This is a genomic window from Burkholderia sp. L27(2015), from assembly GCF_009765705.1.
Taxonomy (GTDB): domain Bacteria; phylum Pseudomonadota; class Gammaproteobacteria; order Burkholderiales; family Burkholderiaceae; genus LMUX01.
This window is the reverse complement of the sequence record NZ_LMUX01000017.1, coordinates 402,279-455,317: the sequence shown is the minus strand read 5'-3', so window position 1 is coordinate 455,317 and position 53,039 is coordinate 402,279. Positions and strand designations below refer to the sequence as shown.

The following is a 53,039-nucleotide window of genomic DNA, read 5'->3' as shown; positions in this document are numbered from 1 at the left end:
GCGAGACGGATACCCTGGAAAAAATGTCGAAGCGCATCGAATTCGATCTGCACTACATGAGGACATGGTCCTTGCTACTGGATCTGCGCATTATTTTCCTGACGTTGTTCAAGGGGTTCGTGGGAAAAAATGCCTATTAGCTTAAGTGCCTCAGGCGCTTTCAGTACACGGCGCCCGTGGCACTCTCCGATGCCTGTCATCGGCTTTAATTTTAATGATTGTTCTGTTATCCAGACCAAGGGTAGACTCCGGGCTCCGGGCGATATAGGTGTGAAAATCAAGAAATTTCGCTTTCTCTTACTGTGTGCTTGCTTGACCTGGGGCCAGGCGCGCGCGCACGACGGCGATACTGCGGGCACGTTCGAGCCCTTCACAGCAAATGTTGAACCGGCCGATGGCACGTTTACGCCTTTCGTGGCCGCCGGCGGACACTACGTCAGCAACCTGTTCGCCATGCCGAGCGCGGCGTTTGCGCAAAGCGCCATCGGCACGACGCACCTGTCCGACTATTTCTTCACCGAGACAGCGGGAACCGACGTCGATTGGAAAGAAGGCCGGCAGGAAGTCGTGGGCCGCCTGGAGGCGACCAACACGAATTACAAGACCTACCATGTGCTGGATAACACCAGCCATGATGTCGACATGCGCTGGAATTGGGTGCTCGGCGACAGTTTGAAGGGCGACGTGGGCGTCATCCACCAGACTCAGCTTGGTGATCTGACGAATATCCAGGCGCCCATCAACGACACCTTTACCAACCGCCAGTTTTATTTCGACGGACAAGGCAAGTTGGCGGACCGCTGGCGCATGGACCTCTCGGCGCGCGATATGAGCTTCACCAATAGTGCATTGTCCCAGCAACCTTTTAACCTGAATATCCGCACGGTCAGCCTCGGTCCCGAGTATTACACCGACACCGGCAAGAGCGTGGCTTGGGTGTCCCAGTTCAGCAACGGCGGCTACCCTAACGTGATTTTCAATGGCGTAGCGCCGGTGACAGACCGATTCACCCAATACGACAACGGCATCAAGTTTGAGTGGGGGTATTTGGGGAAGTTGCGATGGACCGGGAACCTGAATTACACGCGATACATGGCCCCGAACAATCCGGGGCAAGACTTCGATGGGGGGACCGGCACCCTCAATCTGTTATGGGCGATGACGGGCAAGACCAATTTCACATTGTCGGGGTACCGCAATATCGTGCCCTATGACACAGCGAGCGCGAGCTTCCAGGTCGTTACGGGCACCTCGTTGACGGCCCACTGGCAAGCGCGCGAGAAGATCGAGCTGGTAGGCCGCTTGAAAATGGACTCGGTGGACTATACGCAGTCGGCAACGATCGGTCCGACGCCCAGGCATGACCGGATCGATTCGGCCGGCGTGGAGTTGGCTTATACGGTGTTACGCCACACGCGGCTGGTCCTGAGCGCGCAGCGGCTGTTTCGCAACTCGAACATTGCGGCGGACACGTATAACGAAAACGACGTGAGTTTAGGGCTGGAGCAGCGTTTCTGAATTTGAATGTCGGGCGACGGTGCCTGGAAATCGACGGGGGTGGTGCAATGATGCGTTTGATCATAATGTTGTGCGTGAGTATGTTGGCGGTCTTCGGCGCGCCCGCGCAGGCCAGCGAATATCTGCTGGGGCCGGGCGACCTGGTGAGTGTGGATATTTTCGGCCACCCCGACATGCGGGTCGACATGGCGCAGGTAAACGAAAAAGACGAAATCACCGTACCGCTGGTCGGCAGCGTCGTCGTCGGCGGGATGACGACCACCGATGCCGCAGCGCGCATTGCGACCAAGCTGGACTCAGGTGGGTTCATCGTCAAGCCGGTTGTGAACGTGCTGGTGACCCAGTACTTCAGCAAACGGGTGGTCGTGCTGGGTCAGGTTGCCCGGCCCGGCAAGTACCCGCTGGACTCGGTCAGCAGACTCTCCGATGTACTGGCGCTGGCAGGCGGGATCAGCACCGATGGCTCGAGCACCGTGGTTCTCGTCCATAAGCAGAATGGCACGGTCGTGCGCACACCGGTCGATACCCGCATGTTGTTTCAACCGAACCATCCGGAACTGGATGCCGTGATGAGCGACGGCGACATCATTTATGTGCCGCGCGCCGAAGTCTTTTACATCTACGGCGAAGTGCAGCATCCCGGCGCGTATCGCCTGGAGAAAAATATGAACGTGATGCAGGCGATCTCGCTGGGCGGCGGCCTGACTCTGAAGGGAACCGAGAAGGGCGTGCAGATCCGCCGTACCGACGAGAACGGCAACGTGACCGCATTGCCTGCCAAGAGCGACACACTGCTGCAAACGAATGACGTCGTGTACCTCAATGAAAGCCTCTTTTAAGGTGACCGGCTATGGATCTTAATCAGTTTCTCTTAATTCTCAAGGCGCGCCGCGCGACGATAGGCCTGACCTTTGCGATAACCGTGCTTGTCGCAGTTGCGGTGACATTGATGTTGCCCAAGGTGTATAAGGCAAGCGCTACGTTTGTCGTGAACAGCAGCTATGTCGATCCGGTGACCGGCGTTCAGATGCAAGGCATGTTGCTCCCGGCCTACGTGAACACCCAAGTCGACGTGATCACCAGCCACAGCACGGGGTTGCGCGTCGTCAAGGCGTTGGGCCTGGCAGCCGATCCTAAAAACCAAGCTGCCTTTGCATCCAAGGCGCATGGTCGGGGCGACATCAGCGATTGGCTGGCAGATGGGCTGTTGCACGGGCTCAAGGTCGAAGTTTCGCAACAAAGCAATGGCATAACCATCAGTTTCCCGTCCAACGATCCCAAGAAATCCGCGGATCTGACCAATGCGTTCGTGGATGCCTATGTCGAAACCAGCATCGATTTGAAAACGCAGCCGGCGAAACAGACTGCCGCATGGTACGCAAAGCAGATCAAGGAGTTGAGGGTAAGCGTGGAAGCAGCCAAAGGCCGGCTCGCGGATTACCAAAACCAGTATGGCGTGGTGTTGGGTAGTGATCAGAACAAGCAAGCGTCGGATCAGCTACAGGCTATCGTAGCCCAGCACGCGCTTGCGCAGGCGCAAGGTTACGGCGATGCGTCGAAGGCCGCACATGGCGGTGACTCGGCCGGAGCCACGGCGGATCCGGTTGTTCAAGCGATCAGTACCAGCTTGGCGGAGGCCCAGGCAAACGTGAGCCGGCTCGCCCAGACGGAAGGCGCCAACAACCCCGAGTATCAAAGTGCGGTTGCCGCAGTCGACAGCCTGCGCCAAAGATTGAACAATCAGATCGCCGCGGTGCATCACTCGGCCCAGACCAACGCCGCTGCTTCCAAGCAGAGCGAGGTCGCGTTGCGAGACGCCGTCTCGGTTGTGCAGAAGAAAGTGCTGGCCGACAAGGAAGTGCAGGACCGCGGGCAGATTCTGGTCAGCGATGTCGACGACGCAGAGAAGCTCTATGCCACGGCGGTCAGCAGCTACAAGCAGAACGAGTTGATGTCCAAGGCTGAACAGACCGATGTGTCGGTTTTGAATCGGGCGTTTGTCCCCAATGTTCCGGCGGGCCCCAGTGTCACGTTGAGCTTGCTCGTGTCGGCTGCCGTGGGCGCTTTGCTCGGGATCGGCTATGCGTTGGGTTTGGAGTTGATGGATCGCAAAGTCAGGTCCGAGCAGGATCTCTCTGGAATTGCCGGCTTACCGCTGCTGGGTCTGGTGGTCAGTGAATCGGCGTCCTCGAACAAGCCATTTGGATGGTGGAACAAACATTCGGTTCAGAGTTAATCGTGGCGACGATGTCGCCTGCGTACATATTTCGGGAGTCGGTTATGGGTGAAGTTTTGTCCGAGGACGCGCAGCAAGGAACCGAAGCGCGCGCGCCACAAATTGAACAGAAGCTCGGCAAATTGCTGCTCGATGCGGGTAAGTTGAATGCCCACGATGCCGAGCGCGTGCTGCGCTTGCAGAAAAGCGAAGGGCTGCGCTTCGGTGACGCCGCGATCAAGCTGGGTCTGGTGAAAGAAAGTGACATTCAGCAGGCGCTCGCGCAGCAATTTGACTATCCCTATCTGGCAGCGGGCGTGGGCGGTTTGTCACCCACCCTGGTTGCCGCATACCAACCCTTCACGGCGCAGGTGGAGCAGTTAAGGGCGTTGCGTAGCCAGTTGATGTTGAGGTGGTTTGGTCTGGGCAATAAATCGCTAGCCATCATCGGGGTTGGGGCAGACTCCGGCGCGAGCGACCTGGTCGCCAACCTCGCCGTGGTGTTTTCTCAGCTCGGCGAGCGTACGTTGCTGATAGACGCCGATCTGCGCAAACCGATGCAGCATCAGATCTTCAACTTGGGAAATCGCGCCGGCCTGTCGGACATCTTGATTGGACGTGCCGACCTCAGTGCTGCCGTTCGTGTCGAGTCGTTGGTAGGGCTGTCGGTTCTGACATCGGGTGCCGTGCCGCCTAATCCGTCGGAACTGCTGTCGCGCCCGGCTTTCCTGAGTCTGTTGCAGGTCTATCAGGAGCAGTATGACGTCGTCCTGATCAATTCGTCGTCGACGGCAATATCGGACGCGATCCCCGTGTGTTTCCACAGCGGTGGCGCAGTGCTGGTTGCCAGGCAGGATATGACGGCGATGAAGGACTTGAATGCCTTGATCGGTGCTGTGCGCGAGACCCGAACCACGCTGGTCGGGACGGTCTTGAATCGTTTCTGACAAGTCCGACCACCTAACCATAGAGCAGGGCGAAAATTGGCCATCGTAGACATTTTGTTGCCGGTTAAGAATGGGGCTGATTTTCTCGCCGAGTCGCTCGACAGCATTCTTGGCCAAACATTCAAGGATTGGCGATTGCTCGTCCTCGATCACGGATCGACGGATGGTAGCTTTGAATTGGCGTTGGCCTGTGCTGAATCCGACGCCCGCGTCCAGGTCTATTCGTTTCCGAACGCCAAAGGCTTGGCGGGTCTGCTCAACGAAGGGCTGGGCTTGTGCGATTGCAAGTACGTGGTTAGACACGACGCCGACGACGTGGCATTGCCGGATCGCTTGGAAATCACGCTCGCCGCGTTCGGGGAAATGCCCGGCTGCGTGGCGATCGGCGGTCAAATGGAAACGATAGACGCGACGGGCCGTCATGTGGGTGAGGCAAACCGCCCGACAGGAAAATTGCGGGTGAGTGTGTCCAGCATGTTTTGCAACCCGATTGCTCATCCTACGGTCGCGATACAGTTTGATGCCATAGAACGCATGGGAATACGGTATGGCGTGGACTTCACAGGGGCGCTGAAAGACGAGGCCATCGAGGTCGAAGGGCTGGTCGAGGATTATTTTATGTTCGGCCAATTGGCCATGGCGCAACTGATCGACAATGTTCCGGTGAAATTGATACGTTATCGACAGCATGGTGCCAATGTCAGTAAAACGCGTTTTCTCGAGCAGATGGAGGATTCTCTGAAGGTATCGCGCTACCTCGTAAAATCGTTTTGCGCTCGGCATTCGGTTCGCTATTTCGACCCCGCGCCATTCTGTAATCATGGTGGCATGCTGTTTGAATTCGCGGGGAAGAAAAATTTTGATCCGGAATTCGAGGTCATGCAAGATTCGCTGCGCAGCGCGCTGGGAAATTCCCCCGAGCTGGATCGGGAATTGGCTTATCGCAAAGTGATCGCCGATAAAAAGGTGGCGGTATTGCTTTGGCGATACGCCAAATTCAGGATGGCCCACCGACCCGAAATGGACGAATGGGCAGCGGTAAGATCGTGGGCTTTGCGCAGCGTGCGAGGCAAAAGGAATATCGTGGGTTCGGTGGATGGGCTGCCAACATGAATACATCGAAATGGAATATGGGCTTGGCGCCTCTGCGATCTGTACCCGGTGGCGCCGTCGTCGTCGTCATCGGACTTGGCCTTGCCGCGTTTGCCGGCGTGTTTGCGAGTTTGTTTACCGCAGCCATCGGGCCACGCGTGATGTTATTGGGCGCGCTTCCCGTTGCTGTTGCGCTTGGCTTGGTTTTGCTGTTTTCGTGGGAGACGCTGCTGCTCTTGGTCGTCCTTTTTCGCACGGACCTTGACCGGATACTGAACCTGACAAAAATCGGCGAGGGTGGATCCGGCATAGGCTTGGGCGGACTGATGAATGCGCTGGTGATCGCGCTACTGGTGCTCGTCCTGTTCAAGAAATGGGGAACAGCCTGGCGCGAATTGCGTGTGGTTTGGGGGCCGTTTCTTTTGGTTGCCATGATCACGGTGGCAGGAACACCGCTGCTGATAGCCGCCATCAAGAGCAATCTCGACTTCATTTCTTATGCGGCGATGTACATTTTGCCTATCGTGCTGGTAAGGCAGAAGAAAGATCATGATAAGTGGGTGAAGCTGGTGTTGTGGTCGGCGGCAGGGCCGGTCCTTTATGGTCTATATCAGGTGGCGACCCATCAAGGTTTTGGATCGGTCGATCACGAAGACGAAGGTTTCCGGATTGCCGGTACCTTCACTCACCCGAATATCTTCGCCTTTTATCTGATGCTGATTGCTTGCATGCTGTTCAGCGTATATCGCGGCGGCTTGATCGTTATCACACCTCGGGTCAAACGATTATTGCCTATCGTGATCGTGACGGTGCTTACGCTTTTGCTGTTTACGAAGACGCGTAGTGCATGGGCGGCCACCGGGCTGTTTTTCCTCGCGTATAGCGTGTTCATCGAACGCAGGATGTTGCCGTGGGTGCTGTTGGCTGGCTTGCTGGCGTTATGCGTGCCGGAGGTCAGGGAGCGGATCACCGATCTTGCGACCGGGAATTCAGGCATGTTGTACCAGCGTTTGAATTCCTATGCGTGGCGCAAGCTGGTCTGGACCACGAGTCTGGCGTACATGACTGCTGGCCACTACATATTGGGCTATGGGCGCGCGAGTTTCGAGTACTACTCGAATATCTTCTTCCCATTGGCCAATGGCGAGAGTCCGGCCGCGCACAGTGTGTACATACAATTGTTATTTGAGTCGGGGATACTCGGGGTGTTGTCGTTCGCGTGGCTGGTGTTTGCGACCGCGAAACGCGTGTTGAAGTTGTACAAGATCGACCGGATCGAAGCCTTCCTGATCACGATGATGATCGTTCAATATTTGCTCGCGTGCTACTCCGACAACATGCTCGATTATCTGGTATTCAATTGGTACTTCTGGTTTGTGGCCGGGTTGGGTACCAGCTTGTTGTGGCTGAAGCATCAGGAAAAAGAGGTTCGCAATGGCGTCCCGGAATAGCGATTGGCGCGCGGACCTTCAGCGTTGCGCGTCGGCGCGGCCGTTATTGAAAGAGCAGGCGCTATGGGCTATCGCGGTCTACCGCTTCGGGCGTAGCGTGGACGCCATGCCGGATGGCCTGGCCAAGCGGCTCAAAACCCAAGCGTATTGGTTGATGTTCCGATTTGTCGAGACACTGCTCAGCACGAGTCTGCCGAAAGAGGCCAAAATCGGCCCAGGCTTGAAGATCTGGCACTTCGGCGCAATATTTATTCATCCGCAGGTTGTGATCGGATCGAACTGCACATTGCGGCAGGGCGTCACGATAGGCAATCGGACGGAGGGCGGCCCGGTTCCGGTGATCGAAGACGATGTCGAATTCGGGGCCTATGCGCAGGTTCTCGGTGGAGTCCGATTGGGCCGAGGCTGCAAGATCGGGGCGATGTCGGTTGTTTTGCAGGACGTGCCGCCGGGTGCCACCGCAGTGGGGGTCCCGGCCCGCATCATCGCCATGGTCGAACCGCAAGACGAATTGATGGCAAGCGAAGTGATCGTCAAAGCGAGCGCCCGATGAAGCTCGCGTATTTCATCAACCAGTATCCCAAGGTCAGCCATAGCTTTATCCGACGCGAAATCGTTGCGTTGGAGCGGCAGGGGTTTTCCGTGTGCAGGATTGCGCTACGCGGATGGGACGACGAGCTTGTCGATCCCGATGACTTGTTGGAGCGGGAGAAGACCCAATATGTGCTGCAGGGTGGCATCCTGCCGCTTTTCTTCGCGACGCTGGGCATGGCGTTTAGTCGTCCCCTTCGATTGATGGGGGCGCTGTGTTTGGCCTTGCGCATGAGCCGATTGAATGAGCGATCGTGGGCCTACCACCTCATCTACTTGGCCGAAGCGTGTCGCATTACTACCTGGATGAAGCAATTCGGCGCCCAGCACGTGCATGCGCACTTTGGCACCAACTCGACCGAAGTCGTGATGCTTGCCGCGGCAATGGGCGGACCGGCCTACAGCTTTACAGTTCACGGGCCGGAAGAATTCGACAAACCGCTAGGGATCCATCTCAAGGAGAAGATTGCGCGTTCGGCGTTTGTGGTCGCGATCAGTTCGTTCGGCCGCAGCCAACTCTATCGCTGGGCGAATAGCGCCGATTGGGGCAAGGCGAAGATCGTACGCTGCGGCCTTGAGAAAGCCTTTCATCAGGTGGAAGTCGTGAAGTTGCCGGTAGCCCCGCGGTTGGTTTGCGTGGGCAGGATTTGCGAACAAAAAGGGCAGTTGCTGTTGATCGAAGCGGCCGCGCGATTGGCTCAGCGCGGCGTCGAATTCGAGCTTGTGCTGGCAGGCGACGGTGAAATGCGTGGCGAAGTCGAATCGTTGATTGCGCATCACGGCCTGGGCAAGCAAGTTCGCATTACGGGCTGGTTAAGCAGCACGCAAGTCAGAGACGAGTTGTTGCAAGCACGCGCATTGGTGCTACCGAGCTTTGCGGAGGGGCTGCCCGTAGTGATCATGGAAGCCATGGCGCTGCGCCGCCCGGTGCTGACCACTTGGATTGCCGGCATTCCTGAACTGATACGTGACGGTGTCCATGGCTGGCTGCTGCCACCCAGCGATGTGGAAGCTCTGGCTGCGGCGATGGAGCGCTGTCTGCTGATGACGATCGACGAGCTCGAGCAAATCGGTGCGAACGCGCACAGCGCGGTGCTGCAGATGCACGACATAGACCAGGAGGCCGAGAAACTGGGTGCGCTATTCAAAAGTTCGATCGACTCGAGGGCAATCGCATCATGAGCGCGTGCCTGGAATGGATATTGATCGCCTGCTTGGCGCTGGTAGCCATTCCTGTATTGCTGTTGCTGCTGGAAGTTTTATTGGCGCTGCCGGGAAGACGGTCGGCCGCCAAGCTTGGCACCGTGCGCCCGTCCATGTCAGTGTTGATACCGGCACATAACGAGGGGCAGGGAATCAAGCCCACCTTGGCGTTGCTGTTACCGCAATTGCACGCTGGGGACCGGGTGCTGGTGGTTGCGGATAATTGTTCGGATGACACAGCGCAGGTTGCACGCGAAGCAGGTGCCGAGGTGGTCGAGCGGGTGGACGCTGAGCGCCGAGGCAAAGGATATGCGCTGGACTACGGTGTGCGCCATCTGGCTAACAAGCCGAGCCAGGTCGTCGTCATTGTCGACGCCGATTGCGTCTTCGAGGAGGGTGCGATCGAGCGTATCGGAACGCAGGCCCACAGCCTGCAGCGTCCGGTACAGGCGTTCTACACCATGAAGGCGCCCGAGGGCGCCGGGCTAAAGACCCAGATTGCCGCCTTCGCCTGGCAGGTCAAGAATTGGGTGCGACCACTCGGTTATCACAGGCTAGGGCTGCCGTGCCAGTTGATGGGGGCCGGCATGGCATTCCCCTGGACGGTGATCAGCACGATGAATTTGGCCAGTGGTCATATTGTCGAAGACATGAAGCTCGGTATGGATCTCGCCGAGCGCCGCTGCGCTCCGGTCTTTTGTCCGCAGGCCCAGGTTACGAGTTATTTTCCGCTGAATGCCGAAGGCACGAAGAGCCAGAGAACACGGTGGGAGCATGGCCACATTGCCATGATATTAAGCGACGCCCCCAAGCTGCTGGGCCGCGCCATCGTGACCGCGAACCTCGGGCTGCTGTCGTTGACCTTGGACCTCTGCATACCGCCGCTCGCTCTACTCACGATGATGGTCATCGGGCTCTCGGTGTTGGCAGCGGTACTGTGGGCGGTGACTGGGAAGATGTTGCCGGTAGCGGCGGCCGCAATCGTGCTGGCGATGTTGGTCAGCGCGATCATGCTGGCGTGGGCACGCTTTGGCCGAAGCATCATTTCCTTCGCCGAGCTGTTGATGGTCGGCGTTTATATGGTGTGGAAGATTCCTCTCTACCTTAAATTTTTCGGCGCGCGTCAAGTTGAGTGGATACGTTCAAAAAGGGATGAAGTTGAGTAGCAAGTTGAGTAGCACCCTCCATCACATGCGGTTAAAAGCGGATTGCTCATGCAATTAAAGTCCCTGTTCGGCCTGAATATCCACGACAAGACGTTGGAGGCGGCGGCGGAAGGTTTGGCTCTCGATGCCGTGCAAGGCAACGACCGACAGGTCTATTTCGTGAACGCGCACTGCATCAATCTTGCTGCCGGTGGTGCGCAGTATTACTCGGCGCTGAAGGCCGCGGATACGATTTTTGCCGACGGTATGGGAATGAAGCTCGCTGCGATGGCGGCCGGGGATTCGCTCGTCGATAATGTCAATGGGACAGATTTATTCCCGCTGCTCTGTGCGCTGGCTGCGCAGTTAGGGCTCAAGATCGCATTTCTAGGCGCGCGTCCAGGGGTGGCCCAACGCTGCGCCGAGCAGATGATCGCCGCGTTTCCAAGGCTGAAAATCGTGTATGTCCGAGACGGCTATTTCGATCGCAGCGGCGATGCCGAGGTAGTGCGCAACATCAGCACCTCAGGCGCTCAGATCTTGTTTGTTGCGATGGGCGTGCCGAACCAGGAATTATGGTTGGCGGAACATGCCAAACAATTGAATGTCCCCGTTAAGCTAGGCGTTGGGGCACTGTTCGATTTTTATTCGGGCTCAATTCCCCGAGCGCCTCTCATATTGAGGAAAGCAGGGCTGGAATGGTTGTTTAGATTGGCGCTGGAACCCAAACGCATGTTCGGGCGCTATGTGCTCGGCAATCCGCGCTTTATCGCACGCCTGGTTTTTCTCGCACTACGCGGAAAAGAATTCGTAAAAAATCATGAGCTTTCGGCACATCGGGAGCCGGACGTAAAAAATCATCAGCTCTCCGCGCATCGGGAGCCGGAACAATGAAGTTGAAAGCGGTAAGGCTTCTGCTAACTGGATTGGTGCTGGCGGGTTCGGTCTGCGCTTCGTTTGGCCAGGTGGCGAACGATAGTGCGGGTGGTCTCGCGAGTGGTGTCGCAGGTGCTCTTAGCAAGCCGCCAGCCCGACTCTTGACTGATGCGGTGTTCGCGCCAAGTAGTTTCTGGTACACCGCAATACCACGCGACGTAGCGCTAAATCCGCACTCCGCAAACTATGTAGCCGAATTCCTGCGGCAAAAGCAGGCCTATTACGGAACCGTAAATATCAATACGGACGCGTATACCAGCCCTTTGTATATCGTGCGCTCGGGTAGCGCGCGTGTCATCGGCGACAACTACGCTAAGCAAGTCGCGGCGACTGGACGGGAAGTGCACCGCACCGATGTGGCGGAATGGGACTGCCAGAGCAAGGGCTTTTCAGACCCGGGCTTGGCGGCGCAATGGCGAGGCGTACCGATACCGGCGATAGCAGTACCAGCAAAAGGTACGGACTCGGAGATGTCGGTTTTTGATGAGACGTCCGACACGCTATGGGAGTTCTGGGTAGCACGCAAACTGGACGGAAGTTGGCAAAGCTGCTGGGGCGGCAGAATCGCGAACGCGGCCAAGAGTGATGGGATTTTTCCGCTGCCTTATGGCGCAACGGCAACGGGGCTACCTTTCATCGGAGGCCAGATCACTGCGGAAGAGTTGGCTCGCGGCGAAATCAAACATGCGATCGGCATCGCCCTAGTAGACGCGCAGGCCGATGGCATACGCTCCTGGCCTGCGCTGCGCTCGGATGGGCTTAACCCCGCGGGAGCGCCGAATAGAATCCCCGAGGGTTTGCGTTTTCGACTCGATCCCAGCATCAATGTGGACGCTCTGAAGATGCACCCGATCGGAAAAATAATAGCGAAGGCCGCCCAAAAATACGGCTTTGTCGTATGGGATAAAGCCGGCGCGCTGTCGATTCGGGCCGAAAATGCGGTGTCGTACACGAGTTTGGGGCAGCCGGATCCTTATGTTTCTTTGTTCGGCAACACCCCCAGTTACGCCATTCTGGATGGCTTCCCTTGGGACAAGCTCCAGTTTTTGCCCATGAATTATGGCAAGCCGTGAGTCAGAGCATGAATTAGGGAATTGTTATGTCATCTAGTATGAGCGAACCACCAGTACCTCTGCTGCAAGAGAAACCCGTCTCTTCAGTGAGCAGGGTTTGGGAGAAAATCAGACATGTTTTTCTCGAAAATAACTTGTCGAAACTGTTACTGCTCATTTTAAATATCCGTAGTCATTGGGCGCTATCACACGCGATGACCTTGGCAGGATTGCCGAAAGAAGCTGAGTTCTATAAGTCCATGCGCTTTCGCTATCTCCGGACTTATTACCTGGGCGGTAGATTTTCAATCGCCGCGCGGCTGGCTATTGCCACACACCACTACATAACTGTCGCCAAGAATTTTAAGCAAGAATTTCTCGTGGCGTCCCGGGGACACGGTTACAAGCTATGGAACAAAGAAACCGAGGGCGAAGTCTTTGACATTCATTTGAGATTTCCTTACGCGTACAACTACGATGGCGACCTTTGTCTAGCGCTGGGCTCGCAAGGTGAGGATGCCTACATCGTCACCCTATCGATCGCGCCTGGACATATCGTCAATTCCGCAGAACGGCGGGTTTTGCTTATCTCCGGGATCCAAGGCATCGCCGGAAAAATAGATACCATCCGTAAGGTCACCGAAGTTTGCAATAACGTCTCGCCGGTGCACTTACTGATCATGGCGGCGGAAGCCCTCGCGGACACCGTGGGCGCCTCGGCAATTGTCGGAATCGGCAATCGCCAGATGCCGAGTGATCAAGGCCCGAAAGATGATCGCCACGCCTTCGACTACGATGCGTTCTGGATGCCCATGGTGGGTAAGGATGCGCCGGAGAAGACATACCACATGCATTTGCCGTTTATGGACAAGCCCATTGAGCTCATACCGGCCAAGCACCGAAGTCGTGCGCGCAAGCGTCGAGAATTACGTAATCAAATTCGAGAAGACATCCATACGCAAGCGTTTTTCGGCCTAAGGACTAACTGCCTGAAATAACGCGAGATGGAACGTCCATTCATAGATGCCGGGTCACGTTGATGACCGTCGAATTTTAGAAATTAGAGGTGTAAGCATGGCCAACGCGCCACATAAATTTTCAGGTGGAATGATCAGACTCTACGGTCACCTCTCTGTGACTCGCCGCGCGCAATTAGTGGGACTGCTTTTCCTAATGATAGCGGGCGCGCTAGCAGAGCTGGCGACGCTGGGTGCCATCGTGCCATTTCTTGCATTGATGGCCGATCCCAGCAAGATCACCAGATATCTTTTTTTGAAACAATTATTCGGTACGTGGGGCGGACCCAATGGCCCGGTGTTTCTCGCGGCCATCTTGTTCGGGTTTATCGCGTTGGCGGCAGCTGCGGTGCGCGTGCTGCTGACGTGGGTCGGCACCAAAGTGTCTTTCGGTGTTGCCTATGACCTCGGCATAGACATCTACCGGCGTACGCTGTATCAATCCTACGAATACCACGTGGCTCGCAACAGCAGCGAGATCATCGCCGGCGTCAACAAAGCGCAATTAGTGGTCAACAATTTAGTCTCGCCACTGATTGCGGCAATGACCGCATCTATCGTCGGGGCGGCCATTCTCGCGGGATTGCTGGTCGTCAATCCCATCATTGCATTGTCTACCATCATCGGGTTTGGCTCGCTCTATGCGGCCATCATTCTCACGACACGCCGTGTGTTGCTCCATAACGGTAAAGTTATCGATAGCGCCGAGCAAGCGCGCGTGCAAGCTATACAAGAGGGGCTGGGCGGTATTCGCGACATATTGATCGACAGCTCGCAAGAAGTCTATGTGCGGCGCTTCGAACAGCTCGATCTCGCCTTGCGTCGAGTCCAAACCACCAACACGTTTATCGGCAATGCGCCGCGCTTCGTGATCGAAGCATTGGGCATGCTGATGATCGCGGCTCTTGCCTGTATCTTGAGTACCAAACCCGGTGGGTTGCTCGCTGCAATGCCGGTCTTGGGTGCGCTCGCAATCGGTTCGCAGAAACTGCTCCCACTCACGCAGCAAGTCTTTTACGGTGTGGCCAGTATTGAAAGCAATAGCAGTATGTTGGATAGCGTGCTCGCTCTTCTTGAGCAGCCGGTCATGCAAGAACATGCATCCAACGTCGAGCCGGTCATTTTGCCGTTCGAGCGAAATATCAGTTTGGACGACGTCAGTTTTCGTTACTCCGCCGATGGGAAAAGTGTCCTGGACCACTTGAACCTGAACATCGAGAAAGGCAGCCGCATCGGCTTCATTGGTAAGACCGGCAGCGGCAAAAGTACGGCACTGAACCTGATCATGGGATTGCTCCAGCCAAGCGGCGGCTCGATCCTCATCGATGGCGTGGCGCTAACGCCTGCTAACCGCCAAAGTTGGCAAATGCGTTTGGCGCACGTGCCGCAGGTCATTTACCTGGCCGATGCCTCTATTGCAGAAAACATCGCATTTGGGATCGAGCCTCGGCTGATCGATCACGATCGAGTGCGAGAGGCGGCCCGCAAAGCGCATATCGCCGATCATATTGAAGGTCTGCGCGAGCAATATTCGACGATGGTGGGCGAGCATGGCGTACGTCTGTCGGGCGGGCAAAGGCAACGCATCGGCATCGCCCGAGCCTTGTACAAGAAGGCAGATGTAGTTGTTTTCGACGAAGCGACTAGCGCCCTCGATGACGGGACGGAAGGCCTGGTGATGGATGCCATTAATGAACTTGATGCCGATTTGACGATCATAATCGTCGCACACCGCCTGTCGACCTTAAGTGTGTGTGATTGCATTTTTGAATTGGATAACGGGCGACTGCTGAAACAGGGTAATTACGACGATATGACAAATAAAATATTATCGATTTCCAAAGCCTAAAGTGGCGATGCGGGTAGATTAATTTATTTTGGATAGGCGAAATACCTTAAGCAGAGAGAGTCCGTGAAAATTGCTTATCTGATACTGGCACACAACAATCCGACGCATTTTCACCGCCTAATCCAACGTTTGTCGTCTGAAGACGTGTATTTTTATGTACATATAGATGCCAAAGCCGATTTGAGCTTGTTCCGTGGCATTGCGCATCCCCGTCTGCGTTTCTGTGAAGAGCGAAAGGACTGCGCCTGGGGAGATATTTCCCTGGTAGATGCCACACTGGCATTAGTGAAGATGGCCCTGGAGGACGAAACTCCGTGCGATTACTTTGTCCTATTGAGCGGGGCCTGTTACTCACTACAGCCAACCGGGTACATCGACGCCTTCTTGACGGCCAGGAAAGGGCAAGAGTTTATTGAAGTATTTGCTATGCCAAATGCAGAATATGGCAAACCCATGCAACGATTAACCCATTTTTGGATCAGAAAGAGCAAGCCGCTACTGGGTCTGAAATGGCGGCTGCAACGCCTCATGAATAAAGTGATTGTCGCGAGGGATTATAAAAAGGGGTTGAATGGCGCGCAGCCTATGGTTGGCTCTCAATGGTGGGCGTTGAGCCGAGAAGCCCTTACCTTTATTACCCTATTCTTGAGGAATAACCCGCGATTTTATCAATTTTGCAAAAATATCGACTGTCCGGATGAGTTTGTTTTTCAAACCATATTATGGAACTCGCCATTCAAAGAGAAAATCAGTCATAGCCTGACGTATACTCACTGGCTGCCTGGCAAGGTCGGCCCCGAAAATATCGATGCCAGTTATTTTCCCGTTTTTCGTCAGCCGGTGATATGCGATTCGCAGCAGAATAACTGTCCGAACGAAAAGCACGAAGTGCTTTTTACTCGGAAATTCACCCACGCCGCGGGCGATTTGCTAGACAAAATGGACGAGATCATTTCGGCCAAGGAAGGTCTGCGCAAGTCATCGATGCTGTGTGTGGACATGCGTTAAACTCCCGTTCTTCTTTCGATCAAGCAAATGCCCATGTGGAGCACCATCAGCAATATCGGCGATGCCGCACTGACATTACCCATCGCCGTGATGTGTGCTGTCTGGCTGATGCTGTCTGATCGAAGGTTGGCTGTGCGCTGGATCGCACTTTTAGCCGCCGGCATGGCGCTCGTAGGGATCACCAAGATCCTGTACGCCGGCTGCGGAATCCAGATCTCCGCGATCGGTTTTCGCGTGATCAGCGGTCATACCACCTTGTCGACCGCGGTGTGGACGGTCGCCTTTGCACTGCTGTTTCGAGCGATGGGGGGTAATGCGCGTCTAGGGGCTTGCGTCGGTCTGCTGGCGGGTTTGATCACTGCCGTCGCGCGGGTATTTGACCATGCGCATGCGATCCCTGAGGTCGTCGCCGGTTGGTTTTTGGGCGCTGCGGTTGCTGCGCTTTTTGTCGGCGCGTTTACACGCTCCGAAATCAAATTGTATCGACCGTCTATCGCGGCCGTCGGGCTGTTGTTTGTCACGACCGTGGCTTATGGACACCACGCGCCTTTTCAAGCGCTCATTGAACATTACTCTCCGGGACTATGCGCCCGCGTACTGTCGAATCTTTGAGTTCTGCGCCGAGATTTCAGCGGCGCGCAGCGCCGGAGTCCAGCGTTGCCTTGCTCGACATCCGAGCGAGTTCATCTGCGATGATAGCGATCAGAGTTTGCGTCGCCATATTCAATGGCCGTCGCGGATGGCTCACGCATATGATATGTCGCACGATACGAGGTGAATGTATCGGGTAAGTGCGCAACGTCCCTGCGCGTACCGCGCGCTCGACCATGACGCGTGGCAGTATGGTCGCAAAGCGCGTGTTCTCCACCAGTTTTACGATCGCGTTGAGGACGTCGATTTCGAAGCGCGGTGCGAGCAACACGTCTTCGTGCTGCGCGGCGGTATCGAGTACTCCGCGCAAGCCATGCCGTTTGGTCGGCAACACCAGTTCGAATTCCGGCAAGCGCGCGAATTCGATCTGCGACGGCAATTCCGGGCCATGCTGCGCGCTGGTCGCCAGAACCATCTCTTCGTCCAGCAGCGGCTGCGCATCCAGCGACAAGCGGGCGCGCGGCTTATTGATCAGCGCAGCATCGAGCTGCCCACCTGCTACCCAATCGATCAGCGTTGCGCTGTAGCCGTCGGAGACGGTGACTTCAACATGGGGATACCCGTCATAGAAGCGTGACAACGCGTCGGCCAGCACGCTTTCCGTCACCGAAGCGATCAGGCCGATCGAGATATGACCGGTGACGATCTCGTCGCGCTGCACGAGTTGCGCACGCGCATGCACGAGGTCGCGCATGATGGGCAGGTACAACCGATACATCAGACGGCCTGCGGCCGTCGGCGCCATGCCGTGTGCACTGCGCTCGAACAATTGCTGGTTGAGCTCCTCCTCGAGCTTCGCGATTTGCATGCTCAGCGCCGGCTGCACGATGTTCAGGCGTTTCGCCGCGCGCGTGACCGAGCCGTTTTCGAACAGGGAAATAAAGTACTGAATTTGCTTGATATCCATATCGCTCAGTCCGTCGGTGGTGCGCGGGGTGATTCACGGGGTGATTAACGGGTTGATTCACGGGTTAATTAACGTTAACGCGAACATCAGTATTTATGATTGCTCCGATCAATAAACAATATTATTAATTATAGCTTCCTGTCGTTATGCTGTACTCGGTATTTCGTGAACCGCCTTCCCGATCCTGGGTCGCGGACACTGATGGAGACATGCATGACGACGACCAAGCTCGGGGGCAATACCCCTGTCGACTTCGCCTGGGCAAAACAGGGCAGTGCGCTGACATTGCGCGATTGGCTCGACTATTTGCGCGCCAGTGGACGGATGGCGACCATAGACCGCGGAGTTGCGCTGGAGCACGAGTTAGCAGCGATCGCAAAAAAACTCGATGGCAAGAAGGCGGCGATGTTCATGAACGCCGGTGGTCATGCGATTCCTGTTGTCAGCGGATTCATGTCCCGGCGGTCGTGGATCGCCGAAGCGATGGGCGTGCCGGAGGCGGAATTGCTGGAGCGCTTTCGCACTGCTGCTGAGCATCCGATTGCCTCGTGCGAGGTCGACTCCGCCAAGGCCGCTTGCCAGCAGGTCGTGGTGACGGAAGGCATTGATTTGAATGTGCAGTTGCCCATACCGGTTCACAGCGAACATGATAGCGGTCCGTACATCACCGCTGGACTGGTGATTGCGCGTAACCCCCGCACTGGGGTGCAGAACGTCTCGATCAACCGCATTCAGGTACATGCTCCGGACCGGATGGCCATACTGCTGTTGCCGCGTCATCTGCATGCTTTTCAAAAAGCGGCGGAAGCCGCCGGCGACGCGCTTGAAGTGGCGATTGCGATCGGCGTGGACCCACTGACCATGCTGGCATCCCAAGCGATCTCACCGATCGATTTCGATGAGCTGGAGATCGCGGGAGCCCTGCACGGCAGGCCGCTATCCGTGGTCAAGTGCGTAAGCAATGAGGTACGCGTGCCGGCCGATGCGGAGATCGTGATCGAAGGCCGGATCCTGCCGAATGTGCGGGAGGCCGAAGGTCCGTTCGGCGAATTCCCCAAATACTACAGCGCGCGCGAAGAGCGCGAGGTGATACAGGTCGATGCGCTCACGCATCGCGCCCAACCTATTTATCACACCATCGTCCCTGCGGAAATGGAGCACCTGCTACTGGGTGCAATTCCACGCGAAGCGACCTTGCTTGCGCACTTGCAGCGTAGTCATCCGGGCGTGAAGGACGTGCATCTATCGGTGGGCGGTGTGTGCCGCTATCACCTGTGGGTGCAGTTCGAGAAGCGACGCGAGGGGGAGGCGAAGAATGTGATCCTATGCGCCTTCGGCGCGCACTACGACATCAAGCAAGTGGTCGTGGTCGATACTGACGTCGACATTCACGATCCGGCTGAAATCGAGTGGGCGATCGCCACGCGTTTTCAAGCCGATCGCGACCTCGTGGTGATCGCCGGCGCCCAAGGTTCGCCGCTCGATCCGTCAACCACGGTGGGTCAGCCGGCCGATGCGCCTTCGCATTTGCAGGGAATCAGCGCCAAGATGGGGCTCGATGCGACGCGGCCGGTGGTGTACGAAGCGCATGTATTTACGCGTGTGCGCATCCCCGGCCAACAGGATGTCGATCTCGACACCTTGGTGGCTTCGGACAATGCGGCCTATGAGCGTTATATCAATGCCGCCGCTGATCGTGCGCAAGCCTGAGCGGGAGAGGACGTGGACATGACTCCGCATAAAAAGCCAGCGCGAGCGCGCATTGTCGTCGGCATCTCGGGCGCCAGCGGCGCTGTCATTGGCGTGAGCTTGCTGGCAGCGTTGCGCAGGTTGGGCACCCATGAGACACACCTGATCGTGTCGCAATCGGGGGCGGTCACGGCCGCGCAGGAGCTAGGATTGAGCAAGTCCGCCCTGGAAGGCCTCGCGGACGTAGTTCACAACGTGCGCGACATCGGTGCGGCCGTGGCCAGCGGCTCCTTCCTTTCTTGCGGCATGGTGATTGCACCGTGTTCGATGAAGACGCTGGCAAGCGTCGCCAACGGCTACTCCGACAATTTGCTCACACGTGCGGCGGACGTCATGCTCAAGGAGCGTCGTCGGTTGGTGCTGGTCGCACGGGAGACACCCCTAAACCTGGCCCATCTGCGTAACATGACGGCCGCCACTGAAATGGGCGCGATCATCATGCCGCCGGTGCCGGCGTTTTATGCGCATCCCCGCACGGTGCAAGACGTGGTCGATCATCTGGTCGGACGCATCCTCGACCTGTTCGATGTCGAGCATCAGGAAATTGCGCACCGATGGAGCGGGCTGGCCGATGAATTCGGCCGTACGCAAACGCAGGATAAGGCATGACGCCGCGGTATTGCGCTCGCCCCATGCGCACGCGCAACGGTTCACGATCGAAACGCAAGCCAGCATTTTGCGGTAGCTAAGGGCAACGCGGCAGCAAGGGGCAACGGTTCTGTACGTGCCTTGAACACAATAAGAACGTGCTGCGTCTTTGATAAGGACGATGGCAAGGTCAACCGTCGGCAAAGGGCCAAGTGGCCCGCTGCCGACAACGGAGACGCAGATGAGTGTAATAGCGAATCAAGGTAGCGCCGTGCCCGCCGTTAGCCAAAGACAAGTCATCGTTGCGGTCGTGGCGTCTTGCCTGGGCTGGGCGCTCGATTTGTTCGACCTGTTCGTGCTGCTATTCGTGGCGCCGTTGCTGGGCCGCTTGTTTTTCCCCTCAGACCACGCGATGTTGTCGCTGGCGGCGATCTACGCGTCGTTTTCGGTCACGCTGTTCATGCGTCCCTTGGGATCGGCACTGTTTGGTTCCTATGCCGACCGGCATGGGCGCAAGGGTGCGATGATCGTCGCGGTTTCGGGTGTGGGCTTGGCAACAGCGGCGTTCGGGGCGCTGCCGACCGTGGCTCAAGCCGGGATCCTCGCGCCCATCCTGTTTCTCATCCTGAGGCTGGTGCAAGGCATCTTTGTCGGTGGGGTGGTGGCTTCTACGCACACGATCGCCACAGAATCGGTTGCGCCCAGATATCGTGGTGCCGTTTCCGGGTTGGTTGGCGGGGGCGGCGCCGGGCTGGGCGCGCTGATGGCATCGCTGACCTATTTCGCCATGTCGTCGATTTTCACCGGCGCGCAGTTTGACGTGTGGGGTTGGCGCTGCATGTTCTTCACCGGGATCATCAGCTCGGTGCTCGGGGTCGTCGTGTTCAGCAGCCTCGATGAATCGCCGTTGTGGGAGAAACTCGCGGCGCAGAAACGAGCCCGCGCGGCCGCATCCGACGGGGCCGCGCCGGGCGCGTTGATCCGCTCTCCATTGCGCACACTGTTTTCGCGCGACTATCGCTCCATACTGCTGGTCAATTTGCTGCTCACCATCGGCGGGGGGAGCGGCTACTACCTGACGTCCGGCTACTTGCCGACCTTTCTAAAGCTGGTGAGTCATGCCCCCAACAGCGCAGCATCGATCATCCTCATACTGAGCAGTATCGGTGTCATCATCGCTTCGGTTGGAGCCGGGCACTTGAGCACCTTGATCGGCCGCAAGACGACCTTCCTTTGGTTCAGTGTGGTGCGGCTGCTCGTTCTCCCCGCGCTGTTTCTCCTGTTGCCGCAGACCCAAAGCATAGTGATGATCGGCGTGTATGCGGTAGTGCTAAGCGCCATCGGCAGTGCGAGCTATGCCGCCATTCCGATTTTCCTGAACGAGCGCTTTCCCACGGCGATACGTTCGACGGGCACCGGGTTGTCGTGGAATATCGGCTTTGCCATCGGTGGCATGATGCCAACGGCGGTGTCATTGGTGGCAAAATCGCCCAGCGAGTTGCCAGTCACGCTGGCGTGTTTCGTCGGTGCCGTTAGCGTGATCTTCCTGATAGGCGCACTAGCCGTCCCTGAAACGCTGGGCAATCTCGATCGCGTCACCAAGGCGGACGAATCCGCATAGTCTGCATAACAAGAGGTGGGAATGAATTTTGACCGCATGAAGGTTAAGTCCAAGCTTGCGCTAGGGTTCGGCGTTTTGAGCGTTGTCGTGTTCGTCGTGTCGGGTCTTTCATTAAAGGCCCTCAGTGAGTCGAACGACCGATTTTCCAGTTATGTGCACGGCATCAATGGACGTGCCGAAGTGGTGAACTCAATTCGTGCGGCGGTCGACGCGGGTGGCATCGCGACGCGTAACCTGGTGTTGCTTACCAAGCCGACCGATATCGAGAGTGAGAAAGCCGTCATCGACCAAGCCCGCAGCGATGTGAACAAGCAACTGCTCAAGTTCAATGAGATGGTGGCCGCTACCGATAACATGACGCAAAATGCGCGCAACCTCGCGGCCGAACTCAATCGAGCGGCAGCGCTATACGGCCCCGTCGCGGCCGATATCGTGAGTTTGGCGCAAAGCGGTCAACACGATGCGGCTGTTGCAAAAATGAATGAGCAGGGACGGCCATTGCTGACGGCGGTGGTCAAGGCGACAAACGACTACTTGGCTTCCTCGAGTGGACGAGCGGCGTACTTGCTGGAAATGTCGCAAGCGAGCTTCGAAACCGAGCGCACTATCTTGATCGCCATTTGCTTTGCGGCCGTGGCGGCATCCGTTCTTGCCGGACTGCTGATTTCAAGGAGCTTGACGCGGGCACTGGGCGCCGAGCCGGCCGCCTTGAGCGAGATCACCGAACGCGTGGCCGGTGGCGACTTGAGTTTGATAGCCGGCGCTCAACAGGCGCCCGCGGGCAGTGTATTGGCCTCGATGGGCGCGATGCAGGGCAGCTTGATGCGCCTCATCTCCCAGGTACGTGCGGCGGCGCATGGCATTGCCACAGGATCAAGCCAAATCGCGGCAGGGAATCTGGATCTGTCGTCGCGAACGGAAGAGCAAGCCTCCTCGTTGCAGGAGACAGCCGCCAGCATGGAGCAATTGACCTCCACGGTGAAGCAGAACGCTGAGAATGCAGAGCAAGCCAACGTGCTGGCTACGACCGCATCCGGGGTGGCCAAGAAGGGCAGCGCGGTGGTGGGGAAGGTTGTGGCGACGATGGACGAAATCAGCAAAAGCTCGACGCAGATTGCCGATATCACCGGGATCATCGAAGGGATTGCGTTCCAGACCAACATCCTCGCGTTGAATGCGGCCGTGGAAGCCGCTCGCGCTGGAGAACAGGGGCGCGGGTTCGCGGTGGTGGCCAGCGAGGTCCGTAGCCTAGCGCAGCGTTCATCGAGCGCGGCCAAGGAGATCAAGGAGTTAATCGCGACGTCGGTGGGGATGATCCAGAATGGTTCGCTGCTGGCGAACGAAGCGGGCAAGACCATGACGGAAGTCACGGACGCAGTGGCGCACGTCGTGGGGATCATGGAGGAGATCGCGGCGGCTTCCAAAGAGCAGAGTCGCGGCATCGAACAAGTCAATCAAGCGGTGTCGCAGATGGACGAGGTCACACAACAAAACGCCGCGCTGGTGGAACAGGCGACTGCTGCGTCCCAGTCGTTGGAGAACCAGGGGCATAGTCTTACGCAATCGGTTGCGTTATTTCGGCTGGAGGGCGGTCCGACAGACACGTTTGTCAAAGGACGTGTCGATGCACGAGGGGGCCGTCCAGCCCTGGCGTAAATTATTCCGCTTTAACTATTCCGCTTTCGCCCGCGGGTCGAAGTCAAACTCCAGGCGTATCCCACCCGGTTCGTAAATCATGGTGTGCCGCTTGGGTCCAGCCCCCAAGGGTTCCGGTGCAAATTCGACCTTCACGCCGGGCCAACTGGATATTTTGGTGTAGATCTCGTTGAGCGCTTCTTCACTGTGCACGCGTAAGCCGAGATGATGAAGACCCACGTTCGTCTTGCGGTCAAACTCCGTGCGGCTTGACTGATTCTTTACCTCCCAGAGTGTAAGCAAAACCTTGCCGTCCGACACGAAGGCCGCCGGATAGTCAGGTTTCTCGCCGACTTGCGTCCATCCCAGGCAATTGATGAAAAAATCACGCGTCTCCTTCAGGTCGCGCACTGTCAGGCCAAGGTGGTCGATGCCTAGTGTTAAGGGTTTTGTGGTCATTTTCAGCCTCCGGGTTAGGTGCTCAGGGAATGTTACTGCAGAAGAGCGATCGCTGTAGGGCTGCAACCGGGGCTGACGCGCCCCTCTCGACCACCCCTATTTATCCACGTCATTAGCAGCGTTTGACTACGCTACGCGATATACTAGATTGCGTACTAATGTATACACAAATGCGTTATAGAGATCCGGCCGAACGCGGATCATGCGTGGCATTGATGGGGCAATCTGGAGACCCGATATGACCGAAACCCTGACCCGCGACTTCGTCGACCTCCTGTCATCCTGGTCTGCCGACGACCCGGAGCTGGTGGCGCGCTGCCAATTGCTGGTGACGGATGGCGTCGCCGTTGCCGTAGCTGGCGCTACCGAGCGAGGCCCCACGCTGATGGCGGAACTGATGCGCGAGGACGGCACGAGTGGCCCCGCGACCGTGATCGGGCAGGGGTTCAGCGCACCGGTCGCGATTGCCGCGCGCGTGAACGGGATGGCCATGCACGTCCTCGATTTCGAGCCGATGTGGAATCCGGCGAATCACGCGATGTCGCCGTTATTGCCCGCGCTGCTCGCGCTGGCGGAGCAACGCGAAGCCGCCTCAGGTGAGCCGCAGGGCCGCGCTGTTCTGCGCGCGCTAGCTAAGGGCATCGAAGTTCAGGGCCGGCTGCGCGTGTCGTCCCAGCAGTTCGAGCCCGGGCGCCTGCAGTTCCACCCACCGGGCATAGTCGGCCCGATTGCGTCGGCGTTTGGCTGTGCGACGCTGCTGGGTCTGGACGCCGAAGCCACCACGGCGGCCATCGGCATTGCCGCGTCGCGCACGGGCGGCCTGCTTGCCAACGTCGGCTCGCATACCAAGGCACTGCATTGTGGCGATGGTGCGGCTCACGGTCTTGAAGCCGCGCAATTGGCACAACGTGGCTTTACCGCGAATCCGGACGCGCTGGGTAACCCGCGCGGCTGGGGCAATGCGTTTTTCGGCAGCAACTTCGACACCGCCGCGTTATTGGCGCCGATCGGCAAAGGTCGTGCACTGGTGCCAGGCCCCGCGTGGAAACTCTTCCCGTCGCAGTTCGCCACGCATTACGCGATTACCGCCGCGCTCGATATACGCGCGCAGATCGCGCAGTTCGATGCCGCGCGGATTCGCCGGATCGAATTGCGTGCGCCGGTCATGCCTTACATCGACCGGCCCGCGCCCGACTCGGGCCTGGCGGGCAAATTCTCGTGGCAATACACGGCCACCATCGCGCTGCTCGACGGCGCGGTCGAGCCCGAATCGTTCACCGACCAGCGTCGCCATGCCGACGATGTCAATGCTATGCTCGGACGTTTCGAATTGACTGGCGATCCCTCGATCGTGGGCGATTGGGAAAACATGTTTGTGGAAATGACGGTGCACCTCGATGACGGGAGTGTTGTCGCCACACGTTGCGACGCGCCCATCGGCAGTTGGCGTCGCCCGGTTGCCGCTGCTGCGGTTATCGCCAAAGCCACTGGTCTGCTCGAGACGACGTTGGGCAAAGATCGGGCACGTGCTGTATTGGCGGCATCGACGCAGCCCCCGGAGCGCTTCAGCGTACGCGAGTTGATGGCGACGCTGCGATAAGCACGGCGTGCTGAAATATCGAACCAGACTTTAACTTGACGAGTTTATTTGAGGACATGACGTGTGACTGAGAAAACCAGCCTGACCGCCAACGGCACCGAGCTTGCGGCCGACTCCGGACATGGCTCGCTGGCCCAGTATGTGTATGCGCAGTTGCGTCAGGAAATCCATGACCGGCAACTGGGAGCGGGTGTCCGGCTGCGCGAGGTCGATATCGCGGCACGGCTCAGCGTGAGCCGCACACCGGTGCGTGAAGCGCTCAAACGGCTCGAAGCCGAGGGCCTCGTGCGTTTTGCGGCACCGCGTGGATTCGTCGTCACGCAACTGTCGCCCGCGAAAGTCATGGAGCTGTATGCGATGCGCAAGGTGCTCGTGGGCGCAGCAGTGCGCTTCGCGGCGGAGCAGGCATCGCCGATCGAGATCCAGTCGATGCTGCAGATCCTCGGCAAGCTCGAAGGCGCCACCAAGCCCGAAGAGGTGGCGACGCTGAACCACCGCCTGCACGAAACCATCACCGCCGCGGCCCATAACGAGTATCTGTATAAGGCGGCCAACGTTTTGAGTGACGCATTGGGCTTGCTGGGTACAACAACCTACTCGATGCCTGGACGGATCGCCAGCGGCTTGAAGGAAAACCAGGAAATCGTGGCGTGCATCGCGCGACACGATCCGGATGGCGCGGAGCGCGCCGCGCACGAACATATTCGCGCGGCCACCGCGCTGCGGCTGCAATTGCTGTTCGGCAACGAATCCGGCGAGACGCCGCAGTGAGTTGAAGGCGAGGTTTGCAGCTTTGAAGGAGAGGTTTTCAGCTAAGCCCGCAGCAACTGCGTGATAGTGCGCACCGAGCGCCGTCCCGGCGCGAGCAGCACTTCGAGCAGCGCGTCGACGCGGTCCGCCGTCAAACTTAAACCGGCGGTGCCACGGAATTTGGCGGCGATATCATCGACCGTCAATGCCCGCTCACCACTGCCCAGGTTCACCGCGATATGGTGCGTATGCGCGCAGCCGTCGGCTAGCCGCACGGTGACGCCTCCCGAGAAATAGCGCGGGAACGCGGAGAGCGGGTCCACCACACATCGCACCTTGGCAGCCAGACGCAGCACCAGCGGATCGACCAGACTCTCGTCGCTGAGTTCTGCGAGTCCGAAGCGGCCTCGCGCAAGGCAGGTCGCCACCACGAACTGGGTGCTGAACTTCGCGTCGTAGTCCGTTTTCGGAACCTGTTTGATGGCTGCCGGCTCGGCCACGATAGGCAACGTCTGCACGGGCAGATAGCAGATGATTTCGCTGATGCGCTCGATGTCGCCGAGGGAGTCTCCCAACGAGCCTCCCAACGAGTCTCTCAGGATCAGCGCGGCCTCGGCACAACCATGAATGAAATGGCACACGGGATAGGGTTTGATCGCCGTACCGAGCAGGCTCCATTGCGTACCGAGACCCACGCCGATCGACGCAACATCGACCGACGCTGCATGCTCCTGCAAGTGAGTATCGAATAGACCGAAGCGTCCCTCGTACGGCCGGGTGGGACTGGCGAAACCGTTTTGAGCGAGGTGCGCGGCCGTGATGCCGGCCAGTGCTCCCCAGCCCGGATGCAGGCGTTTGGTCCAGGCGCCTTCTTCGAGGAAGACTTGCACGCCGGCCGCCGTGCTCGCCGCAATGCCCTGGGCCGCGGTCAACTGCGCTGCATTGAGACCGAGCAACTTGCCGGCCACGATGGCCGCGCTGAAATGCGAGACGATACCTGTCGCATGAAATCCGACGTGATGAAAGCCGCCATCGACCGCGGCACCGAGACGAATCGCGGTTTCCATTCCTGCGGCGTAGGCCGCGAGCAGTTCATCCCAGGACAGGTCACGCACCTCGGCAATCGCGAGAGCAGCCGGCAAGCATGCGACAGTCGGATGAACGATGCTCAGCGGATGAGTGTCGTCGAAATCTAGGCCGTGAATCAGATAGCCATTGGCCAGCGCGGCGTCGCGCGGTGCCAGCTTCTGCGTGCCGCCGATCACGGTCGCGTCGCCCGCGGCACCGGCTGCCGCGATGCCGCGTAGCGCAGGCTCGGCAAACGGGAAGTGCCGCGAGGCGAACGCAAGGCCGATGGCATCGACAATGTGATGCGTCGCCTTGAGCCGCACGTCCGCTGGCAGCGCGGAAGGCTCAAGTGCATAAGCGAACGCCGACAGGCGTTGCGCTGCGCTGAGCCCGTCAGAGCCAGGTGTCACACTCTGCGCATCCGCGCCGGTGTCATTGCCTGCACTGAGATGAGTCGCCATGATTAGTGATCCGAAGTCTTGAACTGGGCACCGGTGAGCGCATCGCCCTGCAGGCTCGGCACAATCGGATTGATCACCTCGAGGCGTTGTCCGGTCGTCTTCGCGCCGAACGCCAGCGTAACGACCGCGGTGGCAACCCATGCGCCCGCAATGTAGACGAACACCCACACGTAGCCGAAATTCAGAAAGATCCCCGCCACGATAAAGGAATTCGCCACGTTCGCCAGCCGGCCCACGCCATAAGCGAAGCCCGTGCCGGTGTTGCGAATATCAGTGGGATATTGCTCTGGCGTGTAGGCATAGCACAGTGCCGCGAACGTCTGGATCAACATGCCGACGAGGAAGCCGAACGTAACGATCAACACGGGCTGGAAGCTCAAGCCGTAGAGCAGGCCGAATACGGCAATCACCGCGGCCGTGCCGGCGATGGTGTACTTTCGCTCCAGCCGGTCGGACAGGAAGGTGGCGATCAATGCCCCCGGCACCGCACCGATATTGATCAGCGTGATGTAGGTCAGGCTGTGCACGATCGTTATCCCGTGCGCGACGAGCAGGGTGGGCACCCAAGCTTGGAAGCCGTAGAAGCCTAGCGTCTGGAACATCCAGATGGCCCACAGCGTCATGGTCCGCTTCCGATAGGTTCCGTTGAACATCGCCGTCCAGGACGCACGAATCTCGGTGGGGTGCGCGACCATGACCGGTTCCGGAAGATGCCCGACCGAGCGCAAGACTTCTGCCTCGATTTTCTTGAGCGTCTCGTCAGCTTCCACCATGCGGCCCTGTCGAGCGTACCAGCGTGGGGATTCCGGGAAGTGCTTGATGAACGCCAGGAATACGATGCCCAAGGCGCCCCACACGAAAATCCAGCGCCAGCCATCGGGCCCGGACGGCACGACCAGGCGTGCCACCCAACTGGTGATGGGAATGCCGGCCAGCGCGATCACCAGCGCCCAGCCTTGCCAGGTGCCGCGGGTTTTAGCTGGGAACATTTCCGCGATATAGGCCATCACGACGGCCGTGGCCGAGGATATGCCGACACCGGTCAGCACCCGCGTGACAAACAAGGTGGGAATGCCGGGCGCGAGCGCATTGGCCAGTGAGAATACGGAGTACGCCGTCACAAAGATAATCAGCGCGCGCTTGCGGCCGATGCGGTCCGACAGCATGCCGCCAAACGTGGCGCCCAGGAACATGCCGAAGAAACCGGCTGATGTGAGCATCGCGATCTGCGAGATCGTCAGCCCCCACTCTTTGACCAGGGCGGGCGCTGCATACGAAAACGTGAAGATATCACTGATGTCGAAGAAAAACGGCAGGCTGATCAGCAGCAACAAACGGCGGTGAAAGCGCGAAACCGGCAGCCGGTCGACGCGTGCGGCGATGAGTTCGTCATTCATGGGAGGTCTCCTTGAGCATGCCGGCACTGCCATTTTTTTCGTCAATGAGGTGGTCAATGAAGCCCGCCACCTGATTGGGAGTAACAATGTCTGGCATGTCTGTCTCCGTTTTATAGTGCAGTTTTTACTGCTCGATACGACTTAGGGCACCCAGGTCTCCGCCAAGGTGTTGCCCGGTGCCGGTGCGAAAGTCTTCGCTCCTGCGGCTGGATTTCCCGGCAAGCTGCGCGATGCGAGCAGGCGAGTGATCTGACTGATATCGGCGACTGTCTCCAGCGATTCCAGCCGCTCGTATAACGGCATCACCTCGGTCGGCGCTAGCGCTCGCTTGCTGCAGTCGTTGAATTTTTCCCAGAGTTCATCGGCGCTCAGCGGGTTGTCGCCGCCGCGCCCGATCATGTCGTCGACCCGGCGCGTGACAGTGCGGCCGTCGCGCAATGTCAGGCTGACTTCGGCGCCGAACTGATGGGGAGAGTCTTCCGGCATGTCCGGATGCGCGTTGGTGCGCGTAATTTTTAACAGATCGAGAATGCGCGGCTCGTGGTGCGCATCGCCTTCGAAATGGCTCAGCCGCAATGTGCCGTCGAGCAGCGCGCGGGCCACCGCGTATTGCACGCTGAATTTCGCGGCAAGCGAGGTCTGCGGATTGGGGTTGTCTGTGTGTGGCAAGCGGCGCATGTGGGATTGGATGTGAATTGACTCGATGTCATCGGCGTTCACGTGTTCCTCATGCACCAGCAGCAATGCCATCGATACGGCGGGGTGCGTGCTGCCGCAGCACGGGAACTGCTTCAGGCCCATCAATGCGCTTTCGATCTCCAACGGTGCTGCCCAGTCTGCGAAGATCCGGCTAGCGTCGAAATTGCCGACGCCGTTGAATGCGTTCAGAAAGCCCTGTTTATGTTCGATCGCGAGTGGATTCGCGGTGAAGCCACGTTCGGCCAGCAGTACCGCCAATAGCCCGCTTCGGCTGCTATGACCCACATGCAAAGGCTTGGTCATGGTGCCGAAGTTGGCCTTGACGCCTGAGGCCAGCGACGCCGCCAAGCCCAGGGCGATCGCGATCTTGTCGACGTCGAGGCCGATCAGGTGACTGACGGCGGCTACGGTGCCGAAGACGCCTAGTGTCGCGGTGGGATGCCAGCCCTTGTCGTAGTGATGGAAATTGACGGCGCGCGCGATGCGAATTTCCGTTTCGATGCCGACCACGTAGGCGCGGATTAGCGCCTCGCCTGATAGGTGCTTTTCTTCGGCGACCGCCAGAAGCGGCGAGACCAGCGGCACCGAATGGTGGCCGCCCATGATCGAGCTGAAATCGTCGTAGTCCAATGCGTGCGACGCCGTGCCGTTGATGAAACTGGCGTCGAGTGCCGACGTCTTGTGTCGGGTGCCGAACACCGTTGCCTCGCCAGGCCCGTCGCCTACGCCAGGCGTCTCGAGCAGAATTTTCGTGCACGGTTCCGCTGAGCCGGCGAGTGTCACACCTATCGTATCGATGATCGCTGTGCGCGCCGCTTTTAACGCCTTCGGTGTGACCTGCGATTGCTTGAAATCATGAATCAGGTGCGCCAGTCGTAACGCTATTGGTTCCGATTGGTGATCCGCGGTTGAAGCATGCATTTCGAGTCCTCCCTGGCCGTCCGGATTTGTGTACGACTGCCTTGCGACTACCCTAAGCGACTGCCTTAAACGATTGCCTTAGCGGGTCCATACCCGCGAAGTCAAGAGCGTGCCGACGTGCGGCCCGCGATCCGGCCAAATGTCGCACCCGACACCAGCCCTGTGCCGGCCGGATAGTTGTCGTAGAACAGACCGCCGACCATTTCTCCGCATGCGGTCAGCCCCGGAATAGGGCGCCAGTCCGTGCCCACCACGCGCGCTTGCTCATCGACCTTCAGTCCGCCGAATGTGAACGTAATGCCGCCCGTCGCCGTGTAAGCGTAGTAGGGCGGCGCGTCGAGTCGAATCGCCCAATTCGTTTTTTCCGGCGTGAGCCCGGTGGTGCTTAACCCGTCCTTGCCTGTTGGGTCGAAACCGTCGGCCGCATCATGCGCGGCGGCGTTGTACGCGTTCAGCGTTTTCAGCGCGCGTGGCTTGTCGTCGATGTCGAGTTGTGCGACTAACTCCTCGAGCGTGTTGGCCGTCAGCGGATCACTCGTCGAATAGCGTGGTTCGAGCAAATGTACTGTCTTCGAATCGAACACCTGGTAAGCTTTTGCGCCCGGTTCCGCCAAAATGGCGCGGCCGTATTTAGCGTACGTGAACATCGCGCCATCCTCGCCTTCATCGACGAAGCGCAAACCCTTGCGGTTGATTAGTACACCATAAGGGTAGCTCAGGCGGTTACTGCGGTCCGTCAATTCGCGTGGTGCGAAATTGCCCCAGTCTGCACTGATCGGTGTGGCGTGACAGCCGCTCCACTGACCCCACGGCATCGCACCGATTTCGAGCGCGATCCGCAGCCCGTCGCCCTGGTTATGCGGCGTGCCGCGTACCTTCGCCGCGCCCACCAACGGGCCGATGTGCTGCGTGCGCATCTGGACATTCGCTTCGAATCCGCCGCAACCGAGCACCACCGAGCGACCTTTGATTTCGCGGATGCCCTCGTTGTCGCGTACCTTCACCCCGCATACGCGGCCTGTCTGGTCCTGCAAGAGGCCGATGACCGCATTGCCGTATTTCACCTCGATGCCCAGCCGCTCAGCCGTGGCGAACCAACTGCGCGACAAGCCCACTCCCTCATGTTCAGCACGCACCACCAGCCCACGCGCCCAGATGATCTTGCTGCCCTTGCGTACGCCCGTGAGGCTCACGGCAGGCTCCATCTTGATCTGGCCTGCCTTGTGCATCCAGAACACAGTGTCCTTCGAGTTATCGACCAAGATTCGCGACAGCACCGGGTCTGTCTGGCCGCTGGTCACTCGCATCAAGTCGCCGTGGAAATCGTCGCGCGTGTAGGGTTGGATGCCTGAGTAGAAGTCGTCGAACTCCTTCTCTACGCCGGGGAGCAGAGGCCCGAGTTCGTTCGGATCGTCGAACGCGAAGCGGAACACGCCGCCGCTCCAGTGCGTATTTCCGCCTCGCATCTCACGTGGAGCCTTTTCCAGCACCAGCACGCGCTGCGCGCCGTTTTCGCTAGCCGACACTGCGGCGGCCAGCGCTGCGTTGCCAGCTCCTACTACGATCACGTCATATTCGGCCATTCTGCAGCTCCTGTTCACTGTCAGTTGAAATCGCACCGCGTGCGCGGCCGGATCTCCAGCGTTGTCGGCGGGCGGTTTCCGATATTTCCGACTTGCGCCGCGATGGTGGTGCCGCGCCCGCGCTACGAGTGACGCGCGGCCGGGAGGGCTTTTCATTAGCGTCAATTTAGAATACTCGTGTATACACAAGTATTCTAATTAGTACATTCCCTACACGGAATCGCAAGATTTGATTGCAGCGGAAACGAGCGCGACACTTCCTTAAATCTGCGTCTTGCTCGAAATAGATGTGATGGATCGGCCGTTCGAGGCCGAAAATGGTATGGGCTTCGTGCGTGTGCGGCGCGAGACGGGCGGTCTACCGGCTGGCTTCGTCCAACTGTCCTTGTCGCGACAAAGCCAATCAAGACGGCGTGCAGACGCCGTACAGCACGAACACGTTTTCGTGGCTGACAAGCGTTGTCGACATGGCGCCGGTCTTCGTCTCCAAAGCAATGCCCCAGGCGTATCCCAATTCCGTGCCTTCAAGAAGCAGTTGGCCTTCGCCTGATTCCATAAAGCGAATCTCGGTGGTGCGCGTCGGCCCGACGACGAGTTTCTTCGCGAAATTGATGCGGATGAATTGCGGTGCACCCAATACTCCCGGCAGCGTTCGATAGCAAACTTCGCCAACTTCGCAGTAGTGCGCGTCGATGGTGGCGCACAAGAGCGGTTTGCTGCCGTCGAAGTCCGCGGCGAGCGCCCATGAGGGCGGCGAGCAAACCAGGACGACGAGTGCAGCTGCTCGGAATGTCTTCAGCATGGTGACTCCTTCTGCCTGTCGTGATCCAGTGAGCGAAGGTGCGGACCACGGATCGGGTGAGTGAGGGTCGACGTCTACTCGACGGTGTAGCCGCGCCCGGTCATGCATGCTCCCACCGCGCGGTTGTATGTCGAAAGCTGACTCGACGCCTGCTGCTGCATGCCTTGCTGCTGCGTGGCCATTTGCTGCTGCTCACGCCGCATTCGCATGCCGCTCCCCATCGTGCCCACGAGCGCACCGATTCCTGCTCCCTCGCCCCAATGGCCGCCGGCCGCTCCGCCGATCAGCGTTCCGAACAGCGCGCCGCCTGCGGCGCCACGGAACATTTGGCCTCCCTGTTGCTGTGGGGGCGGACTGTTCGCCATCCGCTCCGCGAGCGCGACGGGATCGACCCCGGTGGTTTGTTGCGCCCACGAGTGACATTGCGCTGTATCGGTTTGCTGTTGCTCCCAACTCTGGCCGCGCGCGGGATAAATGATGGGCTGTTGCGCTTGTACTGCAGGTACGAGCCAGAGCATCGTCAAGCCGATCCAGTATCGAGAAGTTCGTTGCATGGCTCAGAGTCCCATAAGTCTTTCGCGACCGGCTGCCTGCCTGAATGATCGGTGCTCATGCTTGAGGCACCGATGTGCGTCGCCCCAAAAAGCCGCACTTTCCGATAACCGCTGGTCCAGTTCGACTCAATGAAGTCAGTGGCCGACCCCAACGCCATATGAGGGATCGCCTGATAGATCATGCCTCTGTGCGGCCGCCAGCTCGCTTTCAATGATGGTCAAAGAGGGGGATCTGGCCGCTCCTGTACTGCGCTCGCACCTGAGTACGATGCATACCCCCATTGGAGACCGTAACGCTTGAGCGAATCGCAATCCGGCCTGCGATCGCTATTGGGTGAAGTCAATATATGTAGGGGACCATTAAAAAGCTATTGGCCTTTGGTCTTATACCGGGACGATACGCAGCCGCTTTTCAGTATGTTTTCCATGTGCAATTTCGTGGGCGGACTGTAACGATTTTTTAAAACCGTTCGTTGCGCAACGGCTTGCGCAGACGGGCCACCGCACTGCCGGCGAGGACCTGCTCGCGAAGCTCGAAGCCGGCTCTCTGCGGCGCCCAGTGATGTGCTGTTAGGTTACCTGAGGCACCGGTCTCGTCATCCGCTCTGAAGTCCGCTACTTAAATGCTTCACAAAGGCCCGCGCCGCCAGCTTAGCCGCCCTGCCTGCAGGAAAGACGGCGTTCACCGCTATCGCCCCCATCTTCCAGTGCTCCAAGACCCTGACAAGCGAGCCGTTCGACAACTCGGCCCGGCATCCCATCAAACCGCTTGATACGATACCGAGCCCGGCCACGGCGGCAGCGGTTGCCCCGTCGTTGCTACTCGTCGTGACTCGACCTTCGATCCGGAAAGATTGCACGCGCCCGTCAAGCTCGAACGACCAGTTGGTCGAATTCGCGTCAAGCGGTCCTATGATGATGTGATGTCCTTCCAGACCAAGTGGGGTCGTGGGACTTCCCGCGTGCTCCAAATAAGCGGGCGATGCCACCAGCACTTTCTCGTTCATACATAGCAAACGCGAAGTGGCACTGGAATCCTGAAGTGGGCCGAACCGCACGGCAACGTCGACTCCCTCTCGAATCAGGTCTTGTCGATGATCGTCCATCAGCAAGTTGAGCCTCAATGCAGGATGCTTGCCGAGGAAGTCCGGGAGACGAGGTATGACCTCGCGGATGGCAAAAGTAGCCGGCACTGCAACGCGCAGTTCTCCCCGAAGTTGATCGACGCCTCGCGCGGCCTGATTGGCTTCGTCGAGCGCAGCTAGGATGGGCTCAACACGGGCGAGGTATTCGGCGCCGGCCTCGGTCAGCGTAATTGCGCGCGTCGAGCGCAGGAGTAAGGCAGCACCGACATCCCCTTCAAGCGCGGCGATAGCGCGGGAGGCTGATGGCTGCGACATCGAGAACTCACGGCCAGCCTTCGAAATGCTTCCCGTGCGGACAACGCGGACGAAAAGTCGTAGTGCCGCGAGATTATCAGTCATGTCGGAGATGAATAACAGAAAGGCCGATTATGCGCCTTATCAAGGTCCGCTAATGGGGTGATCCTGACTCAAGGCCAACGCTGTTGGCTCTCTATTTAAGGATTCACCATGTCCAAGCAGCAAAAGTTGACCGGTAAGGTCGCCATCGTCACGGGCGCATCGAAGGGAATTGGAGCTGGTATTGCGAAGGAACTGGCGGCACAAGGCGCGTCGGTCGTAGTGAACTACGCATCTAGCAAAGATGACGCGGATCGGGTTGTTAGCGAAATCGTGAACGCTGGTGGCAAGGCGGCTGCCGTGCGAGCGAATGTGGCGGATCAAAGCGACATTGACGGTCTCTTCGCGGCGACGAAAAAAGCCTATGGAAAGCTCGACCTCCTCGTCAACAACGCCGGTATTTATGCGTTCGCCCCGCTCGGATCGATCACTGGCGAAAGCATCGAATCCATGTTCAGCACCAATGTCACGGGCCTGTTGTTCGCCAGTCAAGCGGCGCTCGCAGCGTTCCCGGCCGAAGGCGGCAGTATTGTAAACATCGGCTCGGTTGTCGGCGAGCTTACACCGCCGACGTCGGCTGTCTATTCAGGAACCAAAGGGGCGGTCAACTCGATCACCCGAGTACTTGCGAAAGAGCTGGGCTCCAAGAACATCCGGGTCAATGCGGTTAATCCGGGTGCGGTCAAGACAGAAGGCTTCAAGTCGGCTGGACTCGAAGGCGACTTCGAGGCACAAATGGTTGCCGCGACACCGCTTGGCCGAGCTGGGCAGCCGGGTGACATCGCAACGATTGTCGCTTTCCTGGCGTCGGACGACGCTGGATGGATCACAGGCTCGTTGATCGACGCCGCAGGCGGTTCGCGTTAATCGCGCCCACTGGACTCCTAATGGACAAAATCAAAATGGGTAAGCTTCAAGGCAAGATTGCCGTCATCACCGGCGGCAGCAGTGGGATAGGTCTCGCTACCGCAGTCAGATTTGTTGCGGAGGGCGCGCACGTGTTTATCTTTGGACGACGTCAGAGCGAACTGGACAAGGCGACAGGCATAATCGGCTCCAACGTCACTGCCGTTCAGGGCGATATCACGAGCCTCGATGATCTCGAGCGTCTCTACGAGACGGTGAGGCGCGAGAAACAAGGGCTCGATATTATTGTGGCCGGAGCAGGCTACGTCGAAGTCGCTAGCACCGAGACAGTGACGTCCGAGCATTTTGACAAGACATTCGGCGTCAACGCGCGCGGCACGTTCTTTACCATTCAAAAGGCACTCCCACTTCTGCGCGATGGCGCGTCCATCGTGTTGATATCGTCCGGGATGCATATGAAAGGCTTTCCTGCCTACGGCACCTATTCGGCGAGCAAGGCGGCGATCCGCTCGTTTGCGCGGACCTGGGCGGCGGAATTCAAAGGGCGTGGCATTCGCGTCAACACCCTGAGTCCTGGTCTGATCGAGACACCGATCATAGATCCGCAGTTCACTACGAAGGAAGAGGCCAACGCCGCACGTGCGATGTTTGAGCAAATCACTCCGCTAGGCCGAATAGGCCGTGCTGACGAGATGGCAGCAGCGGCGCTATTTCTTGCCTCTGGCGACAGCAGCTACAGCACCGGCATTGACTTGGTCGCGGACGGCGGCATTACACAGCTATAGCCAATCGAAGTCGCGCCAAAGGCGGCTTCGGAGACACTCCTTGAGTGTTTCGACAGCGTTGAGGTCGCACCTTGCTGACGGATATACGTCAGCAAGGTGCGTTTCCCTCATTGGCCGCTTGCGGCTTGCACCAGACCTTCGTGGATCGCTGACGCTGAGCGCACGGCCCGCACGCTGGCGTTCGAACGCTCCTATATGAGACCATCACGCCGATTCACCGAACATTAAATGACATTCAATCATTAATGAATTGATACTCATGCTGTTGGTAGATCACCTTGGTGTGAGCACAATGACTCAAATCCGTCGTAGTGGGAGAGTTTCCCGCGCCGACCGTCACCAAGGAGAAATAGCAATGACTAGTCAGAACACTCATGTCCTGCGTCGAGCACTGCCGTATGCCGCAATCGTCGGATCAATGCTACTTGGCGCGCCCGCCTGGAGCCAGGCCAATAAGCAGCCAGGCCCTTCGCCCACAGATACCATCAACGTTCCGACGATGAAAGACGATCTGGCGCAGCGCTCATCGGATATTCATTGGCCTGAAGGTTTCGATCCAATGAACGCAGACTTATTCGCGCACAAATTAATGTCGATGCGTCTTGCCAACGCGTGTGGGACCGGATCATTGATGCCGACCAATGGCCGAAGTGGTATCCGAACTCGGAGAATGTTCGAATCGTCAGCAACGCCGACACGCACCTTAAAGCAGACGCTGTGTTCCGTTGGACGACGTTCGGCCTTCCATTAGAAAGCAAAATCCACGAGTTCGTGGCGGGGTCTCGTATTGGTTGGTATGGCTATGCACCTGGCACCGCCCCGACTTTTTACCATACGTGGTACCTGGTACCGGAAGGCAACACCTGCCACGTCGTGATGGAGGAGGTTGGAAAAGGACATGATGCCGCACATTTGCGGGCAACGGATGAAGGCCTTATGCATAGAGGGCACAATGTGTGGCTCGTTACGTTGAAGTGGATGTCGGAGATCCAGTAACTCCGTTCCTGCAGCAAACCTGACACCAGACCTTGCACAAGCTCGCGTGAGCAACTACATTGGTTTAAACACGCGTCATCCATTCGCCATGTATTCAGAGGTTATTTCAATGAAGAAATTTCTTTTAGCGGGTGCGATTGCGAGCACGGTCTCGATCACCGCGCACGCACAGAGCAGCGTGGTGCTGTATGGCATCCTTGATGAGGGCGTACAGTTCAGCAGCAACACCAAGAATGTCGTGAACGGCACCAATGTGGGTGGGCGCCAAGTTGCTCTGGATTCCACTAGCGGCCCTAACGGCAGCCGCTGGGGCCTGAGAGGGGCTGAAGATCTGGGTGGTGGCCTGAAGGCGATCTTTACCCTTGAATCGGGGATCAATCTGAACACCGGTGCGTTCGCACAAGGTGGCACGGCGTTCGGCCGGCAAGCGTTTGTCGGGTTGAGCAGCGCGCAATACGGTACGTTGACGATGGGCCGCCAGTACGACTCGGTAGTGACTTATGTTCAGCCGGTGGCGGCATACGGATATATCGCAGGCTCGAATTTGTTCGAACACCCGGGCGACTTGGACAACCTCGGCAATACCTTGCGTACCAACAACACCATCAAGTACGGAAGCCCGAACTTTAACGGCTTGACCGTCGGCGCGGAAGTCAGCCTGGGCGGCCAGGCCGGCAACGTCACCGGCGGCGGCGGATATTCCGCGGGCGCAGCGTATGCCACCGGCCCGCTCACGTTGGGCGCCGGTTACAACTACTTCAAGAATCCGACGGGCACAGCCGGCACAGGCTTGTTCACCGACAACCAGAACGGTGCCACGGTACTGAGCGGCACCTTGAACAGCGGCTACACTGCGGCCACTTCGTATCAGGTCGCAGCCGCCGGTGGCACCTACAAGATCGGACCGGCCACGATCGGTGTCACGTATTCGAACACCCAATACGGCAACGCCGTGAGCGGCGGTGCAAAAGCAACGTTCAACAGTGGCGAAGTGGGTTTGAAATGGGAGTTCAAGCAAAACCTTTTTGTGGCCGCAGCATATGACTACACCAAAGGCAACAGCGTGACGAACGCCACCGGGCAGACAGTCGGCAATCAACACTACAACCAACTCAGCTTGATGAGCGATTACGGACTGTCCAAACGCACCGACGTCTATGTCCTAGGCACGCTGCAAAAAGCGTCCGGGATCAGTTCGACCGGCGCCCCCGCTGTGGCCGATATAGGCAACTTGGGCGATTCATCGAACAGCCGCCAGGCTATTGTGCGTGTAGGCCTACGTCACAAGTTCTAAGCACACTTGATGTTAACCGGTCAACCGCTCAGCCGTCCGTCGACCGCGTGACTTCCTCCCACGCATCGATCTCCGCCGCATAGCTTGCCAGCTTCTCACGCACCAGCGTCAGCGCATCGGTCCCGAGTAACAGATGAGCAGGGGGGTTATCGCTCCCAATCACCGTCAAGATCGCTTTAGCCGCCTTGGCCGGATCACCGAGTTGCTTACCGCTTTTCTCCTCGCGTGCCTTTCGGATAGGATCGAACAGCGTATCGTAATCGGCGATGCTGCGGGCAGTGCGAACCATCGAACGTCCCGCCCAGTCAGTACGAAATGAGCCCGGCGCCACAGCCGTAACGGCGATATTAAACGGCTTCAATTCCTTGTATAGCACCTCGGAAATTCCCTCAAGTGCAAACTTGCTCCCACAGTAGTAAGCGATGCCTGGCAGCGTGATGAAACCGCCCATCGACGTGATGTTGATGATCTGGCCACGCCGACGCTTGCGCATGTACGGCAGTAGCGCCTTCGTGACGGCGACGGCGCCATAGACGTTGACGTCGAACTGGCGTTGCATCTCGTTGAGTGGGGACTCTTCGAGAACGCCCTCATGGCCATAGCCGGCGTTGTTGACCAACACGTCAATTGGCCCAACACTGGCTTCCACTTCGGCCACTACGCCATCGATCGTGTCAAACTCGGTGACGTCCAGAATCCGGCCGAACATCCTCGCTGGGTTCAGCGCTTCAAGTTCACGTTTGGCCGAATCGCCGCGCACCGTTCCGACCACCGTGTGACCGGCTTCAAGTGCCGCAATGGCAAGGGCACGCCCGAAACCGCTACTGGCGCCTGTGATGAAAATGGTTTTCTTTGTTGACATGTTTTCTCCCGGGGCAGAGCAATATTGAAAGGATGACGCCGCATAAACGAACACGGCGTCACGCAACGAATCCGACAGGTCAATCATAGGATTTCAGGACCTGCCCCGCGATATCTATTCGTCTATCCTTATTGCCTATTCCTATGAGAATAGTCCTGATTCAGGCGATCCACGATATAGTTCGAGGAAGCTGATGTACCAACAATGGAGGGTCGCTTGACCGGTTCTAATTGTGATGACGGGAGCCGTCAACTGACGATCGCGCTGCTGGAAAAGCTGGCGCCACGAGAAGGCTACAACCTGACCGCTCTGGAGGGCATCCGTCTTTTGCGCTCCAACCGGCCACTTAGCCGGACTCCGGTACTGTATGACCCTGGCATCGTGATCGTTTGCCAAGGCCGCAAACGGGGTTTCTTCGGCGATCGCGTCTACCTCTATGACGAAAGACATTACCTCGCTGTTTCAGTCCCGGTACCGTTCACGATGGAAACCGAAGCCAGTGCGGAAAAACCTCTACTGGCGATCTACATGCATCTCGATTTCAAGCTTGCAGCGGACCTGATGCTGCAGATTGACGAACGCAATGATAGTGAGCGTACCAAACCGGCGGGCATGATTTCGTCGCCGATCGATCAGCAACTCGGCGCGTCGGTACTGCGTTTTCTCCAGGCACTGAGTCGCCCACAGGAAGCTGAAATCCTCGGGCCCGCGCTGGTCCGCGAAATCTATTTTCGTGTCTTGACCGGCGAACAGGGGGGATCGATGCGCTCGGCGCTCACGACCCAAGGGCAGTTTGGAAAAATCTCGCGGGCGTTACGCCGAATCCACGCGTCGTTTAGCGAAGGGCTGAACATTGAGCAACTGGCAAGCGAAGCTGGCATGAGCACGCCGACATTCCATAGCCATTTCAAGGCGGTGACGAATACGTCGCCGATTCAATACCTGAAATCGATTCGTCTGCACCAGGCGCGGCTGCTGATGGTACGCAACGGGATGACTGCGGCCGCGGCATGTAACGAAGTCGGTTACGAAAGCGCATCGCAGTTTAGTCGAGAGTTCAAGCGGCTATTCGGTCTGAGTCCGGCGGAGGAAGCCAAGCGAATGAAAGCGAATTTTAGTATTCCCCCCGCACATGGTGGCTCCGAATACGTATCGTCGCATTGAGCTTGCCGCGCGTCAGGGGCGTCAACTCGACGATACGACGCTGCTGCGATGGCCAGACGATATCGGTCGCGAATGCCCAGGTCGTCAACGCGACGAAGAGCCACGCGATCCGCGCTGGAGCGACCCATAGGAACAGCAGATCGAGTGCGAGTAAATACGTTGTCGGAGGTATGCTCTTGGCCGGCTGCCGTCGACCCGTTGCGGCCGCTCGCGGTCCTACATACCCGCCATTCGACACGGTGCTATACCGTCACTTCGAAGAAAGAATGGCGACCGTCTGCCGAGAATGGACTTTTATGCTCGGTTCAAAACGATTTAGCGCTGACGCTCGGCGTCCTCTTTCCGATATAAAGAAACGATGAGGTTTGCGCCATATTCCAGTTCCAGTCGCTCTCGTGCATCATCCAAATCTCGCGCAGTGAATGTGATTCGGCGGGATGGTTCATCGGAGTCGCGCCACGATAGCAAGGCTTCATAGGCTTGCATGTTCTCATTCTTAACGCCCCCCCAACGATTCCTGTTCTCTATAACTTCAGTTTTCACGAGGTCGTCCGGGATAAAACCAATTTCGCATTTCTCGCAATAGAGTCCACGAAGAAATTGTGCCAATGGCGCCGGGTGTATTGCTTGCGGGCAGCATTCATCGATTGCCAATTGATCGGGACGTTTGTATCCAGCCCGCTCTTCAGGGGCGGTCCGCAGTCCGATCATCAAAAGCTTGGACTTGACATCAACTTCAGAGCGGCATTTTGGGCAGCGTCGATCAGAAATTGTCGAAATGTTTTTCATTGATATGCCTCAGATGTGGGCCAATTTCAGTCTCGCAGCGCTCCGCCCACGGCAGGTACCACTACATCGAGATGAGTGCAGGGGGCTTGGAGTTTTGCATAAGAGAAGTCAGCAATGTCGCGCCGCTCAGCATCCGCAATGATCGCGACGCCTTGGGAAACTCGCTTACCTCCATTGGTACGAGGCAGCGTTCAAGAGCTGCGCCCGTGTCTGGCTCGGCAGCCAAGGAAAACGAGCGATGAGAGACTGGTCGGCAGCTGCCGCACCCTGCGATAGCAAGGGATGCCTCCAATGGTCAGCTCTACACACCTCTTTCCAAATTTCGGCCAGTTCGGCACGGTCATCGTTTGAAAGAAATGCATGAGCCTTAGTTCTCTCATAAAATTCCCAGGGCCGAGTCCAACCCGTGAAGGCATCGACTGCCACAATGACATTTGATTGGTTCATGGATTTTTGCAAATGACACTTGTAAGGATTGGTCAATTTCGCCAAGTAACTTTCTCGAACCTGCCATAGCCCCAGATCTCTTTGAGCATCAGTGAAGCCATTCGGCCCGTCAATTTTCCCTTGTAGCAAGTGGGCTCATTGATTCCGGTCAGAAAGACACTGGGATTACAATTACTTCGACAGAATATTATCGTGCGCCGGTTGACTGCAATACCTCAGATTTCTGATGCGCATGTCTCTCCAACTTGTTCTAAGCCAATCGATGAGAATCGTCTAATGCCATGTAACTGCAAAGACCTGGCGCGCATAATTCGCGTGAACGGGACGTTACAGCAACTTTATCCGGATTTTAAGCACGTTGCTACGGGGGCGTGGAAAGCTCTAGTCCAGTGCCCTGACTGCGGGCAGCTTTGGAGCGTCGACGAATGGGACAAATATCAAACGCAGCTAGCGATAAAACTCGAGGCCGTCGAGACGTGGTCTCAGAGCGACGAAACTCATCGTAAAGCCTTTCTAATGCAATCTAGAGGGCTTAGTACGCAACGCTGCATGTGGAACGGTTGCGGCGAGGCGCAGTTAAATAACAGTGCGTACTGTGTCGATCATCTCTATGCGGTCGGCGTTCGCGAGTAGAGACGTGTTTCGCGACTTCGACGCCGTGGTTTGTTGCTATCGATTGTCGATTTGTGCGGCGGCGCCGACCGGCGGCTACTGGCCGGCTGTGATCTTACCCACGCGACCTGCTCATGTCGGCCCGTTGCAATCAGTCGGAATCGCCGGAAACGGACAGTCGAAGTTCACTTGGGGAGTGGGGGAATGGCTTGTCGTCAACAGGAGTTCTGAATCTGCGCGAGTTCTGTCGAGATGTCACCAAGAATGCGCAATTGAATAAATGAGTCTTTGGCAACGCGCTCCGGCTCGACGACAAGCAAGTGAGCGTAGCCGTCCGCCACCTTGCCACGGGTTCCTTCAATGACCAATTCAATCGCGGCGCGGCTTGGATTTCCATCAAGCACCGCAAGCAGAGCCGCGTGGAATTTCTCATTGAAAGACGAAATATGTTGAAGTTGCTTTGCTTCCCAGGTCGAAGTAAGCCACGACAGGTTTTCCCGCAACCGGTCCGTCAAGTGAATGGGCATTCCGCATTCTCCGCAAGGTGGGTCCACCTGCTAGCGAACTCAGCGGTGGGTGAATCCTTCTGATTGTGGCCAATGTATCGAACGGTGTCGAGTATCCGAAATTGGCCAGCTGCCGCCGACCCGAAGCGGACCTCCAAGGCATTGTGAAAGCGGCCGTTCAGTTCAATCGATATGCCGCAACCATGTATCCTCATCGCACAGACAAACGGTATCGCGGTTCTCATACCACCCGTTCACTTCAGGAAGCGACCTCACCACGTCCGGAACGCCCCCCACAAATTGCACTAGACACACTGTCTTCCAGCCATGAGGAATCTCGTCAAATGGCTTGGCGAATTGCTGCGTAACCGCCATGACCTGGCAATTGGTGCGGGTAACCAAATGGGGCTGCTTTTCGGGGAAAAGGGTTGTGAATTTTCGACCTATCGGGATGTCCGCGTAGGCAAACGAGATAAACAATATCTCGCTATCAATTGGTCTGCTTTTCGGAAGCCCCGCGTTGAGGATAGCCAACGCTGACCGCGAGGCTCGTCCTTCGACAATAAGAGTACGCTCCTGCACCGGGGTATTTGCTTCGGATCGCACGACTCGTTTCCCTTACCTTTGTTGTCAGATATTGGAATCAACGGATGGGAGCGTTCTCACTCCGCATCGGGAATTGTTCCAAGATTACATCACATGAGGCAATGATCGATGACAACAAGGTCTGATCGAATTGTTGTTTGAAAAGATGCTGTTGATTCACTTGATCTGGGGTAAGCGCAATACGCAGATCGAAATGGCCAAGGCCCTTTGCCGCAACAGTGATGTCCAGATTTGGCTCGAGGCAATGTAGCCCAGCTTCACCCGCTAGCGTCCTATACAGCCGTCGACAACCGTCCGCCAAGCTAGATATCTCATCGAGCCGAACAAAAGAGCCATGCGCCACTACGGCGGCATCTGGACAGATGTAGCATGCAGTAACGAGCAGCCAATTTCCGTCCCAATAATCTATTGCTTCCGGAAATTGTCGGCCGTGAACCCAAAGACTAAAGCCGCCGATTCGTAGATCAGCATCGCCTAGTTCATCGATTTTTTCGAGGTCTGCACGCGCAATCATGGCCATCACCGATAAACGATTTTCGAAACCGTCTGAATCAGCGAGTCAACGGATGTCATCTCATCTGCCAGAAGGGCGAAATGGTTTGCACGTACGGTACGTAGCGCCTCATATAGGTTTGCCCAGTCATCCGTCAATCCCGAAGATAGTGGCCAGCCACGGAGAAAATCACGCAACGGTGTAACCGCCCGTCGCTCGCACCAGCCATCAAAAAGCCTTGCGCAAGCCGCATGAATATCCTGGGGGCCTCCCAATCGATCTTTTTCACTTTGCACGGTTAGCCTCCTGTTCCTCTGCCAACAGTTCTCTCCCGGTCAAACTGGCTTCGCCCAATAAGATTCTCAATTTTTCGTTCGTCGCATTGACATCACTTGGAGCAATCTGGTGACCGTTGATCGGGTGAATAATCAGGTCATTGATACTGCCCATTCCGCCAAACGCTGACAGGAAATGCTCCAGTCCGTAAGCGTCAAGGCTCTCGACTAACATCAAATCCCGCGCAATCCAGTCCTCCCAGCGAGCTTCCCCGACATCACCCAGAAGCTGCCTGATATCAGCTAAGAGCTTGCACAGCCTGGCAATTTTGGCATCCATAGCTAGTCCCCGAATAAGTATGGTCAAGACAGTGCGCGCTACCCTTGATCTGCCGCTCCTCACACCCTATCCAAAACCATGTTCCGCATTCGTACCCACCTCTAGATCGGGGCAAGAATGCTTTGCGACGGCCGATATTGTCTTGCCGACATTCAGCAATGTCCGAAACGTCAATGGCCAACATCCGTGACATGCACCTTTCCGCTTGCACCTATGATGTAGTCGACCGCAATGGGTTCTCCTGGGGATGCTTCAAACGGGCCTGGAAACTCAACTTCCTGCCCTTCAATTTTGAAGATGAACAGCCGGGTATAGTTGAACCTCTGCTTTGTACCGGGTCGCGGGAGTCGCACATCTTCCAGCGTGGTGACCGCATGGTGTGGCGTCTGATCGCGATACTCAATCTCGTAGCGTCCGAGCAGGTAAATATAGAGGGCCGTACCCACTGCAAGCATCCCACCGAGCATTAGGAAAGGCCCGCCCCATAGTTGCATATAGGCGTCCAGGCTGGCCCAGGTACTTTTTGATTTCATTTCGTAAGAGACGGAGCGGCAGAGTCTATATGCGCTTAACTGAACTCATTAACGGCTCATTCGTCCTCAACTTGAGGGGCATAGTCATTGTCAGTGACTGATGAAGTTTCAGGATGTCCGCTCTGCGCCTATCGGCTCGCAGACGAACGTCCGCAACTGGCCGCACCCGGAAGTTCGCACTGACCTCGCACAACGCGGATCGCTTGGAGGTTCGAACTGCGCATGTCGACCCATTCTGGCCGTACGACCAAAATACGCCGCTGTCTGCTTTTGCTCCAGAATGGGACACCCGCTATCAACGCAATCGTCGAACACCTCTGCCAATCAATGATTGCTCGATTAATAGAATCACGCATTTAGGTTCGGGAACGTTAATTGCTGTCTTAACGGGGTGACACCCGTCACTAGGAGAGCGACATGCGTGTCAATTCCATCTTTGATCTCATTGATAGCCAGAAAGCCCCACATTTTTGTAGGCACGCGCAACCGGATGGAATGTCGTGAGCTCGCTCCAGAAACCAACAAGTACACCGTCAACACCCGACGTGCCAGAGGAAACCGGTCTCCCGACCCCTGGCAGCGTACCCCCAGAGCGCGGTAAACCCAAGATACCTCCCGTGGTTATACCCGCTTCGCCGAACCCGGCGCATCCCCCGCGTGACGAAATGTCAAAGATACCGATTCGGTATTAAGCCGCCAGTCCGGCGCAGCGAAGTTCTCATTTCTCAGCCGCCGGTTCTTGCCACTCCCTATACGATGCGCAAATAGGCGTTCGCGGCCCGATCGTGGCTTGAAAACGGCATGTCGACGCCGAGGGCGTCAGATCATCTTCATGGCCATTTCCCGTTGCGAAACCGGATCGCGCGCATACTAACTGCCTAATCTTTCGGCACGACAATTCCATGCATTTAATTCTACCGGCGCCGATTCCGCCGCGCATCGTCGCGATTGGGAGCTCAGCGGGCGCGCTCCCGGCGCTGAAGAAATTCTTTCAAGCCTGCTCGGCTCCGCCCCGAGATGTCGCGTTTGTGATTGTCGTCCACTTGTCGCCAGATTCACCCAGCCACCTCGCTGAGATCCTCGGCAAGGACAGCGCGCTCCCAGTATCGGTCATTCAAGACGGCGCTCAGCTCGCGTCCGGCAACGTTTATGTGATCGCATCGGGGACGTCTGTCGAGGTGATTGATGGGGCGTTTAAATTGCGCCGCGCTGCCGAGCGACCGCTGGTGTCGATGCCGATCGATTTATTTTTCAATTCGTTGGCGCAGGAACAGGGGGAACGCGCTATCGCCATCGTGTTGACCGGAGCGAACGCGGACGGCTCAGTGGGCGTGAGAGCCATCAAGGCGCAGGGTGGGATGGTGATGGCGCAAGCGCCAGATACCGCCGAGCAGGATGCGATGCCCAAAAGCGCAATCGCAACGGGGGTGGTCGACTATATATTGCCCGTCGAACAATTGCCGCTCGCACTTTTCGATTACATCGAAGGCTCCAGCGTGGCGACAGGCGCAGACCTCGCAGAGAAAAAGCGGTTGATCGATCTGGAGCCGGTGCTCGACGCGCTTCTTGTCTCAGGTTGCGACTTTCGGGGTTACAAGCGAGGCACAATCGAGCGGCGGATCGCGCGGCGCATGGTGGTCAATCGTATCGACAATTTCACCGCGTATTGCCGATTTTTAAATGCGACGCCTGCTGAAACCAAGGCACTCAGTCTCGATATGATGATAGGTGTCACAGAATTCTTCCGCGACCCTGATGCCTGGGATGCGTTAGTTGAACATGTCTTGGACGAATTGCTCGCAGAACCGGATACGATGCAGCCGTTGCGGATATGGGTGCCTGGCTGCGCGACAGGCGAAGAAGCTTATTCCATGGCCATGCTGCTCACTGAGCAGATAGAGCAACGTGCGATCAAGCGTACGTTCCTAATTCTGGCGACCGACATGAATCGACTCGCGCTAGGCCGGGCGCGCCGCGGTATCTACACGTCGAGTGCCGTTTCGTCGCTCGGGGAAGCCCGATTGGCAAGGTTTTTCAATGCGCACGGCGACGACTACCAAATCAAGCCGGAGCTTCGCGCGACGATTCTGTTCGCGCCGCAGAACCTGATAGCCGATCCCCCATTCTCGCGGCTCGATCTCATTAGCTGTCGCAACCTGCTTATTTATCTTGAGCAGGATGCCCAGCAAAGTGTCTTCGAGCTGTTTCATTTCGCATTAAATCCGAGAAAATATCTTTTCCTAGGGCGATCGGAAAGCACGAGCCCGGGATCAAGCCACTTTCAGGAGACGTCAAAAGCGTGGCGCATTTATCAGCGCGGGCCATCGGTCACGCCCAGCGATGCGAGCTATCGATTCGTAACCAAAGCCGTCCATCGTCAAGAGGTGACGCGCGAGCGTAGGATCGTCGGGCATCGGAAGGGACATGCAGAACTGGTCAATGAAACGCTGTTGGCTCGGGACCATGCCGCATCGGTCCTGATTAACGAAGCTCAGCAAGTTCTCTATGTTAGTGGCGCCGCCGATGAGTACCTCAAGCAACCACCGGGTGAACCCAGTGTGAGCATTCTTGACATCGCTCGCGAGGAATTTCGCCTTAAATTGCGTATCGTGTTACGCCGCGCAAATCAAGAACCCGCCGACGATTGTGTCACTGAGATAGTACGCAATGGTAGCGCCCCGGCGGTAGAAATCACCGTGCTCCGACCGTCGGGCACTGTTGGTACGAGGAACGGCTTTGTTGTCGTATTTGCCCGACTGCCCGCGGTCGAACGCGAGGAAGAGGCTCACTCATGGGGCGAAGATCCCGACGTGCATCATCTTGAACAGGAGCTTCGGACCACCCAAGTCGAATTTGCTAGCGTGATCGAGGACCTCGAAAACAGCAATAGCAATCTGAGAGTATCGAACGAAGAGATTTTGTCGATTAACGAGGAGCTACGATCCTCCAACGAGGAGCTCGAGGTTTCCAAGGAGGAACTTCAGTCGGTCAATGAGGAGGTGAGCGTTATCAATGCTCGGTTGGAGGAAAAGGTGCGTGAACTCGAGGCCCTGAGCTCCGATATGACTAACTTGCTCGCCAGCACGCAGATCGCCACGTTGCTTCTCGATCAAGATGGCCTGATCAGACGCTTTACGCCGAGCGCTGCCCGAATTTTCGGACTCGCGCTGCCGGACATAGGGCGTGCCATACGCGATATTCCAGGGAATCCATTCAGTACTTCGTTGCTTGCAGACGTTCAGGAAGTTTTCTCGAAATCGGCTCAGCAGACAGAGAAGGAAATCGGAACCGCGACCGGCGAATGGTACGTCCGACGCGTGATGCCTTACCTTGCCGACCACCGAGCTTCGGCTGGAGTGGTAGTCACACTGACCGACGTGACCCGTATGCGTGAAGCGAACGAACAGTCTCGCCGCTTGGCCGCCGTTGTGCGGGACTCGAACGATGCGGTTACCGTATTCGACTTGAAAGGCCGCTTCATTGCGTGGAATCGAACCGCGACTGCGATGTATGGGTATAGCGAGGCCGAGGCTCTGAAAATGAATGTAGTCGACTTGTTGCCCAAAGGCGCTAGGCAAGAGCACCTCGATTTCATCGAGCGCGGCTCGGTCGATAAAGCGCTGCATTCATACGAAACGCAACGGATTGCCAAGAATGGCAAAGTGATCAATATGTGGGTCACCCTGTCGCTCCTTTCGGACGAATTCGGCAATCTGACCGCTGTCGCGACAACGGAACGCGACCTTGCCGACCGAAGCAGAAGCAATGCCCAATTGCGTGAGCGAGCGGAACGTCTCGCCCTGGCCGATGAGCGCAAGAACGAGTTTTTGGCGATGCTCGGCCACGAGTTACGTAATCCACTCGCGGCACTGAGCGCTTCGGCCAACGTGCTCGCTACCGAAACCGCTCATGCGGATCAAAAAGCCTGGGCGGTTGGCGTCGTTCAAAGACAATGCCGCGCCATGACGCGCCTAGTCAACGATATGCTCGATCTCACCCGCATCACGCGCGGCAGCATCGAGCTGCATCGTCAGCCGGCCGAGCTGAAAACCATTATCGAGAGCGCGATCGAGGTATGTCAACCCATCGTCGATGAGCGGAATCACCGCTTGTCGATTTCGATGCCAGATGAAACGGTCTGGTTATACGTCGATGCCACGCGCCTTTCGCAGGCCGTGGAGAATATCCTGATCAATGCGGCTAAATACACGGCGCCGGGAGGCGAGATCAGCCTGGATGCGCAAAAGATAGGCGCTCGCGTTTCGTTACGCATTAAGGACAACGGCCGCGGCATCGCGCCTTCGATGCTCGATACGCTCTTCGACCTATTTATTCAGGGCCCCGTTTCCCATGACCACCCGAACAACGGCTTGGGCGTTGGCCTTTCCGTCGTGCGGCGCCTCGTCGAACTGCATGGCGGGACCGTCAAGGCCTTGAGCGATGGCAGCAACGGTAGCGAATTCGTTGTCGATTTGCCGATTGACGTCGTACCTCCCGGTGTCAGCGCGGAGGCCGTCACAGAAATGCCAGTCGGGACCCGTTTCAAGCGCATTCTCATCATCGATGACAATACCGATGCGAGCGAAGCGTTGGCTATTCTGCTCACGAGCGAAGGTCATGAAGTCGAGACTCGTGTTGATGGCCCGCAGGGCATCAACACGATGGCGACTTTCAAGCCCGATATCGTTTTGTTGGACATCGGATTACCGGGAATGAGCGGCCTTGACGTCGCGAAGCGGATACGCAGCGCTGAGGAGACTCGCACCACCACGCTGATTGCACTGACCGGTTACGGACAGGCTGATGACCGAATCCGATCGGCCGAAGCCGGTTTTGATTTCCACCTGACGAAGCCGGTGGACCTGGGCTTGTTAATCCAGTTGCTTGCGTCCGCAGCGAAATCAGAAACGAAGATCGAGTGATCGATCAAGGACAACGAGGGAACCGACAATGGAACCTGTAGAAGATGTGGCCAGCCGCATCATCGTGATTGGAGCTTCCGCAGGCGGCGTAACGAGTTTGCGTGCTCTCGTAGCAAAACTTCCGGATGACATTGACGCAGCCATCTTTGTCGTTCTGCACGTATCGCCAGATGGTATTAGCGTGTTGCCGGACATTCTAAGTCGTGCGGGGCCGCTGACAGCCAGTCATCCAACCGACGGAGAAAAAATAAAACGTGGGCGCATTTATGTTGCTTGCCCGGACCATCACTTATTGATCGAGGGAGATCATGTCGGGGTCAAGCGAGGGCCAAAGGAAAATCGGTATAGACCGTCCATTGACGCGCTGTTTCGCTCAGCCGCATACAACTACGGTTCGCGAGTCATTGGCGTTGTATTGTCGGGAGCCTTGGACGACGGTACTTCAGGGCTATGGACTATAAAAGAGCTCGGCGGGGTAACGGTGATTCAGCTACCGGACGATGCCGCGTTCGACTCGATGCCATTGAGTGCGCTGGATCACGTGCAGATTGACTATTCAATACCCGCTGCAGAGATCGGTAGCTTGGTCGCTCGACTGTGCGAAGTCCCTTCGAGTATTGAGACTGTGCAAGTCGGTATGCAAGGAAAACAATTGAAGGTCGAAGTGGCTATCGCGGCTGGCGGGGACGGATTGAGGAGAGGGGTCATGACGCTAGGGGAACCGTCGGTTTTTTCTTGTCCTGAGTGTCACGGCGTTCTGATCAAACTGACCGAAGGGAAAAAGAGCCGGTTCCGCTGTCACACAGGACATGCTTACACCGCGAGTGCGCTCTTGTCCGGGGTCATGACGTCGATCGGGGAGGGTTCCTGGCAAATCATGCGGGCGCTCGAAGAGGCCGCCATGCTACTCGAACAGATGGGCCGCGATATCGCCGACGGTGATCGACCGAAGACCGCTGAACTCTTCTTCGAGAAGGCCCGGGAGGCTGCTGCACGGGCGCGTTTAGTTCGTGAGGCGACGATCGAATATGAACACATAAGCGACGAAACCTTACGTCGAGCCGGCGGTGATGCATGAGGCATTGCTCGATCGCTGTATTCATCTCCAACATGACGTGCCAAGGCGGTATGCGCAGGACAGCTATGCCGCGCCATCAATTTTCTCGTATAACGGCGTGTACCAGGCACGGCAATTCATTCTGCGCGTACGGGAACAGGCGAAAGAAATCCTCGAACAGCATCGGCCAGCCATACGGTACTCGGTAATCCAGTACATCCAATACACCGATGCGCGAAGACCATTTCCGTAAGTCTGGCTCGATCTCATTGCGATTGATACCCCAGGGCATCGGAGGCAGGCGATAGCGCGGCGTCTGCATCAAACCCCACAAAGTCAATCGGGAGAACCAGCGCGGAATCGCGTCAAACGCCATTTCGGCGCCGGGAAACCGCTTGGTGATCTCAACGAGGAGATGATTCACTGCTTCCGGTTCAAGATACATAAAAAGCCCTTGGGCTACGATAAAGAGCTCGGTGGACGGTTCGATCTTACGCATCCAGTCCATATCGAGTGCACTTGCCGCAAGGTGATGAAAGCGGTTGGTCGGGGTAAGGAAGTGTTCTCGCAGTTCCATGGCGGCCGGGAAGTCGACAGACAGCCAACGCATCCGGCCATTGTCGACCCGTCGCGATTGGGTTTCGAGGCCCTCCCCCAGAGATACAATCAGCCCGTCCGGATGGTGTTTCAGCCAGCCTCGCAAGAGATGATCGATTTCCACTGCGCGAGCCGCGAGCGAGCCGATGGGATGACCGAAATGTCCCACGAAGTCGTAATCTATTGCGTCGCAAATCCTCATGCTGTCGGGGTCGACCAGAATACCCTCGGGGCGCCGCGCCTCACACGCCCGACCGTACAGTGACCACAGCATGGTTTCCGACACCCCGTCCAGATTGGGCGTGACGCTCTTCATTGGGTCGCCCGGGATATGGACCGCGAGCGGACTCTTCGTGCGAAGCCGGGTTGCCACGCTGGCTGTCATAGTGCACCAAGCCGCTTTGCGTTCGCAGTTGCACGGCCGTGAATGGGGGCGAGGCCGTCTTGTACCAAATGCGCTGCTGAACTGGCTAGTTTCAGGGGATGTGCGGGACATTCTGTGGCGATCTTCACAAGCGCTGCCTGGCGCTCAAGCCATTGTGCTGGCGTACGACTCGAGCCTAATGCAACGCTCGCCACCGAAGCCGCCCACATTTGCTTGCCGGTTTCCATGGCAAGCGTCACGCCCAGACTCATGAAGCCCGAACCCATCGCCCGAACCGATTCAGACGCTGCCTCGATCTTTTCTCGACTCATTAGACTGAATTCGTGGCGGTCTCGGGCGTTGGGCATTGGCCCAGCCATTGCCATGCGAGTTGTGCGATGTTGGACTACTTGGGTCGTCGCGTTAAACATTTCGCTGGCGTCCGTGAGGACACGCAACCAGGTCGTCGATAACTCACCGACAGGGGAAGAAATTAAGGAAGCCATGCGGTTCTCCAAGTTCTGAAAGCTCACTGCGGACGTAGGAAGTGTGGCGTTATCTTCTTCGCAGTTCCGGATTTA

48 protein-coding genes (1 of these 48 only partly in view) are annotated in these 53,039 nt (G+C 57.5%); 29 read left to right on the top strand and 19 right to left on the bottom strand.

Annotated features, from left to right (window positions below; translation table 11 throughout):
- From GSQ77_RS15570 to GSQ77_RS15495, 16 genes are all read left to right on the top strand, one after another.
- The coding region (locus GSQ77_RS15570; protein WP_174246446.1) for a sugar transferase at positions 1 to 140 on the top strand (140 nt) is incomplete at its 5' end.
- Between the two features lie 130 nt (positions 141 to 270).
- Positions 271 to 1,518: an outer membrane beta-barrel protein gene (locus GSQ77_RS15565; protein ID WP_158903636.1), complete on the top strand. Its 1,248-nt coding sequence runs from the start codon at positions 271 to 273 to the stop codon at positions 1,516 to 1,518.
- An 83-nt stretch (positions 1,519 to 1,601) separates the two neighbouring features.
- Positions 1,602 to 2,357, top strand: a complete 756-nt coding sequence (gene epsE / locus GSQ77_RS15560) for a polysaccharide export protein EpsE (RefSeq protein WP_158903635.1) — start codon at positions 1,602 to 1,604, stop codon at positions 2,355 to 2,357.
- Between the two features lie 11 nt (positions 2,358 to 2,368).
- Positions 2,369 to 3,754 (top strand): Wzz/FepE/Etk N-terminal domain-containing protein, encoded by a 1,386-nt coding sequence (locus tag GSQ77_RS15555; RefSeq protein ID WP_158903634.1) that lies wholly within the window; start codon positions 2,369 to 2,371, stop codon positions 3,752 to 3,754.
- 44 nt (positions 3,755 to 3,798) lie between these two features.
- Positions 3,799 to 4,680, top strand: a complete 882-nt coding sequence (gene epsG, locus GSQ77_RS15550; RefSeq protein ID WP_158903633.1) for a chain length determinant protein tyrosine kinase EpsG — start codon at positions 3,799 to 3,801, stop codon at positions 4,678 to 4,680.
- A gap of 36 nt (positions 4,681 to 4,716) precedes the next feature.
- Entirely contained in the window at positions 4,717 to 5,793 is a 1,077-nt protein-coding gene (locus GSQ77_RS15545; RefSeq protein WP_158903632.1) for a glycosyltransferase family A protein, read from the top strand.
- Entirely contained in the window at positions 5,790 to 7,223 is a 1,434-nt protein-coding gene (locus tag GSQ77_RS15540; protein WP_158903631.1) for an O-antigen ligase, read from the top strand. Before GSQ77_RS15545 ends, GSQ77_RS15540 begins: the two co-directional genes overlap by 4 nt.
- Entirely contained in the window at positions 7,207 to 7,776 is a 570-nt protein-coding gene (locus GSQ77_RS15535; RefSeq protein WP_158903630.1) for a serine acetyltransferase, read from the top strand. The genes GSQ77_RS15540 and GSQ77_RS15535 overlap by 17 nt, the downstream gene beginning before the upstream one ends.
- Complete coding sequence (locus tag GSQ77_RS15530) at positions 7,773 to 8,996, top strand: glycosyltransferase family 4 protein (protein ID WP_158903629.1); 1,224 nt, start codon at positions 7,773 to 7,775, stop codon at positions 8,994 to 8,996. The genes GSQ77_RS15535 and GSQ77_RS15530 overlap by 4 nt, the downstream gene beginning before the upstream one ends.
- Positions 8,993 to 10,183, top strand: a complete 1,191-nt coding sequence (locus tag GSQ77_RS15525; protein WP_158903628.1) for a glycosyltransferase family 2 protein — start codon at positions 8,993 to 8,995, stop codon at positions 10,181 to 10,183. The genes GSQ77_RS15530 and GSQ77_RS15525 overlap by 4 nt, the downstream gene beginning before the upstream one ends.
- A gap of 93 nt (positions 10,184 to 10,276) precedes the next feature.
- The gene (locus GSQ77_RS15520; protein WP_254067643.1) at positions 10,277 to 11,056 is read left to right on the top strand and encodes a WecB/TagA/CpsF family glycosyltransferase; all 780 of its coding nucleotides are present in this window, start codon (positions 10,277 to 10,279) and stop codon (positions 11,054 to 11,056) included.
- Positions 11,053 to 12,171, top strand: a complete 1,119-nt coding sequence (locus tag GSQ77_RS15515) for a DUF4124 domain-containing protein (RefSeq protein WP_216854908.1) — start codon at positions 11,053 to 11,055, stop codon at positions 12,169 to 12,171. The genes GSQ77_RS15520 and GSQ77_RS15515 overlap by 4 nt, the downstream gene beginning before the upstream one ends.
- Positions 12,172 to 12,209: 38 nt before the next feature.
- Positions 12,210 to 13,148 carry a DUF535 family protein gene (locus tag GSQ77_RS15510; protein WP_158903626.1) on the top strand — a complete coding sequence of 313 codons (939 nt, stop codon included), beginning with the start codon at positions 12,210 to 12,212 and terminating at the stop codon, positions 13,146 to 13,148.
- A 25-nt stretch (positions 13,149 to 13,173) separates the two neighbouring features.
- Complete coding sequence (locus GSQ77_RS15505; RefSeq protein WP_158903625.1) at positions 13,174 to 15,015, top strand: ABC transporter ATP-binding protein; 1,842 nt, start codon at positions 13,174 to 13,176, stop codon at positions 15,013 to 15,015.
- 63 nt (positions 15,016 to 15,078) lie between these two features.
- Entirely contained in the window at positions 15,079 to 16,023 is a 945-nt protein-coding gene (locus GSQ77_RS15500; protein ID WP_158903624.1) for a beta-1,6-N-acetylglucosaminyltransferase, read from the top strand.
- A gap of 33 nt (positions 16,024 to 16,056) precedes the next feature.
- Complete coding sequence (locus GSQ77_RS15495; RefSeq protein WP_158903623.1) at positions 16,057 to 16,635, top strand: phosphatase PAP2 family protein; 579 nt, start codon at positions 16,057 to 16,059, stop codon at positions 16,633 to 16,635.
- Positions 16,636 to 16,651: 16 nt separating this feature from the next.
- Here GSQ77_RS15495 and GSQ77_RS15490 read toward each other — a convergent pair whose 3' ends face one another.
- Complete coding sequence (locus GSQ77_RS15490) at positions 16,652 to 17,581, bottom strand: LysR family transcriptional regulator (RefSeq protein ID WP_158903622.1); 930 nt, start codon at positions 17,579 to 17,581, stop codon at positions 16,652 to 16,654.
- Positions 17,582 to 17,794: 213 nt separating this feature from the next.
- On the opposite strand from GSQ77_RS15490, the gene GSQ77_RS15485 reads away from it, so the two are divergent.
- The 4 genes from GSQ77_RS15485 (at position 17,795) to GSQ77_RS15470 (ending at position 23,195) form a co-directional block, all read left to right on the top strand.
- Positions 17,795 to 19,291, top strand: coding sequence for a UbiD family decarboxylase (locus GSQ77_RS15485; protein WP_254067642.1), 1,497 nt, complete (start codon positions 17,795 to 17,797; stop codon positions 19,289 to 19,291).
- Positions 19,292 to 19,309: 18 nt separating this feature from the next.
- Positions 19,310 to 19,939, top strand: a complete 630-nt coding sequence (locus tag GSQ77_RS15480; RefSeq protein ID WP_158903620.1) for a UbiX family flavin prenyltransferase — start codon at positions 19,310 to 19,312, stop codon at positions 19,937 to 19,939.
- 220 nt (positions 19,940 to 20,159) lie between these two features.
- On the top strand, positions 20,160 to 21,539 hold the full coding sequence (locus tag GSQ77_RS15475) for an MFS transporter (RefSeq protein ID WP_158903619.1): 1,380 nt from the start codon (positions 20,160 to 20,162) through the stop codon (positions 21,537 to 21,539).
- 21 nt (positions 21,540 to 21,560) lie between these two features.
- A complete protein-coding gene (locus tag GSQ77_RS15470) occupies positions 21,561 to 23,195 on the top strand; it encodes a methyl-accepting chemotaxis protein (RefSeq protein WP_158903618.1) in 1,635 nt (544 codons plus the stop codon).
- A gap of 15 nt (positions 23,196 to 23,210) precedes the next feature.
- Here GSQ77_RS15470 and GSQ77_RS15465 read toward each other — a convergent pair whose 3' ends face one another.
- A complete protein-coding gene (locus tag GSQ77_RS15465; protein ID WP_158903617.1) occupies positions 23,211 to 23,633 on the bottom strand; it encodes a VOC family protein in 423 nt (140 codons plus the stop codon).
- A gap of 238 nt (positions 23,634 to 23,871) precedes the next feature.
- Here GSQ77_RS15465 and GSQ77_RS15460 point away from each other — a divergent pair, with 238 nt between their 5' ends.
- The gene (locus tag GSQ77_RS15460) at positions 23,872 to 25,233 is read left to right on the top strand and encodes an MmgE/PrpD family protein (protein ID WP_158903616.1); all 1,362 of its coding nucleotides are present in this window, start codon (positions 23,872 to 23,874) and stop codon (positions 25,231 to 25,233) included.
- Positions 25,234 to 25,296: 63 nt separating this feature from the next.
- Positions 25,297 to 26,004, top strand: a complete 708-nt coding sequence (locus GSQ77_RS15455; protein WP_158903615.1) for a GntR family transcriptional regulator — start codon at positions 25,297 to 25,299, stop codon at positions 26,002 to 26,004.
- Between the two features lie 41 nt (positions 26,005 to 26,045).
- On the opposite strand, the gene GSQ77_RS15450 is transcribed toward GSQ77_RS15455, so the two are convergent.
- The 7 genes from GSQ77_RS15450 to GSQ77_RS15420 all read right to left on the bottom strand — a co-directional run bounded on the left by GSQ77_RS15450 (position 26,046) and on the right by GSQ77_RS15420 (position 34,952).
- Positions 26,046 to 27,512 carry an MmgE/PrpD family protein gene (locus GSQ77_RS15450; RefSeq protein WP_158903614.1) on the bottom strand — a complete coding sequence of 489 codons (1,467 nt, stop codon included), beginning with the start codon at positions 27,510 to 27,512 and terminating at the stop codon, positions 26,046 to 26,048.
- 2 nt (positions 27,513 to 27,514) lie between these two features.
- The gene (locus GSQ77_RS15445; RefSeq protein WP_158903613.1) at positions 27,515 to 28,909 is read right to left on the bottom strand and encodes an MFS transporter; all 1,395 of its coding nucleotides are present in this window, start codon (positions 28,907 to 28,909) and stop codon (positions 27,515 to 27,517) included.
- 141 nt (positions 28,910 to 29,050) lie between these two features.
- Positions 29,051 to 30,529 carry an MmgE/PrpD family protein gene (locus GSQ77_RS15440; protein WP_158903612.1) on the bottom strand — a complete coding sequence of 493 codons (1,479 nt, stop codon included), beginning with the start codon at positions 30,527 to 30,529 and terminating at the stop codon, positions 29,051 to 29,053.
- A gap of 101 nt (positions 30,530 to 30,630) precedes the next feature.
- Complete coding sequence (tcuA, locus tag GSQ77_RS15435) at positions 30,631 to 32,112, bottom strand: FAD-dependent tricarballylate dehydrogenase TcuA (RefSeq protein ID WP_158903611.1); 1,482 nt, start codon at positions 32,110 to 32,112, stop codon at positions 30,631 to 30,633.
- Between the two features lie 403 nt (positions 32,113 to 32,515).
- Positions 32,516 to 32,914, bottom strand: coding sequence for a hypothetical protein (locus tag GSQ77_RS15430; RefSeq protein WP_158903610.1), 399 nt, complete (start codon positions 32,912 to 32,914; stop codon positions 32,516 to 32,518).
- A 74-nt stretch (positions 32,915 to 32,988) separates the two neighbouring features.
- A complete protein-coding gene (locus GSQ77_RS15425; RefSeq protein ID WP_158903609.1) occupies positions 32,989 to 33,468 on the bottom strand; it encodes a glycine zipper domain-containing protein in 480 nt (159 codons plus the stop codon).
- A 596-nt stretch (positions 33,469 to 34,064) separates the two neighbouring features.
- Positions 34,065 to 34,952, bottom strand: a complete 888-nt coding sequence (locus tag GSQ77_RS15420; RefSeq protein ID WP_158903608.1) for a LysR family transcriptional regulator — start codon at positions 34,950 to 34,952, stop codon at positions 34,065 to 34,067.
- Positions 34,953 to 35,060: 108 nt separating this feature from the next.
- On the opposite strand from GSQ77_RS15420, the gene GSQ77_RS15415 reads away from it, so the two are divergent.
- The 4 genes from GSQ77_RS15415 to GSQ77_RS15400 all read left to right on the top strand — a co-directional run bounded on the left by GSQ77_RS15415 (position 35,061) and on the right by GSQ77_RS15400 (position 38,891).
- The gene (locus GSQ77_RS15415; RefSeq protein ID WP_158903607.1) at positions 35,061 to 35,816 is read left to right on the top strand and encodes an SDR family NAD(P)-dependent oxidoreductase; all 756 of its coding nucleotides are present in this window, start codon (positions 35,061 to 35,063) and stop codon (positions 35,814 to 35,816) included.
- Between the two features lie 35 nt (positions 35,817 to 35,851).
- Positions 35,852 to 36,601 carry an SDR family NAD(P)-dependent oxidoreductase gene (locus GSQ77_RS15410; RefSeq protein WP_158903940.1) on the top strand — a complete coding sequence of 250 codons (750 nt, stop codon included), beginning with the start codon at positions 35,852 to 35,854 and terminating at the stop codon, positions 36,599 to 36,601.
- Between the two features lie 612 nt (positions 36,602 to 37,213).
- Complete coding sequence (locus tag GSQ77_RS29970; RefSeq protein ID WP_158903606.1) at positions 37,214 to 37,597, top strand: hypothetical protein; 384 nt, start codon at positions 37,214 to 37,216, stop codon at positions 37,595 to 37,597.
- Between the two features lie 109 nt (positions 37,598 to 37,706).
- Positions 37,707 to 38,891: a porin gene (locus GSQ77_RS15400; RefSeq protein ID WP_158903605.1), complete on the top strand. Its 1,185-nt coding sequence runs from the start codon at positions 37,707 to 37,709 to the stop codon at positions 38,889 to 38,891.
- A gap of 28 nt (positions 38,892 to 38,919) precedes the next feature.
- On the opposite strand, the gene GSQ77_RS15395 is transcribed toward GSQ77_RS15400, so the two are convergent.
- Complete coding sequence (locus tag GSQ77_RS15395; RefSeq protein WP_158903604.1) at positions 38,920 to 39,753, bottom strand: oxidoreductase; 834 nt, start codon at positions 39,751 to 39,753, stop codon at positions 38,920 to 38,922.
- 216 nt (positions 39,754 to 39,969) lie between these two features.
- Between GSQ77_RS15395 and GSQ77_RS15390 the strand changes: the two genes are divergently transcribed.
- A complete protein-coding gene (locus tag GSQ77_RS15390; protein WP_254067640.1) occupies positions 39,970 to 40,917 on the top strand; it encodes an AraC family transcriptional regulator in 948 nt (315 codons plus the stop codon).
- A gap of 315 nt (positions 40,918 to 41,232) precedes the next feature.
- On the opposite strand, the gene GSQ77_RS15385 is transcribed toward GSQ77_RS15390, so the two are convergent.
- The 6 genes from GSQ77_RS15385 to GSQ77_RS15360 form a co-directional block, all read right to left on the bottom strand.
- Positions 41,233 to 41,706, bottom strand: coding sequence for a hypothetical protein (locus GSQ77_RS15385; protein ID WP_158903602.1), 474 nt, complete (start codon positions 41,704 to 41,706; stop codon positions 41,233 to 41,235).
- 1,274 nt (positions 41,707 to 42,980) lie between these two features.
- Entirely contained in the window at positions 42,981 to 43,292 is a 312-nt protein-coding gene (locus GSQ77_RS15380) for a hypothetical protein (protein ID WP_158903601.1), read from the bottom strand.
- Between the two features lie 162 nt (positions 43,293 to 43,454).
- On the bottom strand, positions 43,455 to 43,877 hold the full coding sequence (locus GSQ77_RS15375; RefSeq protein ID WP_158903600.1) for a hypothetical protein: 423 nt from the start codon (positions 43,875 to 43,877) through the stop codon (positions 43,455 to 43,457).
- A gap of 37 nt (positions 43,878 to 43,914) precedes the next feature.
- Positions 43,915 to 44,391: a hypothetical protein gene (locus GSQ77_RS15370; protein ID WP_158903599.1), complete on the bottom strand. Its 477-nt coding sequence runs from the start codon at positions 44,389 to 44,391 to the stop codon at positions 43,915 to 43,917.
- Between the two features lie 264 nt (positions 44,392 to 44,655).
- On the bottom strand, positions 44,656 to 44,985 hold the full coding sequence (locus GSQ77_RS15365) for a hypothetical protein (protein ID WP_158903598.1): 330 nt from the start codon (positions 44,983 to 44,985) through the stop codon (positions 44,656 to 44,658).
- Positions 44,986 to 45,155: 170 nt separating this feature from the next.
- Positions 45,156 to 45,518: a hypothetical protein gene (locus GSQ77_RS15360; RefSeq protein ID WP_158903597.1), complete on the bottom strand. Its 363-nt coding sequence runs from the start codon at positions 45,516 to 45,518 to the stop codon at positions 45,156 to 45,158.
- Positions 45,519 to 46,420: 902 nt separating this feature from the next.
- On the opposite strand from GSQ77_RS15360, the gene GSQ77_RS15355 reads away from it, so the two are divergent.
- Together GSQ77_RS15355 and GSQ77_RS15350 are read left to right on the top strand one after the other, a co-directional pair.
- The gene (locus tag GSQ77_RS15355; RefSeq protein ID WP_158903596.1) at positions 46,421 to 50,440 is read left to right on the top strand and encodes a CheR family methyltransferase; all 4,020 of its coding nucleotides are present in this window, start codon (positions 46,421 to 46,423) and stop codon (positions 50,438 to 50,440) included.
- Between the two features lie 28 nt (positions 50,441 to 50,468).
- Positions 50,469 to 51,518: a chemotaxis protein CheB gene (locus GSQ77_RS15350; RefSeq protein ID WP_216854907.1), complete on the top strand. Its 1,050-nt coding sequence runs from the start codon at positions 50,469 to 50,471 to the stop codon at positions 51,516 to 51,518.
- A 76-nt stretch (positions 51,519 to 51,594) separates the two neighbouring features.
- Here the strand turns inward: GSQ77_RS15350 and GSQ77_RS15345 are convergent, their stop codons facing one another.
- From GSQ77_RS15345 to GSQ77_RS15335, 3 genes are all read right to left on the bottom strand, one after another.
- Positions 51,595 to 52,410: a class I SAM-dependent methyltransferase gene (locus tag GSQ77_RS15345; protein ID WP_158903595.1), complete on the bottom strand. Its 816-nt coding sequence runs from the start codon at positions 52,408 to 52,410 to the stop codon at positions 51,595 to 51,597.
- A 65-nt stretch (positions 52,411 to 52,475) separates the two neighbouring features.
- Complete coding sequence (locus GSQ77_RS15340; protein WP_254067639.1) at positions 52,476 to 52,964, bottom strand: polyhydroxyalkanoate granule-associated phasin; 489 nt, start codon at positions 52,962 to 52,964, stop codon at positions 52,476 to 52,478.
- Positions 52,965 to 53,013: 49 nt separating this feature from the next.
- Positions 53,014 to 53,039, bottom strand: partial view of a hypothetical protein gene (locus GSQ77_RS15335; RefSeq protein WP_158903594.1) — the 3' end only. The gene runs 190 nt beyond the window's last position; only the last 26 of its 216 coding nucleotides appear in the window; its start codon lies off the right edge, out of view — the gene reads right to left on this strand; it ends in the stop codon at positions 53,014 to 53,016.

Bases quoted from the DNA above. Each gene is read 5' to 3' on its own strand.
- GSQ77_RS15365 (WP_158903598.1), bottom strand. From the start codon at position 44,985: ATGGATGCCAAAATTGCCAGGCTGTGCAAGCTCTTAGCTGATATCAGG.
- GSQ77_RS15480 (WP_158903620.1), top strand. From the start codon at position 19,310: ATGACTCCGCATAAAAAGCCAGCGCGAGCGCGCATTGTCGTCGGCATC.
- GSQ77_RS15425 (WP_158903609.1), bottom strand. From the start codon at position 33,468: ATGCAACGAACTTCTCGATACTGGATCGGCTTGACGATGCTCTGGCTC.
- GSQ77_RS15475 (WP_158903619.1), top strand. From the start codon at position 20,160: ATGAGTGTAATAGCGAATCAAGGTAGCGCCGTGCCCGCCGTTAGCCAA.
- GSQ77_RS15515 (WP_216854908.1), top strand. From the start codon at position 11,053: ATGAAGTTGAAAGCGGTAAGGCTTCTGCTAACTGGATTGGTGCTGGCG.
- GSQ77_RS15340 (WP_254067639.1), bottom strand. From the start codon at position 52,964: ATGGCTTCCTTAATTTCTTCCCCTGTCGGTGAGTTATCGACGACCTGG.
- GSQ77_RS15460 (WP_158903616.1), top strand. From the start codon at position 23,872: ATGACCGAAACCCTGACCCGCGACTTCGTCGACCTCCTGTCATCCTGG.
- GSQ77_RS15355 (WP_158903596.1), top strand. From the start codon at position 46,421: ATGCATTTAATTCTACCGGCGCCGATTCCGCCGCGCATCGTCGCGATT.
- GSQ77_RS15395 (WP_158903604.1), bottom strand. From the start codon at position 39,753: ATGTCAACAAAGAAAACCATTTTCATCACAGGCGCCAGTAGCGGTTTC.
- GSQ77_RS15440 (WP_158903612.1), bottom strand. From the start codon at position 30,529: ATGCATGCTTCAACCGCGGATCACCAATCGGAACCAATAGCGTTACGA.
- GSQ77_RS15445 (WP_158903613.1), bottom strand. From the start codon at position 28,909: ATGAATGACGAACTCATCGCCGCACGCGTCGACCGGCTGCCGGTTTCG.
- GSQ77_RS15400 (WP_158903605.1), top strand. From the start codon at position 37,707: ATGAAGAAATTTCTTTTAGCGGGTGCGATTGCGAGCACGGTCTCGATC.
- GSQ77_RS15465 (WP_158903617.1), bottom strand. From the start codon at position 23,633: ATGACCACAAAACCCTTAACACTAGGCATCGACCACCTTGGCCTGACA.
- GSQ77_RS15470 (WP_158903618.1), top strand. From the start codon at position 21,561: ATGAATTTTGACCGCATGAAGGTTAAGTCCAAGCTTGCGCTAGGGTTC.
- GSQ77_RS15430 (WP_158903610.1), bottom strand. From the start codon at position 32,914: ATGCTGAAGACATTCCGAGCAGCTGCACTCGTCGTCCTGGTTTGCTCG.
- GSQ77_RS15555 (WP_158903634.1), top strand. From the start codon at position 2,369: ATGGATCTTAATCAGTTTCTCTTAATTCTCAAGGCGCGCCGCGCGACG.
- GSQ77_RS15535 (WP_158903630.1), top strand. From the start codon at position 7,207: ATGGCGTCCCGGAATAGCGATTGGCGCGCGGACCTTCAGCGTTGCGCG.
- GSQ77_RS15420 (WP_158903608.1), bottom strand. From the start codon at position 34,952: ATGACTGATAATCTCGCGGCACTACGACTTTTCGTCCGCGTTGTCCGC.
- GSQ77_RS15380 (WP_158903601.1), bottom strand. From the start codon at position 43,292: ATGCCCATTCACTTGACGGACCGGTTGCGGGAAAACCTGTCGTGGCTT.
- GSQ77_RS15530 (WP_158903629.1), top strand. From the start codon at position 7,773: ATGAAGCTCGCGTATTTCATCAACCAGTATCCCAAGGTCAGCCATAGC.
- GSQ77_RS15360 (WP_158903597.1), bottom strand. From the start codon at position 45,518: ATGAAATCAAAAAGTACCTGGGCCAGCCTGGACGCCTATATGCAACTA.
- GSQ77_RS15485 (WP_254067642.1), top strand. From the start codon at position 17,795: ATGACGACGACCAAGCTCGGGGGCAATACCCCTGTCGACTTCGCCTGG.
- GSQ77_RS15370 (WP_158903599.1), bottom strand. From the start codon at position 44,391: ATGATTGCGCGTGCAGACCTCGAAAAAATCGATGAACTAGGCGATGCT.
- GSQ77_RS15510 (WP_158903626.1), top strand. From the start codon at position 12,210: ATGAGCGAACCACCAGTACCTCTGCTGCAAGAGAAACCCGTCTCTTCA.
- GSQ77_RS15505 (WP_158903625.1), top strand. From the start codon at position 13,174: ATGCCGGGTCACGTTGATGACCGTCGAATTTTAGAAATTAGAGGTGTA.
- GSQ77_RS15450 (WP_158903614.1), bottom strand. From the start codon at position 27,512: ATGGCGACTCATCTCAGTGCAGGCAATGACACCGGCGCGGATGCGCAG.
- tcuA (WP_158903611.1), bottom strand. From the start codon at position 32,112: ATGGCCGAATATGACGTGATCGTAGTAGGAGCTGGCAACGCAGCGCTG.
- epsG (WP_158903633.1), top strand. From the start codon at position 3,799: ATGGGTGAAGTTTTGTCCGAGGACGCGCAGCAAGGAACCGAAGCGCGC.
- GSQ77_RS15345 (WP_158903595.1), bottom strand. From the start codon at position 52,410: ATGAAGAGCGTCACGCCCAATCTGGACGGGGTGTCGGAAACCATGCTG.
- GSQ77_RS15415 (WP_158903607.1), top strand. From the start codon at position 35,061: ATGTCCAAGCAGCAAAAGTTGACCGGTAAGGTCGCCATCGTCACGGGC.
- GSQ77_RS15495 (WP_158903623.1), top strand. From the start codon at position 16,057: ATGTGGAGCACCATCAGCAATATCGGCGATGCCGCACTGACATTACCC.
- GSQ77_RS15540 (WP_158903631.1), top strand. From the start codon at position 5,790: ATGAATACATCGAAATGGAATATGGGCTTGGCGCCTCTGCGATCTGTA.
- GSQ77_RS15385 (WP_158903602.1), bottom strand. From the start codon at position 41,706: ATGAAAAACATTTCGACAATTTCTGATCGACGCTGCCCAAAATGCCGC.
- GSQ77_RS15350 (WP_216854907.1), top strand. From the start codon at position 50,469: ATGGAACCTGTAGAAGATGTGGCCAGCCGCATCATCGTGATTGGAGCT.
- GSQ77_RS15410 (WP_158903940.1), top strand. From the start codon at position 35,852: ATGGGTAAGCTTCAAGGCAAGATTGCCGTCATCACCGGCGGCAGCAGT.
- GSQ77_RS15490 (WP_158903622.1), bottom strand. From the start codon at position 17,581: ATGGATATCAAGCAAATTCAGTACTTTATTTCCCTGTTCGAAAACGGC.
- GSQ77_RS15525 (WP_158903628.1), top strand. From the start codon at position 8,993: ATGAGCGCGTGCCTGGAATGGATATTGATCGCCTGCTTGGCGCTGGTA.